This window comes from Exiguobacterium sp. s5, assembly GCF_018618075.1.
GTDB classification, from domain to species: domain Bacteria; phylum Bacillota; class Bacilli; order Exiguobacteriales; family Exiguobacteriaceae; genus Exiguobacterium; species Exiguobacterium mexicanum_A.
Genome location: NZ_JACSLK010000001.1, coordinates 1 through 55023, shown reverse-complemented (window position 1 = coordinate 55023; position 55023 = coordinate 1). Strand labels below are relative to the sequence as shown.

The window sequence follows — 55023 nt, the reverse complement described above, 5'->3', positions numbered from 1 at the left end:
GGTAAAACAGCAGCTGATACATGACGAGGGGGCGACCTCGTTCAATCGCCATCAAGGCGCTGACCGTGGCGAGTGTCCCGCCGGCACTGTCTCCGCCGACGGCGATGCGCTCGGCATCGATTTCAAGTTCCGAGGCGTGATCCGCAATCCAAACGAGCGCCTCATAGCTATCGTAGACGGCTGTCGGAAACTTATGCTCCGGAGCGAGTCGATAGCCGACCGAGATGACGGTGCAGTCGGCCTCGTTCGCGATCGTCCGACATATCGCGTCATGGGTGTCGAGACTGCCCGTGACATATCCGCCACCATGAAAATAGACGAGTGCTGGCGCGATCGTTCGACCCGACCGATAGACGCGGATTGGCAGTGAGCGATTCGGAAGCATAATCGAGCGATTCTCGACGTGATATACATGCTCTCTATGTTGAAACCGGGTCATCATTGCGTCTTCTTGTCGTCTTAATTCGAGCGGATCCAATTGGTCATATGTGGTCGAGATTTGATTTTGAAACTGGTTCAAATAAAATTGAATCGTCGGATTGACTGGCAACGGGAATCCCTTCTTTCTCTTTTAGGCGTACAGTTGCCTATTCCCAGCCGCGTTCGACCTTAAGCAGATTCACGTGCTTTTTCGAAAGCCCAACGGTTCACACATACTACAACGACCCCACTCGCGAACACGACGGTCCATATGTTCATGACGATGGATTGGCCGAACGGCTTGAAAAAGTAATCCCATTCCCCATCGATGTACCCGATCATGGTCATGGAAATCAAGTGCGAGATGATGAGCGCAAAAATGATCCAACGCAACCATCCACGCCGGCCAAATTGCCACACGCTCCACCACATCACAGCCGGAATCACGAGATAACCAAGCGCATTGCCCCCGCTGTCACGAAAAAACCCCACGGCAGACATAAAAGAGCGACGAAGATGATTCGTCCGAGCATCAGGTTTGCCCCCGTTGGTTCTTTTTCCACCACACGAACAAGAAAATCCCCATCCCGACGAACAAAATCAGCATCGAGTAAATCAATTGTTGTTCGAGCGGCAAGCTTGTTTGGGCGAACGCATATTGCGGTCCAAACAAGAGAATCGGTATGATCAGATTGATCCATGTTTTCGTCCAAACCGAGACGATGAGCAACGTGACGACGGCAAGGCCGAGTAACACGAGTTGACCGGTTGGGCCGAACACGATCGTTGGGGTCTCGACGAAGATGTCGAGCACCATCAGCCCGAGGAATAACGTCATCGGCATCGCGGCGAGCGCAATGTATATCATCCCGTTTTTGAATTTACTTTCTTTCGAGCGGACCGACATGTTGCGGAACGCTTGTGAAGCGGCGAGTAAGAACAGGACAGCGACGAGCGGGAATCCGATCAATTGAACTGTCGAGAACATCATCTCCCCTTGAATGAAATTAGCGATGATGATGTAGGCGAACACGTTCGGGATGATCATCGTAACAATTTTGACGAATCCCTTCACATCAAACGTCATCTCGCTTCCGAGGTGTTGCATGTAGTCTTTCGGGCTCTGGGCGACGACCTCGTCCACACCTTTTCCCGCTCGTTCCGCTTCCTCGAGATGGTCTTTTAACTCCTCGACAACTTCTTTCACTTCATCTTCCGACTTACCGCTCGACATGAGATAGACCGCCAAGTCATCCAAAAAATCACGACTCTTTTTTGAAAGTTCCATCTTCATTCTCCTCTCCGAGTACGCGGTCGACACCGCTTGACACTTCCGCCCAACGTTGTTTGAAGGCGAGCAACTCTTGGTGCCCCGCCTCCGTCAAAATGTAATATTTTCGTTTCGGTCCTCCTGATGGCAACGCCTTTTGGACCGTCTCGACCCACCCTTCTTTCTTCATCCGTAACAGGACCGGGTAAATACTGCCCTCGCTCACCATCGTGAAGCCGTACGTCTGCAACTTCTCCGACATCTCATAGCCGTACGTCTCTCCTTTATCGATGATGGCCAACAGGCAACCTTCGAGCAATCCTTTTAACATTTGACTCATCGCCATGGCGTGACCTCACTTTCGTTAAACTAACTTGTTATACACAATAGTAATGGAAGGCACTACCAATTGCAACTACTTTGTAAAACAAGTTAGTTGCGCATCGAGAGGTTTATTTTTTCAAATCAGGTGAATACTTCTTAAGGTGAAGCAAAAAGATAAAGGAGTGTTTGAATATGCATACCGATTTTACAAAGATGTACATTGATGGCCAATGGGTCGAAGGGTCAAGCGACAAATCGATCGATAACACCAACCCGTTCACGGACGAGACATTGTTCTCGATTCGTTCGGCCGACGAGTCCGATCTCGACAAGGCTTATGCCGTTGCGAAAGAAGCACAAACCGAATGGGCGACGATGCTGCCACAAAATCGACGGGCCTTGATTGAAAAGTTCGCCGAAGTGACGTTGCAGCATAAAGATGACATCATCGACTGGCTCGTCAAAGAGTCGGGCAGCACGCGCATCAAAGCAGAAGGCGAATTTTTAGCCTCGATGGCGATCATTAAGGAAGCAGCGACGTTCCCGTTCCGCATGGACGGGCTCATCAAGCCGTCAATCGTCCCGAATAAAGAGAACCGGGTCTATCGGAAACCGCTCGGCGTCATCGGCGTCATCAGCCCATGGAACTTCCCGTTCCACCTCGCGGTCCGCTCAATCGTCTCCGCCCTCGCGACGGGGAACACCGTCGTCGTCAAACCGGCTACGGCGACACCGGTCACAGGAGGTCTCCTCTTCGCCTCGCTTTTTGAAGAAGCGGGTCTTCCGAAAGGCGTCTTGAACATCGTCGTCGGTCGCGGTTCTGAGATTGGGGACGCCATCGTCGAGCACCCGGTGCCAAAACTCATCTCGTTCACCGGTTCGACCGAGGTCGGCAAAGGGATCGCCGAGAAGGCCGGACGCCTGTTGAAAAAGACAGCGCTCGAACTCGGTGGGAATAACGTCTTCGTCGTCTTAGACGACGCCGACATCGACCGTGCCGTGGAATCGGCCGTCTATTCGAAATTCTATCACCAAGGGCAAATCTGTATGTCGACGAACCGAATCCTCGTCGCCGAGTCGATTCACGATGAATTCCTCAAAAAATTCGTTGATCGGGTCCGTGCCTTGAAGTTCGGCAACCCGAACGAATCAGACACACAAGTCGGTCCACTCATCGACCACGACCAAGTCGACCGCATCCTTGATCAAATCAAGCAGACGGTCGACGCCGGTGCGACGCTCCAGGTCGGCGGCAACGCTGACGGGAACGTGCTCGAGCCGACTGTCGTGAGCGGTGTCACGAACGACATGCCGCTCGCGAAAAATGAGATTTTCGGACCGGTCGCCGTCATTCTGTCGTTCAAGGACGACGCCGAGGCGCTGAAACTCTCGAACGAGTTGCCATACGGACTGAGCGGTGCCGTCCACGGTTCGATTTACCGTGCGACCGAGTTCGCCCGCCAAGTCGAGACGGGGATGATTCACGTCAACGACCAATCGGTGAACGACGAGCCGCACTTGCCGTTCGGTGGGGAAAAAGATTCGGGTCTTGGTCGTTTCAACGGCGAGTGGGTGCTCGAGGAGTTCACGACGCTCCAGTGGGTATCCGTCATGCACGAACGCCGGGAATACAAACCATTTTTCTCTTAAACAGCAAAAAGCGTGTTGGTCCGCGAACGGATCAACACGCTTTTTTTAGACTTTCTTCACGAATTCTGATTTGAGCTTCATCGCGCCGAAGCCGTCAATCTTGCAGTCGATGTCATGGTCCCCGTCGACGAGACGGATCCCTTTCACTTTCGTGCCTTGTTTGACGACGAGCGACGTCCCTTTCACCTTCAAATCTTTGATGACCGTGACTGTGTCTCCGTCTTGGAGCACATTTCCGTTCGCATCTTTGATTTGCGCGTCTGCTTCCGCTTCGGCTACCTCGCTCGGCGACCACTCGTAGGCGCATTCCGGACAGACGAGCAAGCTCCCGTCCTCATACACATAAGTCGACTGACATTTTGGGCAATTCGGTAGTTCTGTCATACTGATTCCTCCATTCGATACACTGTTCCCAGTATACCGCAATTTTAGAAGTTCGACAGCTAGCGGTCAGCCTTCTTGCGGAGTCTCGGGGCCTTTCAAATCAAGCTGATAAAACGATAAGTCCAGCCATTTGCCAAACTTGTATCCGGCTTTTTTAATCGTGCCTGAATGGACGAACCCTAATTTTTCATGGGCTTTGACGCTCGCGATATTGGCGGCATCGATCCCACCAATCATCGTCTTCACTTCCCGTTCTTCACCGATGCGGATGATTTCACGGAGCAATTTATTCCCGATTCCTTTCCCCCGATAGCCGGGATGCACGTACACCGAGTGCTCGACCGTATACTGATAGGCCGGCCATGGACGGAACGGGCCGAACGTGGCAAATCCCATGACGACATCGCCTTCCTCCCATACGATGATCGGGAGCCCGGACGCTTTTTTGTCTTCGTACCAAGCGACACGATTTTGAAGCGTCACCGGCTCGTAATGGTAAACAGCTGTACTGTTGACGATTGCGTCATTGTAAATATGTAAAACGGCTTGAAGGTCGTCTCGACGGCAGTTGCGAATCATGAGGACACCATACTTTCTATAAGTTTTCTTTATTATACTTATCTCGATTTCAAAATACACGTAACGATTTGCTGCCACAAAAAAAAAGTCAGCCGTTTCGACTGACTTTTTTACCTTAGGCTGCCAAACGATCACACATCGATGCGCACTCGAAACAGACGCGCGCACATTCCTGACAATGTTCGTGCTTATGTTTCTCACACTCTTGGGCACACGCCTTACAGACGACCGCACAAGCCCGGGCCAGTTCCGGTACGAACGCCGAATCCCGTGTCATCGCCTCAGCGAGGAATGAACAGATTGCAGCGCACTCACGATCGAGTCGGATACAGTCGACCATCATCTTCACGTCATGTTCCTCGAGACAAGATTCAAGACAGTAATTGCACGTCTCCACGCAATCGTGCAACGTTTCCAGTTCGTTCGCATAAATTCGATGAGCCATGTATTCGTCCTCCTTTTGAATGACTACACAACGACAATACGTTACTGTTGTTCCCTAATCTTCAAAAGAAAAACGACCGTCGACTAACGTCTCGGGTCGTTCACGAATGTACGATATAGGTAGGCGACACCGTTCAACCAGCGCTCCGAATACCGCTTCGGCATGAAACGGAGGCGGTAGAGCCGATACATCCGCTTCAAATCTTCCCATTGGTGATCGACTTGTTGCCCTTGTCGGAATCGCGCCAAGTCAATCAAATAGAGTCGGCCGTCCGGCGTGAGGATGAGGTTGCGCAAATGGACATCGGACGGGGTCAACCCGAGTCGCCGGGCCGCTATGAGCGCCTCATCGACTTGCTTGATGTACGCGGGGTCGATCCAAATGCCTTCAATCAAACATTCAAACAGTGTCTTCCCTTCGATATAGTCGATGACGATATAGTTCGGACCCGCTTCGTACAGACCCGGGAATTGTGGCAATCCCTCGAGCTTCCGATAGATCACGGCTTCCTCGGCCGCGATGTGCGTATAGCCAGGGAAAAACACTTTAATGACGAGTCGTGTAGATTTTATGCGGAACACGGCAGCACTGCGCCCGATCCCGTGCAGTTCGAGGTCAGGATGATAGGCGGTCACACGCGTGTCTTGCCCGTGTCGCTCAAACGTGACGCCCGCATATTGTTCATAATGATTCATAGAGCACTCCTCTTTTTCGGTTCATCTCTTTCCTATCATAACTGAAATCACTTTCATTTGACTCGGTCCGCGTCCGTCCGATACGCCCAATAAGTGACCCATCCCCCGATTATCTCTATAATGAAAGCGACAGACAATGAGGAGGAATCAATCATGCAACGTATCGAACTGACAGAAGACTTATCATTCTCACGGATCATCCACGGCATGTGGCGTCTCGCTGAATGGGATATGAGCCCGCAGGAACGTCTCACGTTCATCGAGCAATGTATCGAACTCGGAATCACGACGTTCGACCACGCCGATATATACGGCGGCTATACATGTGAAGGACTATTCGGGGAAGCACTTCGCCTCAATCCTTCACTTCGCGATCAAATCGAGATCGTGACGAAGACTGGCATTAAACTGACAGGTTCCTTCAACCCAGGGCAAACAATCAACCATTATGATACGACGAAAGAGCATATCATCCGTCAAGCCGAGCGTTCACTCAAAGAGCTCGCCATCGACCAGATTGACACGCTGTTGATCCATCGTCCCGATCCGCTCATGGACCCGGACGAAGTCGCTGAGGCATTCATTACGTTACAACGAAGTGGAAAAGTCCGGACGTTCGGTGTCTCGAACCACGTACCGGCAACCCAACAGTTGCTCCAGTCACGCTTGCCGTTCCAACTCGTGACGAATCAGCTCGAACTTTCACCGATGCAACTGAAACACTTCGAAGATGGTTCTGTCGACCTATGCCACGAGAAACGGATGCCGCTCATGGCGTGGAGCCCGCTCGCCGGCGGTCAACTGTTCACCGAGTCACAGTATGCGCCGCTTCGCGAGAAACTCGAAGACATCAGTGACCGCCACGAAGCGAGCGGTATCGATGCAGTCGTTTACGCATGGCTTTTGAAACACCCTGCCAAGATCATGCCGATCGTCGGATCTGGGAAAATTGACCGAGTCAAGACCGCCGTCGGCGCGCTCGATATCGAGCTCACCCGTGAAGAATGGTTCGAAATTTTGAAGGCAGCCCGCGGCCGCGACGTCGATTGAAGGTAAAAATAAACAAATAAACCCTGATTGGTTCCATCCTTGATTTTTTAAATAGTTTCATCATTTTCAAGAACGTGGCCATTCAACGGTTCGTTCGTCAAAAATCGACATGTTCACAAGAGTGAAATTCCATTTCATATCCATAAGTGTAAAACAAGCCCGCTCAGTTCAAGTTGAGCGGGTTTTTTGATTTTTTTTAAAAAAAACACATTAATTTTCCTAAGACTAAAGTCACAAAAAAATGGTGCTAAAATGATGAAAGTTAATCATCAAAGGAGTGCACCCCCGTGAAAAAGTACTTGATTCTTTGTACGCTCGCCATGTTGTTCGTCCTTTTTGGATGTGAAGAAGAACATGCCTTTCGTTTACATACAGCTCCAGAGTACTATCAAGGTCGCGCTACCCTGCCATCAGGACAACAAATCGAGATGACCGAGTCCGATCGGACGAACGTCCTCGATGCTTGTTATCCAGAGGACGCGCTATCCCGTATTCCTGACGGAGAACGTCACTTGATCGGGACGGTCACATTGACCCAACCGCTGATCACGACATCCTCGACCGATGTCTTTCCGACCGCCACTTTTTTTGAAGTGGACAATCAAGCCTACGTCCAGTGCCAAGCCGAGACGATCACGTATATGAAACAAATCGACACGTTGCCGAACAGTCTCATTGCGTATCGTGACCACGCTGTCCCGTCTTCAGCAACGTCAAAACTACGAAACGCCCAACCGCACGAACGGATCCATTTCACAGAGGAAATGACTAAACCCGTCGGCAACGAGCCATATCCGAAACGGAGCGGGCTCGAGCAGACGCTCGTTCACGTGACGATGCCGTTCAATGGCTCTTTCGAATTCACGTTCGAATCCCCGGAAACATATGAGACGGTCACGTTGCCGATTAACGAAGCATCGCGCCAACCTTTCCTCTCCCTCGCCTTAGGTACCGAGGTGTCTCAAGATACAAAACAATACGGGCTTCATTTGTCATCTGATCAAACCTTGTATGGGGATGTGCTTCGACCGAAAGACGCGAGGTTCGACCGCATGCTTGGCGCTCGTCAAGCGAGCACGCTCCCGACGACACTCATCCCGAATGAGCGATATCCTTTGTTCAGCTTTTCATTCATCCGTGACGGGAAACCGCATAAACAAGTCGTCTCAATCACCTATCGAGAAGAAACGTTGCTTCGCGGCGATCGGTTGAAAACGAAGATGCGCCAACAATTTGCCCACCGCCGGCATGTCGTGACACATGACTTGGCGCTGCTCGGAACGGAATCCAAGGACGCATCGTTCTTGCATCACGCCAATGCCGAGGCCGTCCAATTCGTGTTCCAAGCGATCGATCGTTCGAAAGCTGTCGCCACGGCCGGGACCCCGGCCCCGACTCCCTATTTGACCGTTTTCGAGGGTATTTGTGCGCAGACGTTCGATGTCAGCTATAACGGAGACGATGTCTTTTTGACGAATACGTTGACAGGGTCACATTTCAAACTGCTCCGCGCCGATGCCGAACGTTGGCACGACTTATTCAATGAGCAACAGGGCTAACCCCTTTCCTAAAGACAGACCGGTATGAACCGGTCTGTCTTTGCACGTTTTCTAGGCAAAATCAGAAAGCATCCATCGGTCGCTATGCGACAATGACAGCAAACGATGTAAAGGAGAGAATTCGATGACGAAACGATTCGAGCGCGACGTCGCCACACATTGGCCCGTCGCTTATAAGCAACCTGGATATCCACACCTACAACAAGGTTGGGTCTTGCCCCCTGAGCGAAAAAACGAGTTCGACCCGTTCATCTTGATGGCCGAGGACTGGTTCAAACGCGGCACGTTCTCGGACCACCCGCATCGCGGTTTCCAAACGATCACCTACGTCATTGACGGACGACTCGAACATATCGACAACCATGGCGGCCATTCGATTTTAGATGCCGGTGACGTCCAGTACATGAATGCGGGCTGGGCGGCCCGACACGCCGAGGAGGCCGTTGCTGATGACTTGATTCATACGCTGCAACTATGGCTCAATTTACCGAAAGCGCTCAAAACGACTACGACGTCTTATCAAAACGTGTACGTCGAAGACGCCCCGGTCGTGCCAATCGACGGTGGACAAGTCCGTGTCTATTCGGGTGAGGTCGCCGGTGCGACAGGCCCGATGGACAGCCTTGTCCCGATCACAATGAGTGAAGTCAGCTTAAAGGAAGGTGAAGTCTATGAGCACGTCATCCCCGTGAATCATAACGCCTTCGTCTATATGCTCGCCGGTTCGGTCGAACTCGGGACGTCCGCGACACCGCTCGAGAAGACGCACGTAGCGACGCTCACGTTCGACGAGACGGCCGAGGGTGAGAGCGGACTCCGCATAAAAGCAACGTCACGCACGAAACTGCTTGTCTATTCAGGCAAACCGATTCGAGAAGACTATATCGCTCACGGCCCGTTCGTCATGAACACCGAGGATGAGATTCGCCAAGCGTTCCGCGACTATCACGCCGGTGTGTTCGGTCCCCCGGCCGTCAAATAAAATAAGCCGCGCCTGAGGCGCGGCTTATTGTTTGTCCGGCATGAGCACCGTCTGTTGTGTCGGAACCCGACCAATCGGGACGGTCCGCTCGACGAGGACGTAGCGTTTCCCGTCCACTTCAAACTTCCGGTCGCCGAGATAATGGGCCGACTTCCCGTCTTCATACAGTTTCGTCAGGATTGCCGGCACATACTCATTCAGATTCGTATAATGCTCGTCTAGCGTCATGACGATGTTGCCTTTGCCATAACCCAACCATTGGTTCGACATGAATAACATGAGCGAAATCGTCCCGATGACACCGATGACTAAAATGACTGTCTCCATCAAATCCTCCTCATTCCACTTTCAAAAATTGCGCATCATAGCGGCGCGCCAAGACGAGCACGAGACCGATCAAGAGTGCTGATGAGATGGCTGGCACAAAGTCCGGTACCGTATCTCCCGCGCTCAAGAAATCGAATGTCCCGTGGAACAGGATGACCGGTCTCTCCTTTCTACAGCTGCTTCACGACGACTTGACGTTTCGGTCGGAATCCGACCTGTTCATAAAAAGCCGCAGCCGCTTCGTTCACCGACCAATAATCCAATTCGATAGATGGGAACCCGTGCGTGATGGCAAAGCGTTCCACTTCATCCATGATCAAACGTCCATACCCTTTTCGCTTCGCTTCCGGGTTAATACTGATTTGATGCACGTACAGCGTGCGTACTGCTTGCCGAAATGCGTTCGCCTCACTCACCCGCTCTTGAAAACAGACGTATCCGATGACGTCAGCATCGACCTCTGCCGTGAAGAAATGATAATCGTCTCGCGCCATCATCTCCGAAAACGCCGCTTCCATCGCCGCGTGATCGTAAGATGCAAAGAAGGACGGCGCCAACTGAAGATGATGTTCATGGATGGGACGATTCAACGTCGCAATCAATGCCGCATCGCCGGTTCGTCTCAACTGCATCATAACGATCCCGATCCCTCGTTCCCATAGTCTCGTGTCTCAGTGACTCCGTGCGGTTTTTCATACCCGCGCAACGTGTGGTTCGAACTGACGGTCTCTCTTCCGCTCAAACGGCGCTGAATGGGACGGGCCAGCCAGTAACCTCCAAACAGAGAGGCCGGAAAGACGATAAAGGCGGTGCCGAGAAAGACATAGAAATAAGACTCCTCGGCTGTTAAGACGAAGTGACTGACTCCGTAACGCAGTCCGAAAAACAAACCCACGAACACGACGGCGACGAACGCGTACTCGATACACTTGCCAAGAAATTGTTTCATTCCGTTCCCCCCTTAAATAATTACCATTCTTTACGAGGGGAAATGGAAAAAGGTTTCAAATTTGTTTTCTGGATCCATACCATATTGTAGCCGCCCGCTCCGTCGCCGATACCCAATCTTGTTTCCCTTGGATGTAACTTTCGATATCGTCCGGATGTTGACTCGCCAACTGCTGCTTGAGCGCCGCGTACTCGTCCCGCACGTCCGGGAATGTGACCAAGTAGTCACGAAAGGCGAGATGCCGGATGACGCCGTCATCCCCGTCCTCGAACATGTGGACGTGGAAAGTCCGAACCTCCTCGCCTTTCGCAAAGAAACGGCGTCTCGGGATGCCGTGTTCGCCAAAACTCCGATAACCGAGCGCTTCCATATGACCGACCCAGTCGTCGATTCGCTCGATTTGCCGCACGACCGGCATGATGTCGATAATCGGCTTCGCGTCGAGCCCGGGGACCGACGTACTGCCAATGTGATGAATCGCGACGAGTTCGTCTTCGAACAATCGCTGGAGCTTGGCCGCCTCTTCTTCGAATTTCGTCGCCCATATCGGGTCATATGGGATGACTTCTACTTTTCTCATCGTCCTAATTCCTCCTTCGGCTAATTCGTTCCTTCTCTGTCATCATACCCGTTTTCCGAATCGTTTAGAAACGGACCCCGCCGACGGGAAGGTTTGTCACGACTCAAAATGGGAAATGCTAATACTAATGAAAACAGAACTGGAGAGTGAACCGTATGTTGACACAGAAGCAGATCGATACGTTCAAGGAGCGTCTATTAAAAGAAAAAGCGAAGACCGAAGGATATATGGAAAATCGGGAAGAGGTATACGACGAAGGGGAACTGTCGCACTATGATAATCACCCGGCCGATTCCGGGGAAGAGCTCTTTTTGCGTGAACGCGACCAAGCGCTCACGGAGCTCGATGAAGACTTTTTGAGTGATGTTGACAAGGCACTGCTCGCCATCGAGAAAGGCACGTATGGAAAGTGTGAGGTGTGCGGGGAAGACATCGAGTTGGACCGCCTAGAGGTGATCCCGGAAGCGACACTCTGCATCAAGCATGCGCGTGAACAAGAAGAAGACGAGCATCAGACCGACCGTGAACGCCCGGTCGAAGAAGACGTGCTCAACCCGTCCGAGACAGCCGCCCGCAAACAGCTCGATGGGACGGATGAGCCTGGCCAAAGCACCGACGCGTTCAGTCAAGTCGAGGATTTCGGGAGCTCGGATACGATTGCTGATAGCGAAGGCAATCACGACCCGACGCGAGAATAACGTAGGCCATTGCGTGAGCGGAAGGAGTCCATCTCCTTCCGCTTTTTCATGACCATAAACAGCTGTTTTCCCCATCCTATATCTTCCCTGTTTTCAAGCCACATGATACGATGTGTAAAAATACATCTTAGGAGAATTTATGCATACAAAAGAAACGTTTTCTGAGCTGATTTCCAGCAAACTCAAACTGATTCGGACGGAACAAGGATTATCCCAAGAAGAACTCTGTACGCTCGTCGGTATCTCAAAAAAGACATTGATTCAAATCGAGAAGCGACGCCTGAACGCGAACTGGACGACGACCGTCGCCATCTGCGCCTTGTTCAATCAAAGTCCCTATCTGCACTCATTGATTGGCGACCATCCGATCGAGTTCATCCGCCTCGTCGCGCATACCGATCCAACGTTGGCGACGAAGACGTTGGGCGGACACGTCTGGTGGACGACGATCGAGCATCAAGGGAAATATCGGATTCAACAGAATATGGTCAGTCAACATTACCGGATTCTCGACCACGACGACTTTCGCTGGTTCAGCACGTTCGACCGCGACGAGGCGTTCCAAAAGCTGTTCGAACTGCGAACGACACATGATGAGCAGGCTTGAAGAAATGACACAAAAAATGACGCAACGAATTTCGTTGCGTCAATAAGTGGCTTTAATGGGCGACGCGCCACCGAGTACTTCGGCGACCTCCATCGGGTTGACCGTGTTTCCGGCCGAACTGGATGAGTAGGCATATTCGCCTTTATGCACTTCGAAATGGAGGTGAGGACCTGACGAGTTACCGGTGTTGCCGATTTGGCCGATGCCTTCGCCTTGGAGCAACGCCTGTCCTTTTTTCACTTCGATTTTATGCATGTGCGCGTAGACCGTGGTCCATTTCTGACCATCGATTTCGTGCTCGATGAAGACGTGCTTGCCGTAAGGACCACCTGACTTGACGTCGGTGACCGTTCCGGCCGCGGCCGCGTAAATCGGTGTGCCGACGTTCGCGGCGATATCGAGTCCGTTATGGAACGTGTACCCGAACTGTCCGCTCGCAGCGCCATAGCCTTGTGACAGACGACCGGTCGCCGGCATCATGAACTTCTCAGGCGCTAACGCTGCCGCTTGTCGTTTCAAATCTTTCAACTCGGCGGCCCGATGTTTCAATTGCTTGTAGGCGGCTGAATGGGTCGAGCGGGCCTTCTTGTGCTCTGCGTCCACTTTGGCCTGTTCGTTCTCTAATTTTTCTAACGACCGAGTCGTCGCCGCTTGTTTCTCTTTCAAGTCAGCCTCGGTCTTTTCAGATGCCGCCGCTTCCGCTTTCGCGCTCGGAAGCACAGTCGATAGCACTTGTTTGAACAGGGATGGATCATCCGTCTCGGGATTCAGCGCCGTCTCGTATGACGCGAGTTGCGCGTTGGCACGATCAATCTTCTTTTGTATCGCGTTCTTTTTTGCTTCCACCGCTTCAGCGCGGCGTTTGGCTTTCGCGACCGATTGTTTTGAGGTATGAAGCCGCTGTTCGGTCTGTTCGAGCGATTTCGTCGCCTTGACGAGGTCTTGCGGGGTAAGTTGATCCGCCGATACGGCTGAAGTCCCTGAAAAAATCAGGACGCCTGTACCGACGGTTACGAGTAGTTGTTTCCACATATATTGATAAAAACCTCCAAATAGGATGATTCGCTAGCTATATAAAAAGCTACAAGTGCGAATATAGCATCCATGTTTGAAAAGTTCAATATATGAAGCATTTCATTTGTATGTCGAACATGTCAAAACGGTGAGTCGACCCTCCACAAACTTCACTCAAACTTCATACGTCCTATCGCGGTCACCGTTTTCGTTTCAATACGATTATGACAATACTGAGGGCGGCGCAGACGGTCAAGGCCGGGCCACCGATTAAAAAGAACCGGGTGCTGGCTGATGACAAGTTCGTCGTCAGTCCGAGGATTGTGAACAAATTCCCGACAATCAGCAGCACCATCAGGACGGGCAAGAAACGATGCATCACACGATACCTCCCGGTTTGACCATCTCGAATTGAGCGATGGCGTCCTGCACGAATCCGAGTCGGCGGGCTGCCTCGATCAAGGCCGGACGATCCGAAGTGAGCGTCAGTTTAATCGGACCGGCCGCTGCTGCCGCTCGCAACAACCATTCCGCATCTTCATCCCGACCAAACACATCAAGGAGCAAATCGCCTCGGAAAAGGAGGGATCCTGTCGTCTCGCCCTCACGGACTCGCACAAGCTCAGCCTGTTGTTGGGTCGTACGAACGTCGACTTGCCAAATCGGTCGGTGGGTCGCAGACGGATAATACGTCTCGAATAGCTCGGTGATCGGTTCCGGTTCGAGCGACGCCTCCGTCTCGGTCGGTACAGATTGGAAGTACATAATTTCTCGAACTGTTTCATAGCCGAGCCGTTCATAAAGCGTGAGTGCTGGTTCGTTCCCTTGGATGACTTCAAGCAGGCGTGTGCCCATCGCTTGTTCATCGAAGCGGCGCATCAACTCGTTCGCGATGCCGAGGTGTCGATAGCCAGGGGCGACCGCCAAGCCACCGCAACGAGTGACCCACCCCGAATCCAGGTGCGCCACGCCGCTCAACATGACGGCAACAGGACGATCGTCCGCATAGGCGACGACGGAACGGGATGGCTGGTTTTGATCGCGGACGAGAAACACCGCCTCAAATCGAGCCTCATCCATGTCAAAATGAATCATATAATCGGAAAAACCATCCATGAAAGCACGGTAAAGATCTGCGAGCGGTGGATTTTGGACATAAGAAATGATTGGTCTCGCCATCGTGCTCAGTTCCTTTCGAGTTAGAGTTCAGTATACTAGAAGAGTCAACTTACACCGAGGAGGAATCCGGATGTCAATCAAACTCGAACCACTCCGTGACGCCCATTGGCCTGTCTTGGAGACATTTTCCCTACCGCTCGACCAAGAGAAATATACGACGCTCCCAACAGATCTCGATTCGCAGTTGCCAGACGGGGTGTACCCTGTCGTCATCACGACCGATGAGCCCGTTGGCTTCTTTCTGCTCCACGACACGGAACGGGTCGCCTCTTACACGGAGGCGCGAGATGCGTTATTGCTCTCGATGTTTTCCATCAATCATCCGGCTCAAGGAAACGGCCACGCCAAAGCGGCGCTCCGTCTCTTGCCGAGTTATGTCCGGGAGCACTTCACCGATAAACACGAGGTCGTCCTGTCAGTCAATCTCAAAAATGAGCCGGCCTTCTCGCTCTATCAAACTGTCGGCTTCGTCGACACCGGCCGCTTGATCGACGGACCGGTCGGACCCCAACGCATCATGTCGCTGCAGGTATAAGTTCGCCGGGTAAGATGCTGTAGACGGCTGTGTCCGTCAAGCGTTTTCCGTCAGCGGACAAGTCCTCGTTTCGGAGCGTGCCTTCCAACTGAAAGCCGAGCCGTTCCGGAATCATTCGACTTCCTTCATTGGTCGACTCGCATTGGATTTCAATCCGCTGGAAGCTGAAGTGGGCGAATCCGAAACGGACGATCGCCTCGACCGCCTCGCTCATATAACCGTGGCCGGTGTGTTCCGTGTGAAGCCAATAGCCGACTGCAGCCTTCCGTACGTCCCAGTCAATCTCAAACAGGCTGACCGTCCCGACGAATGTCCCCGTCTCCCGTAAAAAGATGAGATACCGAAAACTCTCGCCTGTTACATAGAGTTCCTGTGCCCGCTTCAAGTTTTCTTCCGTCTCGGATAACGTCGGCACTTCTTGCGCGAACGGAAGCCAGCGCTTCAGTTCATCATGCGACTCCCGAATCGCCTCGTTGACGATACGGGCATCTTCTCCGGCGCGAGGTGCCCGCAAGTATAACCGTCCGGTCTCAATCTGGAGCGGTGTATCTGTACGTTCAACGTTCATCTCGTCATTCCCCCCTCTTCACTTGCGAAAACACCAAACCAAAAGACTACCTAAACCGAGCACGAGCAATACGTTCAGCAGTTGCCAAATAAAATCAATCATGAGACCCGCCTCGGTCGCTCGAAGAGTTCACCCCAAGGCCCGTCAAGACTTGCTCCCAATAACTTGTCGGATGGGGCACGAGATCTTGCTTCGTCACGGTCCGTGTCTCCCCTGAGATTGCCGAGATCGACTCAACCTCCGCATGCTTGCCGGCCAAGAGCGACCGGAACGCCGCAAAATCGACCGTGACGACATCGGCCACTTCCGTTTCATCTAATGTAAACGGTTCTCCCGCGTACGCGTAGACATATGTATGGGCGAACTCTCGATCCAAAAATGTCCCTGTCTCGATCACGTCTTCGAAGACGCCGAGCGGAGTCAGTTGATCGAACGTCAGGTCGAGCCCGAGCTCTTCATGAATCTCCCGCACCCCGTCCCGAACGGTCTCTCCGGCCGCCAAATGCCCGGCTGCCGTGATATCGAACAATCCGGGAAAATCTGCCTTCCGTTCGCTTCGAAGTTGCAGGAAGAGACGGTCGTGGGCCGTCATCCAACAATGGAACGTTTCATGCCAGTCCCCGTCCCGGTGTACATCGGCGCGTGACTTCAACCCAACTTTCTTCCGCCGGTGGTCTACGACCGTGATGAATTCCATTATCGCGTCACTCCATCCTCTAAAAAAGTGATTGTCCCTGACGTCGCATCGAGTTCGACATCGATGCCGATGGGGAACACGTGTGACGGAAACGTATGCCCGATATCAACGTTCGTCAAAATCGGGAAGTCGACGTCTCCGAGCACTTCGAGCAACAGCTCCTCAAACGTGAACGGTGCGCCGGCCGCATCGAAATGTTCATGTTTCCCGATGACGAGTCCATTGATTTGATTGAACACTCCGGCCAGTTTGAGCATACTGAGGGAACGTTCCTCGTCTGCCATCGTCTTGAACGAGTCTTCTAAAAACAGGATGACCCCGTCCATGTCTGGAAAATAGTCCGACTTCAAGAAGCCGGTCATCGTGTTCATGTTCCCACCAATCAACTTGCCACGAGCCTGACCTTCTCGGAGAGTGAGCCAGCCATCATTCGGGCGGAAATTTTTCTCCCGGTCCTGCGTCGACCAATCGATCATCTGCTCGGTCCACTCTCGGGGAACGTCGAGTGTGTAAGGCGCCGTCCGCTCCAAACAGAGTACCTCTCGCACGTAGCGCTCCCCGTCCGCAAACATCGTCTCGTATTCCCCGAACGACGGGACGATGGCTGGACCGTAGAACGTCGTCACGCCCGTCTCCGTATAGCAGGCGAGGAGGAGTGCTGTGACATCGCTATACCCCATGATAATTTTCGGATGTTGTCGCAACGCCTCGTAATCGATATACGGTAAGAGTGAGTTCGAGTTCGTTCCCCCAATCGTGCTGATGATCGCTTTCACGTCATCATCACGCAGCAGTTCATTGAACTCCTCGGCCCGTTCTCGGATCGAGGCCGAGCGGTATCCTTCTGAACGGTGCGTGCACCGTCCTTCTCGAACGAGAAATCCCATCCGCTTTAGCTGTTCAATTCCTCGCGTATACCGTTCCGGAAAACGGACCGGTGCCGGAAACGAGGGCGTGATGATTCCAATCGTGTCCCCTGCCCGTAACGCCAGCGGTTGTTTACTTGTCCCCAACATCATCGCTCCCTCACGTTCGTTTCATTCACTGTACGGGTTCCAAGAGTCGGCTGACAACCTATCCTAAAACAAATCAGGGTCTTCCGAGAGTGTCCGTACCTTTCGAATTTTCTGCGGGCGACCAATCCAACCGAGCAAAAGAAAGAAGAATCCGCCCGCCACGATACAAAATAATCCGACCAATCCCGCGATGATGCCATTGAATCCAAACCGTTCTCCGCTCAAGACAAGCAAGAATGGCGAGCAGATGAATGCGACACCTAACATCATCAGTCCGCCCCATATGCGTCGCCGCGGAAAACCGATTGTCCACCATCCGAACGCCACCAATCCTGAAATGATCAAACTAACCAGCCCGACTAGAATCATCGTCAGCGCCTCCACTCATCAAATTGTCTTGTTTTATTCCGCATCACCGATTCAAATTCCTGTCAAAAGAACCCTATAGGATTCCTGTAATCCGGGTAAATAACTAATGGAAACCATCGTACCGGAATGACACAGAGGAGGAACACCATGAGAACCCGACTCATCTTTGCTCTGGCATTTATCGGTCTTTGTTTAGTGGCAGTGTATTGGATTAGTACATGGGACGACCATCAAATCGAGGGACGGATTGAGCAAATCGATATCCCGCAATTGATGATTGGTCCGAGTGACGTCTCAGGCAGTGAGGTGAAGTTGCAGACGATTTTAATCAATGATCAGACCGAAGTAACCGGGAGTGCGGACGACGTGCAAGAACTCCGAGTTGGTCAAGTCGTCACGGTGGAGCTCGACCGGGACGCAAAACTCAAGATTGCCGTGTCAATCCATGTAACACCGGATTAAGCGACACGGCTTTTTTTCAGAAAACGAGCATAGTTTTCATAGAACGGTGGAATATGAGAACAGGAAGCTGAAAGGAGCGAATTGAATGATTTCAAATACATTGTTATCGGGGAAAGTCGCGTTCATCACAGGCGCGGCATCCGGAATCGGACGCGCCGCCGTCATCCGGTTCGTCCAGGCGGGGGCGAAAGTCGCCATCATCGACTTAAAATTGGAAGATGCCCAGCAACTCGCGAGTCTGATTGGAGAAGAACGGGCCATCGGCATCAGTGCCGACGTCGGGAACGAAAACGAGATGAAACGGGCGTACGAACAAACAGTCGAACGTTTCGGCCGTGTCGACATTGTCTTCGCGAACGCGGGTCGTAATGGGACGATCACGCCGATCGAGCATTTGGCGCTCGAGGATTGGAACGGTGTCGTCGAGACGAACTTGACGGGCACGTTCTTGACGGTGAAACATGCCATCCCTTACTTAAAGGAACGAGGCGGCAGCATCATCATCACATCATCCATCAACGGAAACCGTTATTTCAAAAACTTCGGTTTCAGCGGCTATGCGACGACAAAAGCCGGACAGACCGGATTCGCCAAAATGGCTGCAGCCGAGCTCGCCCAGTTCGGCATTCGCGTCAACTCGATTTGTCCCGGGGCCATCGATACGAACATCGATGACTCGACGAACCGAGACGACGCCTTGCTCGAGGAAGTCGTCATCCCGATTGAATACCCGGAAGGGAATCAGCCGCTCGCCGGCAAGTCAGGCACGGCCAAACAAGTCGCGGACGTCGTGTTGTTCTTCGCGAGCAACATGTCGAGCCACGTCACCGGTTCCGAGGTGTACGTCGACGGCGCCGAATCTTTGCTTTAACGACAACAGGTCGCCCCGCGGGGCGACCTGTTTATTTGAGGATCGGGCTTTTCATGACCGCTTTCTGATAGAACGGGATAAAACCTAAACGCTCCATATTGCGGCCCGAGGCCGTATCGACTTTCGTTGTGACGGTCACATACTGACAACCCGCTGCTTTCGCGGCGGCGATCCGCTCCAAGATGAGCTGTGTCTGGTAACCTTTGTTTCGGTAAGCTGGGATTGTGCTCGTCAAAAACAATTCCCCCATCCCGTCCTGGATAGCAAGAATACCGCCGGCGACAGCCGTCTCGCCTTCGCGGACGAGAAACGCCTGGTTTTCCGGTAACGCGTAGAAGCCTTTCGCGGTATCGATCGTCTCTTGCATGACCGTCCCAGTCTCGGCAAAGCCAGCCGCGATGGCCCGGGCCCATTCGTTTACGTTATCGGCGTTCACCCGTTCGACCGCGTCCGGTTCATCTGATGGGAACACGAACGCATTCACGTCGAGCAACCAGACGTCGAGGAAGTGGTCGAGCGTATAGTTTCGTTCTTGCAGCAACCGAAGGAGCGACATGTCCGCGAGTGGACAGACCTCGATATGTAGGCGGGACACGTTCTTCCCGCGCACCCACTTCTCCATCTGGTGCAAATCGTAAAAACTGGTCGGTCGATTCAACCCGAAGCCGACCGCGAAACTCGTATTGCCCATCCGGAAGACGTGGCCCTTGTTTTCAACAATCAATTCCGAACCTTCATAGGGAGGGGTCTGTTTACGATGCCGAATATAGGCAGACGTCCCTTCCGCTTTGATGCGTTCGATTCGCCTGGCTAGCTCTAAGCGTCTCATCTCATTCCCTCCCTACTAATCTCCCCTGAGTTTACCACACTTCGATTGCGAACAGATTGTGATTCCGTTACAGCCGGACCTCATCGACGACAAATGACGACGATCCTTCGATTTCTTCGATGAAGTGCGATCCGAACAGCATCGCCGGTGTGAAGCTACCAGGGATGACGCGGCCCGATCCGACAAGACGCTTCACGACCTCAAGTGCGCCGTACACGGTGAAGGCATACGTGCTCGCCGTCTTGATACGGACGATCACTTTACGTCCTGAGGCGTCCGTCGCCTCGCCCCAGACATACGTCGAGGAGCGTTCCCGTTCTGACTCGTCCGGTCCGCTCACGTGCTCATCGACATAACGGAGCAGTTTCCCTTGCACCGCGTCGCTGCCGAGAATCGGACCGAACCAAGATAAGAGACGCGCCCCGTAAGCGTAAGCCGTCGGGACCGGGACCCACGTCGTGATGTTCGGGATGCCCGTCGTATAATAGGCGGTCGAGACATCCCCCCATGGAATCGCAAGTGCCGTTTTCTTGCCGCGTCCGAAATCGATGTGACGGCGTTTCGCCCCGAGCGGGAATGGTGTCAATTCGCCATCTTTTCGTTCGGCACTGCTCGACCCTAGCCCACGGATCGCTGTTTTCAGCGTCCCGCGTGAGATACCGGCGGCCGCCGAGAAGCCAAGGGCTAGATTCGTCGCGTCCGGCATCAGCTCTTTCAACTTGCGGGCCACACAGTCGGTCGGGATGACGTCGAAGCCGACACCCGAACAAAGCAACACGCCGGCTTCTTGCGCGAGCTTAGCCCGTTTCTTCGAGTGGATGTATTCGAACACTTCGATTTCCCCGGTAATATCCAAGTAATGCGTCTTCGTGGCGAGGCAGGCCTCGACCATCGGCCGACTCGTATCGGCGAACGGTCCGGCACAGTGTAACACGAGGTCGATGTCTTCCAATTGGCGTGTCGCCTTATCGAACGACAAGTTAAAGACGCGCGTCTCACACGCGAGCTCTTCCCCGAGCTTGGCGATCGCGTCCGCACGCCGACCCGCGAGCACCGGTGTCATCCCTTCTTTTACTGCTTGCCGGGCAATCAACTCACCAGTATATCCGTTCGCCCCATAAATCATCCATTTCATCACGATTCCTCCTTCAACTCTACAAACATGTCTTTTCTTTGTTCCCTATCCTGCCAACTTTCACCCGTATAAACGATGCATCACGTCTTGCAACACACCGACCAAATAGACGACGCCAACAGCCATCACTATGACACCGACGGGGATGACGAGACTCGACCACACCTGCCTTGTCCCGAACCGACAGCCCTTATATGTCAAGTAGCGATCAATCGCCCAATATAATAGCGCCGCCCCTAAACTGAGCCAGAGCAAGACGAGCCCGAACCCGATATGTAACCCAAACGAGACGAGCGGCCCGAACCGCTTCGACATCCGGCGTGTCACCCAATCGCTGAACACCGACATCAACACGCCGTACGTGACGATGACCGGAAAACTGACTGCTAAATAAGTTGCCGTCAGCACCAGAAGCCCGTTCACCGTATCGCTCACCCTACCGCTGTCCGGATGTTGCAGGATGACGACCCAACACGCCAACAAGAGTGCATAAATCGGAGCCGTGAGCGACGCCGCGACAATTTTCCGAGCCCACATGCACGTTCCCCCCTTCTTCCACTCCAACTTTACACGACCCATAAAAAAAGCGCACAAAAAAACCAGCCTGTTTAAAGGCTGGCCAAATACTTAGTTGTTCGCAGCTTCTGCCGCTTTCGTGCGGACCGTCTGCATCGCTTCTGTCCATGGGACGAGCTGGTCGAGCATGTCGTTGACCGATTGGACTTGTACGTCTTTCGGTGCGAAATGTGTGCCGTTCTCGAAATCTGTGAAGAGCGAGAGCGCTGGATGGACACGGACGTGGGCGATCAAGAGCTCGCTCAACACGCCGCGTAAGTGTTCCGTCGCACGCGCACCGCCGACCGAACCGTATGAGACGATGCCGGCTGCTTTGTTATGCCATTCGTTGCGTAAGTAGTCGAGGGCGTTTTTGAGCGCACCTGTGATCGAGTGGTTGTATTCTTGGACGATGAAGACGAAGCCGTCCATCTCCGCGATTTTCTCAGACCATGCTGCGGCACCTGTTGCGTCGCCGCCTGGCTCGCCGAGAAGCGGGAGGCTATAGTCTGCGATATCGATGATTTCATAGTTGGCGTCACCGCGTTTGTCCGCGAGTTCTTTCACCCATTCTCCGACTTGCGGGCTGACGCGTCCTTCACGAGTCGATCCGAGTACGATTCCAATTTTCAACATGTTAGTTCCTCCTTGTGAGTTGGTTGGTTCCTCTTGTTTACCGAACAAACGATTTAAAAAGCTCATTTCATGCCCTCATATTCTTTCTCAAACGTTTTTGTGCTTCTGACCGTATCAATCGGTCGAACCATCGCTTCAATCTGTTCCCGCTTCGGTTCTAAGAACGGCGGGAGTGACAATTTTTCACCGACCGTCTCATACGGTTCATCGCCCATGAATCCTGGTCCGTCCGTTGCCCATTCGAACAGGATTTGCGGCGCGACTCGTGCATAAGACGATTCGAAGAAGAAGCGGTCGACATAGCCTGACGTCGGTAACCCGAACTGTTGCAAGCGTGCCGTCCATTCATCGAGGACACTGCGGTCATCGACACGGAAAGCGACGTGATGCACGGTTCCGAACCCTTGGCGCGCGACTGGTGACGTCTCGTCATGAATGACGACGACTTGCGCTCCGTTTCCACCCCCACCTCCTTCAAAGAGATGCGCGTCGCCTTCTTGTCCGATCTCTTCGAACAACATGACTTGCTCCATCACTTGTTTGAAATACGTAAAGTCCGCGATGCGGATGAAGATTGGACCGAGACCCGTGATGGCGTAATCGAGCGGGACCGGGCCGTTTTGCCACGGTTCGCCTGACGCGACGCCGACGTTGAACTCATCTGAGATGAGCTGGTACGCCTGTTCGTCGAAATCGACGAACGAAAGCGTCTTCTTGCCGAACTGCTCGGCGATGCCTTCATGCTTCACGCCGAGGCGGTCGAATCGACGTTCCCAATACGTGAGCGCCTCGTCGGTCGGGACGCGGAACGACGTCTTGGCGATCTCGTTCGTCCCGTGCACGCCTTTCGGGATGCCCGGGAAATCAAAGAACGTCATATCCGTTCCAGCGCTGCCTTTGTCATCGGCGAAAAATAAGTGGTACGTCTGAATATCGTCTTGGTTGACCGTCTTTTTGACGAGACGCATCCCAAGGACGTTCGTGAAGAAGTCATAGTTCTTCTCGGCGCTGCTCGTAATCGCCGTCACGTGGTGAATCCCTTTTACATGGTTCATTAAAATCGCTCCTTCAAAATCTTGATTTCGAGATAATTAATTAAAATTTTTTTGCCGCTTCGGCACGTTTGCCGACCGTCTTCAATTGAGTAATCGTGTCTGCTAAATCGAGTCCGTCGAACAGCTCGTCCATTCGTTTTTCATGGGCTGGGAAGATGCATGACATGAGGCCATGCCCTTCTTCAGTCAGCGCCGCATATGTGACACGCCGATCGCTCGGACAGGCTTTGCGTATCAAGTAGCCTTTCGCTTCGAGTCGGTCGACGATGTACGTCATGCTCCCGCTCGTCAATAATACCTTTTTGCCGATCGTTTGAATCGGTTGGTCGCCTTTATGGTACAGCAATTCCAGGACCGAGAACTCGGTCGGATTCAGCCCGTACTCGGCGACTTCATGCTTGACCACGTCTTGAATCGATTGCGAGGCTCGAAGCAACACCGTGATCGCTTTCAACGTTTGTCGTTCTTCCATGTGTTCCCCTCCTCTGCCGAGAGAAAACTATACTTTAAATTTCATTATCTTTAATTCGAGATAAATATAACACGCTAAATTTGATGGGTCAATCAATTCGTCTCAAAAAAAAGACGAGTTGCCTCGTCTTGTCGTTTCAGTCATACGTCTCGTCCAAGTTACGCGCATAAAACGCGATGGCGCGACGATACCGTTTGATGCTGTCATCCGGCTCCGGGCTTGCGAGCAGTTCGAGCAACGTACCGGTCGCTTCAGTGTGGCGCCCGAGATTATAATGGGTCATCGCTTGAAATACTTTGAGCGCCCCGATGTCTGGGAACTGTTCGATCGCCTTGGCGAACAACGCCTCAGCGTCCTCGTAGCGGCCGAGCGCCCGATACGTGCTGCCGAGTCCGATATACGTCTCCCGGAGCTCTTCGCCGGCGAGGCCGAGCCGGATTGCCCGTTCATAATGCGGGACGGCTTGCCGCTCTTCGCCGAGCGAGTCATAACACCAGGCGCAATGGGCATGGAGGCGTGGGTTCTTCTCGTCTTGTCGGAGCAACATGAGCAACAGCTGCTTTGCCCGTTCGAGCTCTCCGTTCTCGCGGAGACGAATCGCTTCGTCGAGCCCCTTCTCCTCTGGGGTTTGAACTTCCAAGTCACTCAAGTCGTCAAGCCACGCTTGCAACAACTCGTAATAGCGACCGACATGGACGCCATCGACGAGGGCATGGTGGGCTTGGACCGAGAGCGGCATCGTCATCCGGCCACCCGTCTCCGTGAATTTGCCCCAGGCGATGCGCGGCACCGTATCGTGTTGCTGATCGTGTGTCGGGTGGCTGATGCTCGTGAACGTGACCCAAGGCACGCTCGTGATGTAAAGCAGACTGTCCGGCTCGTCGCCGACGACGACTTCCCGTTTCGCCCCGCTCATCCGGGCCGTCACTTCTTCCATGAAGTCCGGGAACGTGTCTTTATAGGTCGCCGTGCAAAAGTTGAAGACGTCATCGTCCATCATGACAGTAAAGGACGGATGCACGACGTCGTGCTCGATGACCTCGTCGCCGCGAATCCGGTAGCGAAGCTCCGGGATGGCGTTCGCCGTCTTGACGGCACCGTACAAGAACAGTTTAAAGAACGACTGTCCGGTCCGTTTGGCATGCGTATGTAACTTCGTCACATCAACGCTCGCCGTCACGTTGAAATGCGGAGCGTCAAACGCCTTGAAGAATTCGTAGTGCTTCTTGCGCGACCACGTCTCGGTATTGATGATTTTCATGATTCGTCCCCCTGTTTTTTCTTTCACTGTACCAAAGGGAACAGGCCGTTCAAAGTTTTTGCTTCAACTCGGTGTAATGCTCGTTCGCCAAGTCGAAATAGACGAAGTCCCGACGTTCAATCCGATCGAGCGTCGCATGGAAGTCACGCCAGCCCTGCTCGACGAGCTCCGGCGTCAGTTCTCCGGCCTCCGTCGCTTCCTCGAACTCGTCCTCGTCTTTGCGGACAACGTCCCCGTTCGGGAAGATGAGGATGTCGAGCAACAAGTCGTCCATATACGGGATTCCGTCCTCGTATCCGATCGCTTCGACGATATCGATGTACCATTGAACGATGTGCCCTTCATCATTAAACATGACGGTCACACCGAACGGCTCGTCGTCCGGGAAATATTGAAGCCAGCTGTAACCGGCATCGGCGACGATGAACTCTTCTCCCTTGTGCATCTTATGTTGAGGTGCGCGGACCGCATCGATTTGAAACAAGGCGACGGTCCCGGAGAAACGGTCATCATGTACCTCCATTTGCGCGTAGCGATGTTGCAAAATCCGTTCCCAGTCTCGACGATTGGCAAATTTCCGTTTTGGCATATGTCTCTCTCCTTTTGACCCAATTCATACGTAAAGAGTTCGCCAAAATCCGACATTTCCCTGTTCAATCGTACAGATTGTGTTGATTGAACGAGACGAGGTGGCTTTGCTTCAATCGTTTTCGCTCGACCATCCGGGTGAACGCATCGGTCGAGATAAACCGGTTGCCCGGATGAATCGTCGCTAACTGCAGCAAGATGAAGCGAATGCCGCGCTCGCCTTCCTGAAGCGGGACATGGAGCATCGTCCCATCCTCATTGAATCGATTCAAGAACAATTCGACTTTGCAGTCCTCTTTTAACAGACGCGATGTGACGAAGGCGGTTTGGCTGATGAGCGATTCGAAGTCGTGATGGAGCGTATAACCGGACGGACCCGTCAAATCCAAGGCGAACGTGAACGTATCGAGCGTCGTCTGTTGAAATACTTTTGACTGCAGTCGTCCGAGTTTGGCGGTCGCATACCAATCAATCTCCTTCACCGGTTCCCCTTCATACGGTTTCGACCCGATTAGTTGCAACGGATTTCGAAGCGGTGACGCCAAGAGCGGCCGGTCCCCAAGCGCTAGCCGCTTCGTCCCGACCGGTGGATGCAACAGGAGCGATGGAAGGACGGTCCACTCTATATCGACCGGTCGTTCATACAAATATGTCCCGAGACGGAACGGAAGCGTGACGGCGATGACGCATTCCTCGAACGTGGCTGGACCTCGATACTCGGCGCGCACGACCAATTCGTGGCGGGCGCGACCGACATCGACCTCATAGTCGAGCACGTTCGGAAGGCGCTCATGCGCCGGAAAGCTTATTCCTGAGCTCGCCTTCAAACGAATGCGAAGCGGTAGTCCGAGCCGGTCCAACTCGCCCACCCCATCGACAACCAATACGAGCCGACTCTCGTCCCCGACAAACAGCAATTCTTCGTATTGCGTGAACTGGAGATCGATGTGCCGCTCGAGTTGTTGCCGCGTCCGCTCCAGCATCCAAATCGCACTCGCTACAATGAAGCATATGTAACCCAATCCGTATACGTACGGGAAGAACACGAGCATGGCTCCGCTCACAAGATATATAGGTAGGAGCCGTCGCTGCAACCAAACGTGCGTGGACAGGATCATCCGTCAGCCCTCGACCGGCACGGGCACGGTGTCTAAAATGTGTGCGATGACGTTCGCTTTTGTCGACTTGATGCCGCCTTCAAGCGTCAAGCTGATCCGATGGGCGAGGACGTACGGCGCCACGGCTTTGACGTCTTCCGGGATGACGTACAGTCGGCCGGCCAAATAGGCATAGCTTTGACAAGCGCGGAGCAGCGCGATCGCGCCACGTGGGCTGACTCCGACCTCGACGGACGCGTGCGCCCGAGTCGCATGGACGAGACCGAGCATATAGTCGAGGACATCGTCTTGGATCGCGACTTGTCTCGTCTCGGCCTGCGCTTCTTGCAGCGAGGCGAGTGACGTCACGGCCTCGATTTGTTTGCGGGTCTCGGTCAACACTTGCAACAACAGTTCTCGCTCTTCGGCGGCTTCCGGATAGCCGACCGGAATCGAGATGAGGAACCGGTCGAGTTGCGCGTCTGGGAGCGGGAACGTCCCAGCCGATTCAATCGGGTTTTGCGTCGCGATGACGAAAAACGGCTTCGGCATCGGATACGTCTTCCCGCCGATTGACACTTGTCGTTCCTCCATCGCTTCTAACAGCGCCGACTGGGTGCGCGGGACGGCCCGGTTGATTTCATCAATCAAGACGATGTTCGCAAAAATCGGACCTTGCCGATGGTCAAATCCTTGCGTCTGCATATTGAAGTAGTCGGTCCCGATGACGTCGGACGGGAGCAAATCGGCCGTAAATTGGATGCGCGAGAATGACCCGTCCAAACTGCCGGCGATCGTTTTGGCGAGCAACGTCTTCCCCGTGCCCGGAACGTCCTCAAGCAAGATATGTCCTTCGGCGAGAAGTGCCGTGCAGCAGAGACGAACGACTTCTTCTTTCCCTAAATACACTTCATTCAACTGTTTGATGACCGCTTCGATTCCCATTTCGTTCCCCTCCGTTGGTAGATGTCTTATTCGAAGTTTACCTGTTTATGGTAATATAGACAATAAATAGTCTGAACATTCCGATAAGGAGGGAAAAGATGAAGTGGTCCTCTCGATTTATAGGGTTCCTTGTTGTGACAGCTTGTCTCGTTGTGACGTTCGTCTTTGTCAGTAAGGAGACGTTCAGTTGGTTTCAAACGCTCGAGCATCCAGTTGACGATCCTCTAATAGAAGAGCGTGAGCAAGAAGAAGAGGAACCGGACGAGGATGGAATCGATTTAACGACAGTTGGTGAAAACGAAAAAGGTGGATCCTTACGTGAAAAGAAAAAAATGTTTGAGTTTCCATTCGGTTTGGGTGGAGGCGATGCACCCGGAGGACTCGGAACACTGTTCGCCATCCTCGCTGCTGCCGGATTGATTGTTTACAGTGTCCGGAAATGGTTGCGTCGTCGACGGCTGAAAGGACTCACGTTCCTTTTTACGGATGACACTTCTACTCAATCATCACACGAAGCGGACGCAACGATCGCTGCACAGACGTTCCCGATACTCACGAACATCGAACTGAGGGATTGGCTCATCACGTTCAACGCGTCGCTCGCCCCTGAGTTAAAACTTCGGACGAATGAGACGGTCGTCGACTGGTTCGAACGCATCGAGCTGACAGATATCGACGCCTCGCTCTATCATCTGATTCGCTATGGTCCCGCATCCGATCATGACATCCCGTTCGAGCAGCAACAACGATTTCACGAGGCACTCGACCGTTACTTGAAGCGGCAACCCTGAGCGAGAAAGTACCCGGGTTCTCAATGACTGGCAAACATGCTACGATCATTGATAATAGGAAAAAAATGTAACTTTCTTAGGAGGTTTGATTGATGAAACGCCTAGGCCTACTCGGATTCAGTGTGTTTTTGCTGACCGGGTGCACCGATTCCGTTGAGCAACCCATCGTCCCGGCCGATACAAATGAACCGTCGTCCGAAGACATCACCGCTTGGACGCGAGAAGATTTTAAAGACGTCTTCGACCAATATGAAAAAGTCCCGCCGCTCTTGAAGGCACTCGAGAACGATGGACTCACCCCGTTCCGCGAGACGTTCGAGCACGTCGTCATCGCCGGCGACGGCATCCAGCATACATACGCCGATATTCATCCGTTCAAACTCGATGACGGCACGTACGCCACCGTCTATGAGAGCGAGAACGGGGACATCGCTAACGGTCCCGAGTCGGTCGCGCCGCTGTTTTGGCAAGAAGCATCGTTCCTTCAATTCGTCGAAGAAATCGAGAAACGAAAATATGGGACGAGTGCCCCACCGACGGACGTCGTTTTGACCGAAGACGAGTTTCAGGCGCTCTATAATCGCCACGCCTACACGTCCGCGCTCATCGTCGAGCTCGACGAATGGGGCGTACAACTGGCGCGCGATCCGCTCGAGAACGTGATCATCGCGGGAAACGGGGTCAAGGAAGTGAAGGCCGACTTGATCGTCTTTGAAGTCGAAGGCGGCTACGCCATCGTCTACGACCGAGACGGTGAGATCTTCAAAGGGCCGGAGTCGATTGCCCCACTGTTTTGGAGCGAGACGGATTATGAAAACCTACTCGAGAAGTATGAATGACTTATCGGACACGTCGTTTCAAGTCCCGGTACTCGAGTAGCAAGTTGAGCCATTGCGCCGGCTTATCGCTCGACTCAGCTACGTCGTACCGGTATCTCGTCACGTACACATGCCACGACAAGGCCCGATAGACGCAACCGAGCTCTTCAGCGATCAACAAGTGACGCCAAAGCACGTCCTTGGATGCGACGCCGCTCCACGCTTCCAAATAAACCGTACGCATCGTTTGAATCTGTTCATACCAGGCGACCTCGGCTTCTTCCGGCAATAAGTCGTACAGCGCGTTCCAAAACACGCGCACGCTGAAAAACGGATGCGTGACGGTCGCGTCGCCCCAGTCGAGGATACACAAATCATTCGTCCGTTCCCGCCAGAAGATGTTGCCGCCGTGCAAATCACCGTGCTCGAGACTCATCGGCATCCCGGTCGCCAGCTCATCGCACATGGCGATCAATTCATCTTGAAGCGCGAGCATGGCCTCGGCTTTGTATCGCTCGAGCCCGGCGCAGAGCTCAGGTAAATACGTGCGGATTTCGTCCTTCAACTTGGCCGGTCGGCGGTCCGGGATGCCGTAAGACAAGTAGGTCTCGATCTGGTCGATCTCCTGTCGCTGCAGCTGTGCGTATTGACGCAACGCCGCTTCGTATCGACTCACGTCCGGCCGTTCACGTAGCGCCTCTCCGCCGATGCCTCGCATGAGCAACCAGTTCCGGGCTGAATCGATGGCGATGACGTCAGGCACGAAATCAGGATGCCGCTCGGCCAGAAACGCCGACAATCCGGCCTCGCCGCGGCTGATATCGGTCACCGCTTTGGCGTAGTAACGTTCCTCATCGAGCGCGCCAACAAGCAAGTACGTCAAATCGGTATCTTTGATCACGTGCCACCTCGCATTCGGCACGTTTGCCTCAATCCATCGTTCGAACCGTTCACGAAACGATCGGTCACGCCATGGGATTGCCTGTCTCATCCTGTTCACCCTTTCTTTCATCATCTCCTAGGAGGAAACGATATGGACGTTGTATATTACTCATACCCGGTCGATGCCATCTTGTATATGTACTTAGGGGCGACGGCCATCGTCAGTCTCATCATCGGGCTGCTCGTTTGGCGTCTGTTCAAGCGCCGAGATGTCGGCTTTTGGACAACGCTCGTTCTCAGCTTTGTCGGGCTGTCGCTCTCGCTCGTCTGGTTTCAAAACGCGTCCGTCGCCGTGTTCATGGGGACACTCCCGTGGCTGATCAATCTCGTCTTCTCCCTTTTGTTGTACGGTCTGTTCGTCGGCATCATCTATGTCACGTTCCGACCACGAAAGCTCGACCGCGTCAAATGACGGTATGCTATACTCATGTTAATAAACGACCACTAGGGGAGCCTTCGGGCTGAGACGGCATGCGCCGGACCCTTCGAACCTGATCTGGCTCATACCAGCGTAGGGAAGTGGTGTGGGATTCGTCTGTCTTTCCACGCCACTTTTCCACTTGGAGAAGTGGCGTTTTCATTTTGAAAGGAGACTATCTATGCGTATTCAACAACTCACTTGGATGGCGATGCTCATCGCCATCGCCGTCATCGGTTCCCTGTTCATCTCGATTCCGACCGGTGTCGCCCGTGCCTATCCGATTCAACATATGGTGAACGTCATCGCCGCCGTCACCGTCGGGCCGATCGGGGCCGTTCTCGTTGCGTTCGTGACCGGAATCGTCCGTGTCATGACCGGTACCGGGTCGCTCTTGGCCTTTCCCGGAGGTATGATTGGGGCGCTTTTGGCCGGGGTCTTCTATATGAAGACGAACCGCGTCGCCTTCGCCGCTTTCGGCGAAGTCCTCGGGACCGGAATCATCGCCTCGCTCATCGCCGTCCCGTATGCCAAAATCTTGATGGGAACGGAGTTCGGGGCACTGTTCTTCTTCCCGGCCTTCCTCGCCTCGAGTGTAACCGGTGCTCTTCTCGGCTGGATCGTCTTGGCGCGGGTCAAGCAATTGCGACCGCTCACGGTGAATCGATAAGTCCTTCCTCCGACTGATAGTAAATGGTAAAATCAGGATATACCAATTAGGGAGGTCCTTTCTTGAATCGATTGACGCTAATACTGGCGGCCACCGCCTGCCTGTTCATGTCCGGTCTGTTGTACACGCTCGAACGGATTGCCACGTTCACTCGCTGGAATGCCCAGATTGCGACGGGTACGTTCTCGAGCGAGCCGATGTTCGTCGATGTGCTGCTCCAAAATGTGTTCATCTCGATTTTCGGGGTGGCCGCCATCGTCCTCTTTTTTATGGCGGGCAACGCTGTCCAACCCACAACGACCACAAAAGCAGGGACGGCCGATTTATGACGGCTGTCCCTGTTTGACGTGATGTGATGGTTTTATAACTCTAGTGAAGAAGGAGTGTTTAGTTATGGACATTAATCGCAATCCTTATTTTTACTCATTGTTAGTCGGGACTTTAATTTTTCTATTCATCTTCATCTCTGAATTCTTTTTCAATTTTGGAATCATATCGAATCACTCGATTACATTGCTCTTTCTTTCTTTGACCACTCTGTTGGCGGTACTGCTTATTTTTTCCGTGCTGTATGTCAAAAAATTTAAAGACGAAAAAGGGAACATATTATTAGGCGTATTAATCTTTTCAGGCGCTGGTTTCCTTCTTTTCTTACTACTCAATACGTTAGTGATGTTGTAAGTTGAACCGGGTCTAGTCTTCTTCCTTCGATTTTTAGTGAATTTGCATTATCATTATCTCCTTACCTTGTTCATAAAAATCACAGCTCAAAAAGTTTCTTCCCACCTATATTTTCAGTGAGCCGTTCGCTAAACTGAAAGAAAATAAGGGGGGCAAAGCGATGTTTCGTATCGGCAGTATCTTTATTCCTGTAACAAATTTAATCCGATCATTGGAATGGTATCAAACCCACTTTCACATATCTGAAATCGGACGTTGGGAAGGTGGCATCGGCGTCCATTTCCCAGACGGGGCGACCCAACTCGGATTGATTGAAACGAAAAACGTTGCTTCGACGACGTTCAGCGACCGAAACGGTGACGAACACGTCAGCTTCAACATCGTCTGCGACGACATTCAATCCATCCATGACACATTTGAACGCGCCGGCTTGAAACCTGGCCGACTTCAAGATTTTGGCGGGATGAGTTGTTTTGATGTATTGGACCCGGATGGCAACGTCATCAGTCTGACGTCAGAATCAGCCGATTCGCCCTTCCATCGAGACCAGATTAGACAAGCACAATTGAAAGGACAGACCCAATGAAACAAATCCACCATCTCTGCATCCAGACGCCCGACTATGAGGCGTCCAAACGATTTTATGAGGCGCTCGGCTTCGAGCTCGTTCAAGAGTCGCCCGACTTTCATACGCGCGCGTACAACAGCTGGCTCAAACTTGGCGACTTTTATATCGAGCTCCAAACGGCGAAAGTCGATGAGACGTTGTCACCGTATTCGAAGCATGCGGCCGGTCCGGTCCACTTCGCTTTGTACGTCGATGATCTCGAAACCGAAGTGCGGCGCCTTGAGGACCTTGGCGTGACGTTCTTACCGAAACACGGCGGGAACATCTACTTCGTCGTCGACGGTCATTTGAGTAAACTGAAAGCCCCGGAAGGCACGATTATCGAGCTCCGGGACACGTTTGTCATCAAGTGAGGCCACGAGCCTCACTTTTTTTATTGGATTCGCACACCCTCATGTTTTTCGCCGTCGTCGAACAGGTACATGACAGAGAACACACTTTGTCCGTACCATTTGGAGGCCTCTCATGAAATATCTCGATTATTGGAGTTACTTATCGCTCTCCCTCGCCAAGCTGTTCCTATTCAGTCTGTTGACGGCGAGCGCGTTCGACCTACCTTTTCTATTCATCAACCTCGCGACCATCTTGATGATGACGAGTTGGGCGCTACTCGTAAAACCGCAGACACGTCGCTGGATTTTGTTCGCGTCGCTGTTTCTGCACAGCACGCTACTCATCTCGGACGTCTGGTACTACCGCTATTTCGGCAACTTGCTGTCGGTCGCCCTACTGTCTGATATCGGCCAGATGGGAGACGTCGGGGGCGGATTTTTGACATTGATTCAAGCACCCGACTTCATCTTGTTCACAGATTTGCTCGTCTACGCGGCCATCCTCGTCTATATGAAACGACAGCCGGTCTTGGAATCGAAATCTCTCGGTCGCCGTTTGGCGGTCGCCGGTTTTCTTGTCGGCTTCATCGTCTTTACCGTCCCGACCGTTGTTCATTACGCCGAAACAGATCACCGGAAAAGCCCGATTTCAAATATGCGCGAGTATTATCAGCTCGGCTTTTGGGGCTATCACGGCCTCGATGCATTCCGCGGCATTCAGGACGCCCTTCATCTCGGTGGCGACCTGACAGAACGGGAGCGCAACCAAATCGAAGCGTTAGCGACCGAACCAGTTGACACCACAGCGGATACGAACGTCATCGTCGTCCAACTCGAGTCGTTCCAAGCGTCCGTGATCGGCCAGACGGTCAACGGGCAAGAACTGACGCCGAATCTGAATGCGCTCCGTGATGAGATGCTGTATTTCCCGAATTTTTATCATCAGACGCACGAGGGCCGGACGTCTGATGCGGAATTCACCGTCAACGCCTCGCTCTATCCCGTCAAATCAGGTTCGGTGTATACGCAGTATGCGACGAACACGTTTGACGCCTTGCCTGAGCAGTTACGACGAGCCGGCTATGATACGGCCGCGATGCATGCGTTCGACAAGGAGTTTTGGAATCGTGCCAACTTCTATGAGCAGATTGGCTACAACCACTTCTTCCACCAAGACGATTATCCGGCCGATCCGGTCATCGGTATGGCCGTCGGCGACAAGGAGTTCCTGACGACATCGGTCGACCACTTGGACACGTTGGACGAGCCGTTCTATTCCTTCATGGTCGCGTTGACGAGCCATACGCCGTATGAGATTCCGGACGAGGAGAAACGGTTGGATCTATCGGAATACGAGGACCCGCTCCTCCAAGACTATTATCACACCGTCCACTACAGCGATGCCGCCGTCGGTCTCATGGTCGAACGACTGAAGGCGGACGAAAAGTGGGACGACGCCTTGGTCGTCTTTTATGGCGACCACGACAGCGGATTGACCGCTGCCGGTGACGAGATGGCCGTAAATGCAGATGCCGACTCCACGGTCGATTTGTTCCAGCTCGATCGCTCCGTCCCGTTATTCATCAAACCGGCAGGACTCGAACGAGGTCAGACGGTGCAGGCGAGCGGCGGTCAAGTCGATTTGGCCCCGACCATCCTCGATTTGCTCGGGATGACACCGACGTACATGCTTGGAAGTTCGCTTCTCGACGATGAGCCCAATTTGACCGTGTTCCGGAACGGCTCGTTCCGCTACGACGACCTTTATTTCGTCCCGGATTTGACAGAGCCGGTCGGCAGCGGCATGTGTTATTCGGTCGAGACCGGCGATGACTTGCCGCTTCAAACATGCGAACCATATATTGATCAAGCCGTCGAACAACTCCGTTTATCCGATACGATCGTCGTGAAAGACGCACTGTCCGACTTTCAACAAAACGACGCACAAGCCGCCCCGAAATAATCGGGACGGCTTGTTTTTGTCAGTAGACGTTTCGTAACGCGGCGACATCGATTTTCTTCATCGGCAAGAACGCTTGCGTCACTCGCGCCAACTGCTCCTTTGTACCGGTCGTCAGCATCTCTTCCATCTCCCACGGCACGATTTGCCAGGAGACACCATACCGGTCTTGAAGCCAGCCGCACTGTTCCGCTTCCGGGACGGCCGACAGCTTGGCCCAGTACTCGTCAATCTCGGCTTGCGACTCACAAAATGCGATCAGCGACTGCATCTCGTTGAACGCAAATTGATGATTTTCCGCGCTGTCCATGGCGACGAACTCGCGTCCGGACAAGACGAAACGGGCATAATTGAGCTTTCCTTCTAACTCTAGGCCGTCTGCCGCTTCGTAACGGATCAGATGGTCTTCGAGCACGTACGAATCCGGGAAGATGGAAATCCAGTCGTTCATCGCCGCCTCGGCCCGACCGAACACGTCTCCGACGAACAAGAAGCACGGAGTCACCGTCTGGATGTCCATCCCGCCGCTATGCATGATTTGCCAGGAGACACCGTGCTTGTCTGTCAACCAGCCGTAGCGCTCGCTGAAATCATACGCGTCGAGCGGCATGAGCACCTCGGCCCCGTCCACAAGTTTACCCCACAACGTCTCGACTTCTTCTGCCGTCGGGAACGTGACCATGTACGAGATAGACGGGTTCCGCTCCTTCAACGGACCCGCCCCGAGCAGTTGAAAGAATTGTCCCGCCAGCGAGACGGTCACAACCGTCGTCTCACCCGAAGGCGTATCGCTCAGTTTCGTCGTATAGTCGACGAATGAATCAGGAAATCTCGACACGTACCACTCCGCAATCGCCTCGACGTCGCCTTCGAACCAAATACACGGGATAATCGGTTGAGTAATCATAATCCTTTCTCCTTTCAGACTTCACGCAGACGATACACGTCACGGACGGCGAGTAGCGTCTCAGCTGTCTTTCGGTATGCTTGGTAATGCGGTGAGTTGATGTGATGGTCAAGCGCCGTCTCGTCTTCGTACTTTTCATAGAACACGAACGTGCCCGGGGCATCGATTGACTCATGGAGCACATACGTCAGGCACCCCTCCTCTTGTCGCGACGGAGGAATGACCTCATCGAGCGCTTGCCGTAACTCGTCTTCTTTCCCAGGATGTGCCTTCAAGATAGCGGTGATTGTAATTGCCATATGCGATTCCTCCTTCTAAAAGTCTATTCGTTCACCTGTTCCCTAAACGCATCCGATCTATCCCAAAAAGCGGGCGTCTCATGAGGAGACACCCGCTTGTGCTTACTTCTTCTGTTTCGGTTTGAACGGCCACCATACTCCGTCCCCGAACGATACCGTGATCGCAGGGATGAGCAGCGGCAACACAATCAATCCGTATAACAACAGTCCGGTGATAACGATCGTCGCAATCTGGACGAGACTGAGCACGCCAGACGGGATCATCGCCCCGAACGTTCCGGCGAGGATGACGGCCGCGGTCATGATGACCGTCCCCATCTTCGTCATCGAATGGACGAGCGCATCGCGAACCGTCATCCCGTTGATCGACTCTTCGCGGAACCGATCGAGCAGGAAAATCGAATAGTCGATGCCGAGGGCGATCAACATGACGAACCCGAAGAACGGAACGGCCCAACTGATGCCGTCATAACCGAGTCCTTCGACGAAGATGAGCTCCGTGATGGCCGCCGACGTGTAATACGTCAGTAAGAGCGAGCCGATCATATAGAGCGGCATGACCATCGAACGGAACAACATCGTCAAGACGATGAACAGCGTCACGAGCATGATGGCGACCGTCCGATTGAAGTCGTTCGTCGACGTCTCATTCAAGTCGCTGTTAATACTCGAGATACCGGCATATCCGATTGTCGCATCCGCGAACGGCGTATCGGTGACGATCCGGTCCATCGTCGCTTTCACGGTCTCGACCGTGTCAATCGCTTCCGGCGAATATGGGTCCATCTCGAGGATGACCTCGAGCTGTGTCGCCGTCCCGTCGTCAAATACGTAGCGTTCGACAGCTGGAGCGAACTCCTCTGACGTGAGCGTCCCTTCCGGTAGATAGACGCCCGTATCGCGCAGGCTGTCCGAGCTACTCAGGTCTGATAGGAATGCCGCCGCTTCATTGATACCGGTCTCGATTTGAGCGAGCCCTGCGTTCGCTTCACCGACACCCGCGGCGAGTTGTCCGAGACCCGTTCCGAGTTCTCCGGCTTGGGCGCCTTGTGTCGTCAACGTAGATGCTGCCTCGTTAATGCCTGCCTCGATTTGACCGAGACCGGCCGACACTTGCCCGAGCTGCGTTACGGTCGCAGGAATATTTTGCGTCGCCGTGAGTCCTTGGCCAATCAGACCGAGCTGAGCGTTCAATTGACCAAGTCCCGCTGCCGCTTCCGCGAGCGGGGCGCCGGCGTTCGTTGAACCGGCCGGTAATTGGCCAACGACGGCGTTAAGCCCAGATTCGACTTGCGCGAGTCCGTCCTGGACGTCACCGAGACCAGTCTCGGCTTCCGTCAGTCCTGCGCTCACTTGTTCGAGCTGGGTGTCGACGTAAAAGTCATCGATGACGTCACCGGTCGGACGCGTCACCGAACGGACGCCGCTCACCCCATCGATGTTTTCCAGTTCACTCGAGAATTTCTCGATGTACGGGATATCCGTTTCGGACAACGCTCCAGCTTGTTTCAAAATGACTTGGACCGGGAGCGACTCCCCTTGTCCGAATCCTTCTGAAATCAAGTTGAGACCGCGCACGGAATCATAATCGTCACCGATCTCATCGACCGTATTGAACGACCGGGCATCGTCGTACGTGAACAACACCGGTACGGTGATCAACGCGACGACGAGAATCGAAACGAACGGTCGATTGACCGACAGACGGCTGAATCCGGCCCAGAGACGGCTGTCGTGATGTTCGCCCGCCTTCTTCGATGGCCAGAACAAACGATGCTTGAGCGTCGCCATAAAGAACGGCACGACCGTGAAGAGAATGAGCAAGAGCACGGCAATCCCGACCGCGACGGCGACGGCTGATTTGAAGATTGGGAAATCGGCGAAACCGATAGCCGCAAAGCCGACGAACACGGCGAGACCGCTGATGAGGACTGTCCGCCCTGCCGTTTTGTACGTGTTGACGATGGCATCTTCAATCGCGTGGCCCGCGCCGAGCTCTTCTTTATACCGGCTGAGCAGCAAAATACAATAGTCAGTTCCAATCCCGAACAAGATGGCCACGAGGAAAATCTGCGTGTAGTTCGAGACCGGGAAGCCAAACCAATCGACGAAAAATGCGACGAACGATTGGCTCAATAAATACGTGAATCCGACCGCGATGAGCGGGATGAATGGCGTCACGATTGAGCGGAACACGAGCAGGAGCAGTCCAAAAATGAGCACGACCGTGATGATTTCCGTCTTCTTCAAGCCTTCCTGCGCACTCAAGTTCACATCGTTGTTGATGATTTCTTCACCTGTGATGTAGACGGTCTCGTCTTCCGGGAGGATGTTCGCCCGCACGTCGTCCGCAAAGGCGTTGATGTCTTCCATCGACCCTTCGACCGTGATTGGGACGAGCACGATGCCGCCGTCCTCCGAGACGAGCTGTGCTTCCGTCTCTTCACTTTCAAACGGGTCGAGTACGTTTTTGACGACCGTGTCGTTTTGTTTCATCTCGTCGATGACCCGGGAAATATCGGCCCGTTCGGCGTCACCGAGCGTTTCGAACTCATAGACGAGCGAGATCGTCTTATCGCTCTTCCCGGCGGCGTTCAAGATGTCCTGCGCCCGCTGCGAATCCATGTCCTCGGATAATTGGAAGCTGCCGGCTTGTTCGGCCTGCTTCGTCAAGTTCGGGGCCGCCACAAACAAGGCAGCCGTCAAGACGATGAGACCGATTAAGATGCCCCAGCGCCATTGGATGATTTTATGCACGTGTTATTCCTCCCCAATTCGAAGCAGCTGTTTAATTTTCCGGAACGTCCGGACGAACTGTTCGATTTCTGTCTCTTCGATGTTTCCGTCGAGCAACGATTCGACGTAACGGTAGACGGCCGCATCCGCTTCTTCGACGATGCGATGTCCGGCTTCCGTCAACTCAATCAACCGCTCGCGCTGGTCATGCCCGCGTCGACTGACGACGAGCTCTTTGTCGACGAGCTTTTTTAACCGGTTGGAGACGGCGCTCTTATGAACTCCTTGTTTTTGGGCCAACTGGCCGGCTTGAATCGGACCGAACTGTTCGAGCAGCTTGAGCAGCTGCAGTTGTTCCCGCGAATAGTCATGCCAGACGTCCCCGTCCATCGCCTCGATGACATGCTCCGCACCTTGGAACATGACCTCTTCGAACAACTGGACAGCCTCCCGCATCAATTCTTTCATTTTGGTTTACCCCCTAAACTAGATAAAGATAGTTTATGCCCTAAACTAAGAGCGGTCAACTAAAATGACCGATGAAGTCGCTCCTTCATCGGTCGAGTGGATATACATACGTATAAAACGTCAGCGTTCGTCCTTCCCATTCTATCTGTCGTACCTCGCCGTCACGGATAAAACCGGCACCCCTTAATACGTGTTGGGACGCCACATTGTCGCTTGTCGTCTCGGCTCTCAATCGATTGAATCCAGGCAACTTGAACGTCAACAATTGTCGCAGGGCCGCCGTGGCATACCCGCGTCCCCCATGCCCCGCTCCGACCCGGTAACCGACCTCGCCAGTGTCGGCATCGGTATGATGAACGTTCAGACGCCCGACGATTGTGTCGTCGCGCCAAATCAAGTAATAGTACCCGTCCCTGTTCGTCTGCTCGCTCAATAGTTGCTGCAACGCCTGATGGAATGATTCCGGCTCATAGTAGGTGTCGCCTCGGCTCGGAACCGAACGCTCGAAATACGTGCGATTCTCGCACTCGAACTCATACAGCAACGCCTCATCTTGAAGACGTAACGCCTTTACGCTTACCCGATCCATGTGACGAGCGCCTCCCGCCGTCTCGACGCCTGGGCGAAGACACGTTTCAACTCATCGAACTGGTCCAATAAGTACTGTTTTTCCTCGAGTCCCCACTCCCGTTCAAATGGGTACAGTTCCTGCTCGTTCATCGTCGCGACGTCGTAGCGCGCTTCTAGCGCCTCCAGCTCGATGTATTGAAGTCGGGGCGACAAGTCCTCCACTTCTCCCGGCATCAAATAGGCGATGCCCGTCTCTTCGTCGATGACATCCCCTCCGAAGACTGCCTTCCCGAGCGAATGACGGTCGATCTCGTTCAAATCGGTCGCCCCGGTCAATAAAAAGTAAAGACCGTGCCACGCCTTATCGATATCGGTCTGTCGTTCCTCATCTTCTAACAGTTGCTCGAAACGCTTCGGCTCTTGAAGCAGTGCTGTCAACTCTTCGACCGATACCCGCATGTATGCGCCAACCATCCCCATGTCTGATTCCCCTCTCCAATTCATATGTCTGACTATTCGGCACGGTCATGAAAAAAACCTTCCGAAGAAGGTTTAGCGCATCGCTTCCGCGACACGGAGTCCTGAGACGTACGCGCTCTCGAACCGAGTCCGGCCTGAAGCGTCATCCGGCTCGAGGAAGACGTCACCGGCCAAGAAAATCGGCTCGTCCCGCAATCGATGGTAAGGCTCGTTCCAGACGTCGGTCGCCTGCGCATAGCGCCACCGTTTCAACTGCCTCGATTGAATCACCGCCGACCCTGTCACCGTTTGCAACAGGCGCTCAATTTCACGAAGCGTGTCTTCGTCCGCTCGTGCATACCACTCCTCGCTCCACGACTCGTCCATATAGACGCTGACGAGTTCGGTCGCCGAGATGCCTTTTTGGCGGTTGTTGATGACTTTCAAGATACCCGGCGCCAAGTCTGTATCGAGAATCCCGTCCGGACCGATGGGAGTATCGCTTGCCAATTCGAACAAACCGACAAACGTCGGGGCGTACGTCAATTCACGTAACGCCGCATCGACCGGAAAATCTGCGAGCAAGTCGAGCGTCTGCGGGAGCGGCGACGTGATGAGGAGACGGTCATACTGTCGCGTCGTCACATCCGTCTGGACGCTGACCTGACCATCTCGTGTCGTGACCGTCTCGACCCGCTCGTTCAAATGGACGGGCAACCCGTCGGCCAACCGTTTGGCCAAGGCGTTCATCCCGTCGACGGCGACGTAGCGCGGATACGGGTCAGCGTACCACACGTTGACCCACCCTCTCGTCTGCCAGTCGGCGACATCTTGTTTGAGTTCTTCCCCTCGTACGGTGAAATAGACCGCCCCGTGATCGGCTTTGCCGTCTCCGATCCGCCTCGTCGCCAAGCGTCCCCCGACGCTCCGACTCTTCTCAATCAATTCAACTGTATGGCCGTGACGCACAAGATCGCGTGCTGCGACAATCCCGCTCAGTCCGGCACCAATAATACCGATGTTCATGTCCATTCCCCCTTCTGTCAGGAAGATTGTATCATGCCCGAGGACTCATACGCCGGAACCGATGCGCTTCACGCCGAGCGATTCCACTGCTCGTCATACTCGATACGCGCGTCTTCATACATGACGGCGAAACGGCTGACGATGAACGGGCGGATGAGTGCTAGTGCGACAAGGAAAATCCATGACCCGAGGACGACTAAATCAAGTTGCATATAAAAAATCAAACCGACTAGATACATCGGAACGAATGGCATAATGAGTTTGAACGCATCCCACTTTCGTCCGCGCATCATCGTTCTCGATTTTGTGATTGCCTCTGTAGCAGACAGTTCTGGGTCGTCGCGTAAGATGAAGTACGTGAACGCATACGAGAAATACTTTATGATTCCTGGTACGACTAGCAACAATGTCCATAGTACTTGGAACAATATGACGAGAATTGTTGCGAGCAAATGTTTTCCATAACGGTGACGAAACGGGTCGAACACATCACTCCAGCGAATCGGCTGATCTCGTACCGTCTTTAAGATGAGCCAGCTGTATCCGACGTTAACCGGATAAAGGGCGATATAAACTAAGATGCCACCTAAACTGAGCACGGTCAGCGGCAGTGACTCCACCGTCAAACCGTAATAAGTCGGGTCTGCCATCAACCCCAATTCTAACATCACAGAGCAGGCGAACGACCAGATGAGTAATAGCCCTGCCTTTCCTTTTAACGCTTTGTGCGCCCGTTCATTCCATGTCTGAATCATCTCGTTTCCCCTTTTCGTTCGTCTTTCCTGTCTTATACGCAACGTGATGGAAAATGTTTCAAACTCCACAAAAAAACAGGGCGCTCGCCCTGTCCATCACTCTTCCCGATATTCTAAAATGTCGCCCGGCTGACAGTCGAGCGCCTGACAGATTGCTTCGAGCGTCGAGAAACGAATCGCTTTCGCTTTGCCCGTCTTTAAAATCGACAAGTTTGCCATTGTGATGCCCACTTTTTCAGACAGCTCGGTCACACTCATCTTTCGTTTCGCCAACATTACGTCAAGATTTACGATAATCGCCATCTATCTCACCTCAGACCGTCAAATCATTTTCTTGCTTCATGTCGATGGCACGCTTCAATAGTTTCTGTAACAGTTCCGCGAATACGGCGACGACGAACGCGGCAAACACAAAGACAAGCCCGATGAGAAGGAATCCAGGCGCATCATCTCGCTCGGCGAACCAGTAGAAGAACGGGAGCGTCCCGATATAAACGGCCGTGATCGCCAACGCACAATACTTGATCATGCGGAGTGATTGGACAGCCCGATACGAGAACCCTTCATCGCGGTCAATCAACCGTAGCAACATGAACGCTTGGAACAGCGCAAGGAAGAACGGGATGGCCGATACGTACATGCCAATCACAATCGGGCGAATCGAGTCCTCAATCCAACTCCCGCTCTCGACCGCCTCGCGCCAAATGTACGGAAGCAAAAACAAGCAGGCCGCCACAATCGGGACAGCCAGAACGAATACGGCCAGCCGTAAAAAAACCGTCTCTCGTTTCATGATGAAGCCACCTCACTTCGTTTGATAGCTTCATCATAACCTCACTTTTATCGTTTATCAATAAATAATCATCGTAAATAAATAAAAACCTCAGATTTCTCTGAGGTTCATCCTTAGTTCATGGCTTCGAGTTCATCCTCTGTGACCCATTTATGGTTCGTGACGTCTTCCCCGTCGTTTGTGGTGAAGTCGACCATATACACCGTCGTCTGTTCGGCCGAATCAATCGTCGCCTCGGCGCCGTCCATCCCGTCCATGTGGTCCGTGGCCAGAGTGGCTTCGGTCCCTTCTTCTAACGGTGCCTCACCTGGATTGTCGAGTTCTTCATGGATGACCCACTTGTGATCTTCGACCGGGTCACCTCCATCCGTCGGGGTATAAGAAACCGAATAGACGGTCGTGTCATATGCACCGACGATTGTCGCTTCGGTGCCATCCATGCCCGGCATGTGGTCGGCCGTCATCATCGCGGTCGACCCGACCGGGAACGTCGGATCTGTCGCTTCACTTAACCCGCTCGGCACCTCTCCTGATCCCGAATGGTCCATCATCGAATGGTCCGAATGTTCTTCTGTCGAATCGCTCGTCTGCTCCTCCTCGGCATCCCCACAAGCTGCCAAAGTCGTCGCGAGCAACATCGCGCTCAAACCCGTCATCCATTTTTTCTGTCTCATCGAATCTCTCCCTTACGTCTTTATGTGTATACGTTACCCTGCTACTAAGGTGATGAGACGTTTTTGAGACCGATACGATGATTTGTTATCGCTTTGACACATTAAAAGACCGCCTCGCGGCGATCTTTTAATTAATGCGCATGCTTCACATCCTCGAATAGTCCGAGCGCGAAACCGGCCACCGCTCCGATTGTCGTCACGATGAGCACGTAATTCAAATCGACCCCTTGCCAAAATTGGCCTTGCATCACGTTCGTGACTTCAATCAAAACGGTCAACACGAGTGCCGTGACGAAGCTGGCCAATAGGAAGAAGCCGAGTGCCTTCTTCCCGTACACGATGACACCGAGCATCGTACCGAAGGCCGTCGTCACCATAATCAAGAATGCCGTGTTTCCGTACGTGTCACCGAGTGATGGGAAGATGGCCGTGAACGTTTCGCCGACCGCAAACCCGAGCAAGATGGCGGCGACCATGCCAATCGTGCTCAATCCGACATTTCGAATCAAGTGTTCACGGTGACCGAGCAATAAGAACAACAGGACGCTGCCGACGACACCGGTGAGGAACGTGACGAGCACACCGGTTTCAATAAAGAGACTGAAGAGGAAACTGCTGAGCAGGAACGACCCTAAACCGATCAACAACCCGATTGCCCAATGCGTCCGGTGACCTCCATGAACAATATTCATGATGTTCATCCCCTTTATATGCTCTACTATCCTATTGACCACTTTTCTAATAATCAAACGAGTTCTATCATTTAATATGGCGCTTGACTGTAGAATTCCTCACATCGTCACAAAAAGACCGTCCCCGAACGAATCACGGGACGGTCTTTGCCTCAATGGTGCTTGATTTTTCTCAAGAAAACCAACATCGGGAGGAGCAAGAGCGCCGCTGCCCCGAGCCCTCCTTGAATCGACGTGTACAGGGCGAGCAGTCCAATCAACGGTCCCCCGGCGACTTGACCGAACGCGTCGACCTGACCGAACATCGACAAAATCGTCGCCCGGCCTTTCGACGGGAGCCGCTCGTTCGTCATGACGCTCATAAGCGGGTAGTGCACGTTGCGCAGTGCCGCAATCGTCCAATACAGCAACACGGCCACCCAAAACTGTCCGACCAAAGCGAAAGCAAGCATCGCAACGATGAGCAACACGTTGAACCAAAACAAGGTCGTCGCATAGCGTCCTTTGACGTATAGCTCGACACCTTTCAACACCAACATGTTGAGTAGAAACGCGACGGCATAGAACAAGCCGAACCAATACACGGCCGTCTGTTCCGACAACTGGAACGTCTCAATCAAATGCGCGCCCCATAACCGGTCGAATCCTTCACTAGCGAGACCCCAGACGAGCGTGATGGCAGCCAAGCCGACGAGAATCGAATTGCCACGGATATGGGTGTATCCGTCCCGAACCGTCCGTTTTGCTTGCACGAGGTTCGACGTATCGGCCCGCGTGATCGGTTCGAACCGCGTCTCTGGCAAGACGCGCCATGCGATGATCGCGAGCATGACCAACATCCCACCGGCGAGCACGATTGTCGTTTGGACGGACGTGACTTCGGCGAGGAGCACGGCAAGCCCAATTCCGACGAAGCGGCCGAGCGAACTATATTGAGCGCCTCGCAAAAACACTTGTTCTAACCCGTCATTCCCCATCTCATCGGCAATCCATGCCTGTTCGGCCCCGCTGATGAACGTCCAGCCGATACCCCATAGCGCTGACGCGACCGCGATGGCCCAAAATTCAGGGATGCCCCCTTCTAGCAAATGGGCCAATCCAATCAAACCGATGCCGATGACCATTGACCGCTTCCGCCCATATAAATCGGCGACGAGACCGGTGGGCAGCTCGAATAGTAAAATTGATACTTCTAAAATCGTTCCGATCAAGACGAGTTGTAACGCATTCAACTCGGCGGTCGTCACATAATAGATGGCGTTCAACGTGAACACCATCTGTATGATGAGCGAGCGCGAACTCGTGACCGCATAGTAAAGCTGTTGAATCTTCAATTGTATGGTTCCTCCGATAGTTTGTTCCAATACAGTGAATCATCGGAGGAGGTGGCCAACTTATGAACGCACGTCCTCCGGCAGGATGAATGTGTTAACTAGTTGGATTCGCATGGCGTTCTCTCCTTAGTCGTTATACCTTCAGTATACAAGCCGGTTCGCATGACGTAAATCACAACAAAAAAAGCCAAGATCCCGAAAGATCTTGGCCTACCGTTTATTCGACTGTGACTGATTTCGCCAAGTTACGTGGCTTGTCGACATCGCAATCACGCGCAAGAGCCGCGTAATACGAGATGAGTTGAAGCGGTAATACCGTCACGAGCGGCGTGAGCAGTGGCTCGACACGCGGCAAGACGAATGAATCACTCTCGTGTTCCATGCCTTCCATCGAGATCGTGCAAGCAACGGCGCCACGGGCGACAACTTCCTTGATGTTTCCACGGATGTTGAGGTGCGTGTTCGGTTGCGAGACGAGCGTGATGACCGGTGTGCCGTCTTCAATCAAGGCGATCGGTCCGTGCTTGAGCTCACCACCTGGGTAGCCTTCCGCTTGGATATACGAGATCTCTTTGAGCTTGAGGGCTCCTTCGAGACCGACGTATGAGTCCATGCCGCGACCGAGGAAGAACGCGTTGCGTGACTCTTTCAAGAACTTGTCTGCCAATTGCTCAAAGATTTCTTTTTGAGCCATGACCGAGTCCATGATCGTCGCGACACGCGCGAGCTCTGTCATGAGGTCAAACGGAAGCTTTTTGCCGTTCGCACGAGCGATGTCGTAGGCGAGGATGGCGAGCACGGCGATTTGGGCCGTGTATGCTTTCGTCGATGCGACCGCGATCTCCGGACCGGCGTGGAGGAGCATCGTTTCGTTCGCTTCACGTGAGAGCGTCGAACCGGCAACGTTCGTGAGTGTGAGCGCCTTGTAACCGCGCTTCTTCACTTCGACGAGGACGGCCCGGCTGTCCGCTGTCTCACCTGATTGTGAGATGAAGAGGAACAACGGCTTCTCCGTGAGGAGCGGCATGTTGTAACCGAATTCTGAAGCGACGTGCACTTCTGTCGGCACACCTGCGACGCGCTCGATCAATTGCTTGCCGACGAGACCAGCGTGGTAGCTCGTACCACAGGCGACGATATAGATGCGGTCCGCTTCCGAGACGAGCGAGCGCACGCCTTCCATGAGCTCGATGTCACCGTTCTCGTTCTGGTAGTGCTGGATGATGTTGCGGATGACGGCCGGTTGCTCGTCCATCTCCTTCAACATGTAGTGCGCGTACGTGCCCTTCTCGATGTCTGACGCATCGATCTCGGCCGTATACGGGGCACGTTCGAGGACGTCGCCGTCGAGTGTCTTGATCGTCGCCGATTCGCGCGTCAAGATGACGATCTCGCCGTCGTGGAGCTCGAGGTACTGGTCCGTCACTTGGAGCATCGCCATCGCGTCAGACGCCACGACGTTGAACGTGCCGTCGCCGAGTCCGACGAGGAGTGGTGACTTGTTCTTGCCGATATAGAGGCGTTCTTTGTCCTCCGAGTCGATCATCGCGATCGCATAAGAGCCGTGGAGCTCAGACAACGTCTTGCGGAACGCTGCCTCGACGTCATTTAGCACGACGAAGTTCTTCTCCATCAACTGGACGATGACTTCCGTGTCCGTCTCCGAGAGGAACGGCACGTCAAGTGTCGCCTTGATCTGTTCGTCGTTCTCGATGACACCGTTGTGGACGAGCGTGAAGCGGCCCGTCGTGCTCTGGTGCGGGTGGGCGTTCGGCACGCTCGGCACCCCGTGTGTTGCCCATCGTGTGTGGCCGATTCCAATCGTGCCATCTACTTCTGCTGGGACGACTTCGCGTAGCGCAGCAATCCGGCCGACTTCTTTATGCACGTTCACGTTATCATGCATCAAAGCAAGACCTGCCGAGTCGTAACCGCGGTACTCGAGTTTTTCAAGACCTTTGAGAAGGATTTCCTTCGCTCCGGTATTCCCAATCATTCCTACAATTCCACACATACAAAAATCTCCTCTATATTCGATTTCTCGAAAAAGGAAACGGGCTTTTTCTAAGAGCTGTCAACGCGCTCCCCTTTGGCCGTCCGGTCGCCCGGGCGTTTTGAGGGTTTGCTTGTAGTCGTGACAGGCGACTAGGAGGCATCCGCCGAAAACTCGATAACCTCCAACCTCGTCAACTCCGAAGAGTTCTGGCGCTTGTTTCGTACTGGGTGTCCTTCCGTTTCTAAGGTCACGCTCTTAATAGTACAAATCACACCTCCATTCGTCAAGAAAATCACATAATTTCACAGTGACAAAACGGAAACAAAAAGGGAACCCGAGGACGGATTCCCTTGTTTTATTCCCTATTTCGACAGAATTATCCTTCTAAGCCGTAATCTTCGCGGACAACTTGTGCGATTCGTTCGACATAACGGTCACATTCTTCCGAAGTTGGTGCTTCCGCCATGACGCGTACGAGCGGCTCCGTACCAGAGGCGCGGACGAGGATACGGCCGTTGCCGTTCATTTCTGCTTCCGCTTCTTGAATCGTCGCGAGCACACGGTCGCCGTTCATCGCTTCATTCTTATCCGTGACACGGATGTTGACGAGTTTTTGTGGATAGACCGGCATCTCAGCCGCGAGTTCTGACAGCTTGCGGCCTGTCGTCTTCACGATTTGGGCGAGTTGAACGCCAGAGAGCATACCGTCTCCTGTCGTCGAGTGGTCGAGAAAGATGAGGTGACCCGACTGCTCGCCACCGAGTGTGTAGTTGTGTTTTTTCATCTCTTCGACGACGTAACGGTCACCGACTGCCGTCTGAAGCGCCGTCATACCAGCATCTTCAACAGCTTTATGGAATCCGAGGTTACTCATGACCGTCGCAACGATCGTGTTGTCTTTGAGACGACCTTTCTCGCTCAAGTACTTCCCGCAAATGTACATGATTTTATCGCCGTCGACGATATCGCCGTTCTCATCAATCGCAATCAAGCGGTCGCCATCGCCATCAAAAGCGAGACCCATGTCCGCTCCTTTATCACGAACGAATTGCGCCAAGTGCTCTGGGTGAGTCGAACCGACACCTTCGTTAATGTTCAAGCCGTTCGGCGAGTTCCCGATCGTCGAGACGTTCGCTTCGAGGTCAGCAAATAAACGGGCTGCCAATCCGCTCGTCGCACCATGGGCGCAGTCGAGGGCGATATGGAGACCGTCGAAATCTTCGTCGACCGTCTGTTTCAACATTTGAAGGTACTTCTGTGCACCTTCATAGTAATCCGAGACAAAGCCGAGGTCTTTCCCGACCGGGCGTGGCAACGTGTCTTCCGCCGCATCCAAAATTGCTTCGATTTCCGCTTCTGTCGCGTCATCGAGTTTAAAGCCGTCGCTACCAAAGAACTTGATGCCGTTATCCGCGACTGGGTTGTGCGACGCCGAGATCATGACACCGGCTGTTGCATCAAGCGATTTCGTCAAATAAGCGACACCTGGCGTCGAGATGACGCCGAGACGCATCACTTCGGCTCCGATTGATAGGAGACCCGCGATGAGTGCACCTTCAAGCATGTGGCCTGAAATGCGTGTGTCACGGCCAATCAAAACTTTCGGCTGTTCGCCGGCTGGCAGGTGTTTCGATAACACGTAGCCGCCCGCACGACCTAAACGATATGCTAATTCTGCTGTCAATTCTGAGTTCGCGACACCGCGGACTCCATCAGTTCCAAAATATTTACCCATGAATTCAATTCCTCACTTTTGTATGATTGAACGCCTCATTGAATCGAGGACGTTTCGGTTTGTTCATCGACACTCGTCAACTCAATGTCGATCGTTTTCGGTGAGACGACGGTCACACCTTTTGGTACTTCATAATCGACGTCGACCCCATGCAGTCCGCTCGGGAGACCTGTCAAATCCAAGGTCACACTCACGCTGTTCGACGTGATGTTTTCCAACAGGGATCGCTTCCCGGACAACGTCACTCCAATCACTTCAGGAGCTTGGAGCGTAAAGTTGGTCCGGTCATACCCCCGCACGGTCACAGGGACCGTCAAGCGAACCCGTTCCGTCAATTCGCCTGTGTCGTCTCGTGTCTCATCTGCAGCCCGGACGAGCAATTGGACTTCCACTTGCTTTGTCGCAAGCGATGAAGCGCCTTCTGGCAAAGCGAGATTGGCGGTCACTTTCCCGGTCTTGTCGATGCCGTCTAAATCAATCGGCTCTGTCTCCACGGTGTCGATCGCATCGAGCACGTCTTGTGGCGCAAAGACACGGACTTCCGTCTCTTCAAGCAACGTATCGACAAGTCTGTAATCGTCGGCCACTTCACCAGTCGTGACTGCTTCGATCGGGAAGACGGCACTTTGTTCGTAGACCGGGACCGACACACTGATGATGTTCGGTTCAACAGTCACGTTGAGCGGATTGCCGTTCGCATCTAAAATCGTCGGCGTCAATTCTCGCGTGAACGTTTGACTTTGGTTGGCGACATCGACGTTCAACGTGATCTCTTTGACGTTTTGAATCCGACTGGCACCGCCCGAGACTTTCACCGTTGCCGGTTCAATATCGGCGTCACCGACCACTTTCCCTTCTGGCAACTGCTCTTTGTTCAAAAGGTTGACCGATACGGGAACTTCAATTGTCTGTTTACGGTCGATGTAGATTTCTACTGTATCCCGTTCGAGCTTGACGTTGACGTCTCCGCCAAAGCCGCGTGCCTCAACCGGAACACGGTGGAAACCGGTCCCGAGATTCGTTAAATCGACGAAGACTTGATAATCTTTCACCAATTTCGTCATCGTTAAACTGCTAGATGGTCCTTGAAGTTCAACGTTCATTTCTTCTGGAACGTTATATGCCACGTACTGCACCTCATCGAAGAACACTTCGACGGGAACGTCGAGCGTCATCGAACTTTGTCCGACGATCGGGAGGGCATTCGTGGAGTTGGTCGACGAACTCGTTTCGGCGACCATGAAATAAAGCAGGATGGCTAAAGCAAGTGCGATGATGCGGAGAAACCATTTATGTTGTAACCACTGATCAATCACTTACTTGTCCCCCCCTTTTTTATTAAAGAACGAGAGCGTCGTCTCTTTTTCTTCAATAACGAGTTCTTGGATCAACTTACTGCGAAGTGCCTCCTCATCCAACTCTCGATACAGACGACCGGCAATCGCGAGTGACACGGCGCCTGTTTCTTCAGAGACGGTGAGGGTCACGCTATCAGTCACTTCACTGACCCCGATGGCGGCCCGGTGTCGTGTCCCTAACGCTTTATCGATGTGCGGGCTCTCGGACAACGGCAAATAACAAGCCGCGGCCGCAATTTTCCCGTCCTGGATAATCATCGCCCCGTCATGCAGCGGGGTGTTCGGAATGAACAGGTTGATAATCAGTTGTGATGTGATGTGCGAATCCATGCGAATCCCGGTCTCGACGTACTCATTCAAGCCCGTATCGCGTTCAATCGCAATCAATGCGCCGATGCGACGTTTTGACATGTATTGCGCCGAACTGACGATCGCTTCGATCATTTGACGTTGCTTATCCTCATCGCTCGTGCTCGTTCGGCCGAACAAATTACTTGTTCGTCCTAAATGCTCGAGTCCTCTTCGGAGTTCTGGTTGGAAGATGATAATGATCCCAAGTAGTCCATATGTGATGATTTGATTCAATAAGAACTGTAACGTCTTCAACCCAAAGAACCCACTGAGGAACCAGCTGACAAGGATGATGGAAATCCCTTTAATCAATTGGACCGCTTTTGTCCCACGTACAATCATCATCAATTTATAGATGACATACGTGACGACGACAATATCTAAAACGTCATTCAAATAATCGTACCAATGTACGTTCTCTGAAAGACTAAAAAATGATAAGAATGATACCTGTTCAAGTAGCGGCAAATGCTCCCCTCCTCAACTACCTAGCCAATTCGTGCAAATTACATTATATCACATTTCCGAAACCGCGCATCGCTAGACAATAAAACGAAACCAGATTGAAACGAACACAAAAAGACGCCGTCTCCGGCGTCTCCGTTAGAAGATTTGTTTGAACGAATACCACATCCACTCAAACATCCGATCGATCTGCTCAAGTTCTCCCGTGACTTCTCCAGCGCTAGCCAGATAAGCCCGACCATTTACAGCCGTCGCGTTCCCATTGACGGTCCCTTCAATTCGAAGGTCCCCGCCTTGGACCGTGATATCCCGCTCGACGGTAACGCCTTCCGGGATAACGACCTCGTTTGACGTGACAACGATGCCCGGCACTTTCGTGTACGTCATCGTCTCTGTCGATTCGTTCCATAGGCCGAGCGTCGCGCTCGACATCAAACTGAAGAATAAGGCGGCTGCCATCAGTCCTGGATGCTTACGGAACCACGTCATCCATTTGGATGGTGGTTTGCGTTTCGTCTGGACTTTTTCTTCAAATCGAGTCACCGGTGTGACCTCGACCCGTGCTTTCGCGTCCGGTAGAGATGCCATCACACGGGCTGTAAAATCATCGGATAGTTTCGGCCGTGGTAAGGCCTTCAGTTCGGCATCTATTCGTTCGTATTGAAGGTACGCTTCATATAAGTCGTCGTCCTCCAACAAGTGACGTAGTTCGTCAGATTCTTCGGGCAGGATGCCATCTTCCAAATATTGTTGTACTTTTTCTTCAGGAGTCAATTGAACCCCTCCCTGTTTTGAAAGATTGTCTTTAACATTTCTCTTCCCCGGAAGATCCTTGTTTTAACCGTAGCGACCGGCATATCGATCATGACGCTGATCTCTTTGAGCGATAAATCATCCACGTACTTCAGCAGGAGCGGGATCCGATACTTATCGGGCAACTGCTTGATCGCTTCATGCATCTCGCCTCGAATTTCGCGATGAACGACTTGGGCATCGGGTTGGGGTGCTTCATCAGCCAAATGGTCCTGATAGGTCAAGCCGTCGGTGCCCGCAATCTCGGCATCCATCGAATACTCCGGCTTTCGTTTTCTGAGACGATCGATTGCGACATTCGTCGCAATGCGATAGAGCCACGTCTTGAACTTGTACTGAGGATCGTACGTATCAATCCGGGTATACGCCCGAATGAACGTCTCCTGGGCTGCGTCTTCCGCTTCGCCACGATCATATAATATCTTATAAGCGACAGCAAAGACACCATCCTTGTACAGTTCTACCAGCTCAGCAAACGAATCATGATTCCCCGACCTCAATTCGTCTACTAAACGGGTGGTCAGCCGTTCCATCAATCCACTTCCCCTCTCCGCAACCTATGCGGTCATCTTTCTATACGAATCGTTTTCTATGTAGGTTTCAAAAAAATCGTAACAACAAAAAAAGTTTCCAAGTCCATTGTAGCAAAGGGACTTGGAAACTGTAAGGTCATCAGACAGTTTCACCTTCCAATAACAGGTTTTCTTTGGATTTCAAAATCGTCTCGCACAACTCAAACGCCAACTGGGCCGTCGTATCCTCATGGTCAAGCGCCGGATTCAATTCAACCAACTCAATCGCAATCAGATCGTCTGCCTTCATCGCTTCGGCCAAGATCGCTTTTCCTTCCGCGGCCGTCAGACCTTGATCGACCGGCGTCCCGGTACCTGGCACAAGTTTCGCGTCCAAGCTGTCCATGTCGAAACTGAGATAGAAGCGATCGACACGTGCGCGCAAATAAGCGAGTGCTTCTTCCATCATGACGTCGACGCCCCGCGTCCGAATTTCTTCGACCGTGATGACTTTAATGCCAAGACGATTGATTTCTCGAATCTCACCTTCATCGATGTCTCGAAGCGCCATATAGACCAAGTGCTCAGGCGCGAGTTTGGGTTCACGTCCGCCGACTTCAGTCAAGCGAATATCTCCCATTCCCATCGCCGCAGCAAGCGGCATGCCATGAATATTGCCCGATGGAGACGTTTCTCCCGTATTCAAATCAGCATGTGCGTCGACCCAGATGACGCCGTACGGTCCTGTTTTGGCAAGACCCGCCAGCGTCCCGATTGCCATGCTGTGATCGCCCCCAACGATCAATGGGAATCGTTTCGCCTGTATCTCGATATCGACGACTTCTGCCAGTTCTTGGACCGTGTATAACACCCCGTCTACGCGTTTCAAATGCTCTTCACTGTTGATCATTTCAGATTCAGGTAACACTCGAATCGTCTGTTGCTTCGTTGAGGCCGGTAATAATGTCTCCAATCCAAGTGTGCGTAACTTTGATGGACCTTGCTCTACGCCATGTTTCCCCTGTCCATAGCGAAGCGGTACTTCAATATATGACCAATTCATCCCCATTTCCCCCTTGAACGTTTAATACCTTCATTGTAAACGCTACCAAAGTCGTGGTTCAACTTCACAACATGATGAATAAACATACAAAAAGGCAGCCTGAATGGTGGCAGGCTGCCTTTCTCTGTACTCTCAAGTGAATGGTTCATGGATTTAGGCAAAAAAAAACTTAAGTCATAAGTAACTTAAGAAAAAAACAAATGGTGGAGCCTAGCGGGATCGAACCGCTGACCTCCTGCGTGCAAGGCAGGCGCTCTCCCAGCTGAGCTAAGGCCCCTTAAAGGGAATAATATGGAGCGGAAGACGGGATTCGAACCCGCGACCCCGACCTTGGCAAGGTCGTATTCTACCACTGAACTACTTCCGCATAAAAAATGAGCCATGCAGGGCTCGAACCTGCGACCCTCTGATTAAAAGTCAGATGCTCTACCAACTGAGCTAATGGCTCAAACCTGGTGGGGGGGGGCGGATTCGAACCGCCGAACCCGAGGGAGCGGATTTACAGTCCGCCGCGTTTAGCCACTTCGCTACCCCCCCAAGGAGTGCCGGCGAAAGGATTCGAACCCTCGACCCTCTGATTACAAGTCAGATGCTCTACCAACTGAGCTACACCGGCATATATGGTTTGATTGGTTAAAATTAAATGGTGGAGGATGACGGGATCGAACCGCCGACCCCCTGCTTGTAAGGCAGGTGCTCTCCCAGCTGAGCTAATCCTCCAAATGGTGACCCGTACGGGATTCGAACCCGTGTTACCGCCGTGAAAGGGCGGTGTCTTAACCGCTTGACCAACGGGCCTTAATATGGCTCCGCAAGTAGGATTTGAACCTACGACCTACCGGTTAACAGCCGGTTGCTCTACCACTGAGCTATTGCGGAACGATTTTGCCTGGCAGCGTCCTATCCTCACAGGGGGAGACCCCCAACTACTTTCGGCGCTGAAGCGCTTAACTTCCGTGTTCGGCATGGGAACG

At 53.0% G+C, this 55023-nt stretch carries 67 protein-coding genes, 8 tRNA genes, 1 rRNA gene and 1 riboswitch (1 of these 77 only partly in view); of the genes, 17 read left to right on the top strand and 59 right to left on the bottom strand.

Annotated features, from left to right (window positions below):
- From KNP60_RS00380 to KNP60_RS00365, 4 genes are all read right to left on the bottom strand, one after another.
- On the bottom strand, positions 1 to 550 hold the 5' portion of the coding sequence (locus KNP60_RS00380) for an alpha/beta hydrolase (RefSeq protein WP_034779639.1). The gene continues 395 nt to the left of window position 1, outside the view; only the first 550 of its 945 coding nucleotides appear in the window; it begins with the start codon at positions 548 to 550; its stop codon lies beyond the left edge, outside the window.
- A gap of 59 nt (positions 551 to 609) precedes the next feature.
- Positions 610 to 840 carry a hypothetical protein gene (locus tag KNP60_RS00375; protein ID WP_034779641.1) on the bottom strand — a complete coding sequence of 77 codons (231 nt, stop codon included), beginning with the start codon at positions 838 to 840 and terminating at the stop codon, positions 610 to 612.
- 112 nt (positions 841 to 952) lie between these two features.
- Positions 953 to 1708, bottom strand: a complete 756-nt coding sequence (locus KNP60_RS00370; RefSeq protein ID WP_214796489.1) for an HAAS domain-containing protein — start codon at positions 1706 to 1708, stop codon at positions 953 to 955.
- Entirely contained in the window at positions 1683 to 2036 is a 354-nt protein-coding gene (locus tag KNP60_RS00365) for a PadR family transcriptional regulator (RefSeq protein WP_034779645.1), read from the bottom strand. The genes KNP60_RS00370 and KNP60_RS00365 overlap by 26 nt, the downstream gene beginning before the upstream one ends.
- 170 nt (positions 2037 to 2206) lie before the next feature.
- Here KNP60_RS00365 and KNP60_RS00360 point away from each other — a divergent pair, with 170 nt between their 5' ends.
- Complete coding sequence (locus tag KNP60_RS00360; RefSeq protein WP_034779648.1) at positions 2207 to 3664, top strand: aldehyde dehydrogenase family protein; 1458 nt, start codon at positions 2207 to 2209, stop codon at positions 3662 to 3664.
- Positions 3665 to 3709: 45 nt separating this feature from the next.
- Here the strand turns inward: KNP60_RS00360 and KNP60_RS00355 are convergent, their stop codons facing one another.
- The 4 genes from KNP60_RS00355 to KNP60_RS00340 all read right to left on the bottom strand — a co-directional run bounded on the left by KNP60_RS00355 (position 3710) and on the right by KNP60_RS00340 (position 5767).
- The gene (locus tag KNP60_RS00355; RefSeq protein ID WP_034779649.1) at positions 3710 to 4048 is read right to left on the bottom strand and encodes a zinc ribbon domain-containing protein YjdM; all 339 of its coding nucleotides are present in this window, start codon (positions 4046 to 4048) and stop codon (positions 3710 to 3712) included.
- A 66-nt stretch (positions 4049 to 4114) separates the two neighbouring features.
- Entirely contained in the window at positions 4115 to 4627 is a 513-nt protein-coding gene (locus tag KNP60_RS00350) for a GNAT family N-acetyltransferase (RefSeq protein WP_034779652.1), read from the bottom strand.
- A gap of 115 nt (positions 4628 to 4742) precedes the next feature.
- Entirely contained in the window at positions 4743 to 5072 is a 330-nt protein-coding gene (locus KNP60_RS00345) for a four-helix bundle copper-binding protein (protein ID WP_034779654.1), read from the bottom strand.
- Between the two features lie 83 nt (positions 5073 to 5155).
- Positions 5156 to 5767, bottom strand: a complete 612-nt coding sequence (locus tag KNP60_RS00340; protein ID WP_034779656.1) for a serine/threonine protein kinase — start codon at positions 5765 to 5767, stop codon at positions 5156 to 5158.
- Positions 5768 to 5920: 153 nt separating this feature from the next.
- Between KNP60_RS00340 and KNP60_RS00335 the strand changes: the two genes are divergently transcribed.
- The 3 genes from KNP60_RS00335 to KNP60_RS00325 all read left to right on the top strand — a co-directional run bounded on the left by KNP60_RS00335 (position 5921) and on the right by KNP60_RS00325 (position 9358).
- Positions 5921 to 6817: an aldo/keto reductase gene (locus KNP60_RS00335; RefSeq protein WP_034779659.1), complete on the top strand. Its 897-nt coding sequence runs from the start codon at positions 5921 to 5923 to the stop codon at positions 6815 to 6817.
- A 287-nt stretch (positions 6818 to 7104) separates the two neighbouring features.
- Positions 7105 to 8376: a hypothetical protein gene (locus KNP60_RS00330; RefSeq protein WP_233004880.1), complete on the top strand. Its 1272-nt coding sequence runs from the start codon at positions 7105 to 7107 to the stop codon at positions 8374 to 8376.
- A 124-nt stretch (positions 8377 to 8500) separates the two neighbouring features.
- Positions 8501 to 9358, top strand: a complete 858-nt coding sequence (locus tag KNP60_RS00325; protein ID WP_034779660.1) for a pirin family protein — start codon at positions 8501 to 8503, stop codon at positions 9356 to 9358.
- A gap of 24 nt (positions 9359 to 9382) precedes the next feature.
- On the opposite strand, the gene KNP60_RS00320 is transcribed toward KNP60_RS00325, so the two are convergent.
- The 4 genes from KNP60_RS00320 to KNP60_RS00305 form a co-directional block, all read right to left on the bottom strand.
- Positions 9383 to 9685 carry a hypothetical protein gene (locus KNP60_RS00320; RefSeq protein ID WP_034779662.1) on the bottom strand — a complete coding sequence of 101 codons (303 nt, stop codon included), beginning with the start codon at positions 9683 to 9685 and terminating at the stop codon, positions 9383 to 9385.
- A gap of 170 nt (positions 9686 to 9855) precedes the next feature.
- Positions 9856 to 10320, bottom strand: coding sequence for a GNAT family N-acetyltransferase (locus KNP60_RS00315; protein ID WP_034779664.1), 465 nt, complete (start codon positions 10318 to 10320; stop codon positions 9856 to 9858).
- On the bottom strand, positions 10317 to 10634 hold the full coding sequence (locus KNP60_RS00310; protein WP_034779666.1) for a hypothetical protein: 318 nt from the start codon (positions 10632 to 10634) through the stop codon (positions 10317 to 10319). The genes KNP60_RS00315 and KNP60_RS00310 overlap by 4 nt, the downstream gene beginning before the upstream one ends.
- 55 nt (positions 10635 to 10689) lie before the next feature.
- Complete coding sequence (locus KNP60_RS00305) at positions 10690 to 11214, bottom strand: GrpB family protein (protein WP_034779668.1); 525 nt, start codon at positions 11212 to 11214, stop codon at positions 10690 to 10692.
- 155 nt (positions 11215 to 11369) lie between these two features.
- Between KNP60_RS00305 and KNP60_RS00300 the strand changes: the two genes are divergently transcribed.
- Together KNP60_RS00300 and KNP60_RS00295 are read left to right on the top strand one after the other, a co-directional pair.
- Positions 11370 to 11912: a TraR/DksA C4-type zinc finger protein gene (locus KNP60_RS00300; protein WP_034779670.1), complete on the top strand. Its 543-nt coding sequence runs from the start codon at positions 11370 to 11372 to the stop codon at positions 11910 to 11912.
- Positions 11913 to 12051: 139 nt separating this feature from the next.
- On the top strand, positions 12052 to 12519 hold the full coding sequence (locus KNP60_RS00295; protein WP_034779672.1) for a helix-turn-helix transcriptional regulator: 468 nt from the start codon (positions 12052 to 12054) through the stop codon (positions 12517 to 12519).
- A 39-nt stretch (positions 12520 to 12558) separates the two neighbouring features.
- Here the strand turns inward: KNP60_RS00295 and KNP60_RS00290 are convergent, their stop codons facing one another.
- The 3 genes from KNP60_RS00290 to KNP60_RS00280 form a co-directional block, all read right to left on the bottom strand.
- Positions 12559 to 13551 carry a M23 family metallopeptidase gene (locus tag KNP60_RS00290; protein ID WP_034779674.1) on the bottom strand — a complete coding sequence of 331 codons (993 nt, stop codon included), beginning with the start codon at positions 13549 to 13551 and terminating at the stop codon, positions 12559 to 12561.
- Between the two features lie 181 nt (positions 13552 to 13732).
- Entirely contained in the window at positions 13733 to 13915 is a 183-nt protein-coding gene (locus KNP60_RS00285) for a hypothetical protein (protein ID WP_152567766.1), read from the bottom strand.
- Positions 13912 to 14712, bottom strand: coding sequence for a GNAT family N-acetyltransferase (locus tag KNP60_RS00280; RefSeq protein ID WP_214796487.1), 801 nt, complete (start codon positions 14710 to 14712; stop codon positions 13912 to 13914). The genes KNP60_RS00285 and KNP60_RS00280 overlap by 4 nt, the downstream gene beginning before the upstream one ends.
- A 70-nt stretch (positions 14713 to 14782) precedes the next feature.
- On the opposite strand from KNP60_RS00280, the gene KNP60_RS00275 reads away from it, so the two are divergent.
- Complete coding sequence (locus KNP60_RS00275) at positions 14783 to 15247, top strand: GNAT family N-acetyltransferase (protein ID WP_034779680.1); 465 nt, start codon at positions 14783 to 14785, stop codon at positions 15245 to 15247.
- On the opposite strand, the gene KNP60_RS00270 is transcribed toward KNP60_RS00275, so the two are convergent.
- The 4 genes from KNP60_RS00270 to KNP60_RS00255 form a co-directional block, all read right to left on the bottom strand.
- Entirely contained in the window at positions 15228 to 15815 is a 588-nt protein-coding gene (locus KNP60_RS00270; RefSeq protein ID WP_034779682.1) for a GNAT family N-acetyltransferase, read from the bottom strand. The genes KNP60_RS00275 and KNP60_RS00270 overlap by 20 nt on opposite strands.
- A gap of 94 nt (positions 15816 to 15909) precedes the next feature.
- The gene (locus KNP60_RS00265) at positions 15910 to 16512 is read right to left on the bottom strand and encodes an NUDIX hydrolase (protein ID WP_152567767.1); all 603 of its coding nucleotides are present in this window, start codon (positions 16510 to 16512) and stop codon (positions 15910 to 15912) included.
- Positions 16512 to 17525, bottom strand: coding sequence for a S66 family peptidase (locus tag KNP60_RS00260; protein ID WP_235420227.1), 1014 nt, complete (start codon positions 17523 to 17525; stop codon positions 16512 to 16514). The genes KNP60_RS00265 and KNP60_RS00260 overlap by 1 nt, the downstream gene beginning before the upstream one ends.
- Before the next feature lie 66 nt (positions 17526 to 17591).
- The gene (locus KNP60_RS00255; protein WP_034779689.1) at positions 17592 to 17897 is read right to left on the bottom strand and encodes a hypothetical protein; all 306 of its coding nucleotides are present in this window, start codon (positions 17895 to 17897) and stop codon (positions 17592 to 17594) included.
- A gap of 147 nt (positions 17898 to 18044) precedes the next feature.
- On the opposite strand from KNP60_RS00255, the gene KNP60_RS00250 reads away from it, so the two are divergent.
- Positions 18045 to 18359 carry a hypothetical protein gene (locus KNP60_RS00250; RefSeq protein WP_034779691.1) on the top strand — a complete coding sequence of 105 codons (315 nt, stop codon included), beginning with the start codon at positions 18045 to 18047 and terminating at the stop codon, positions 18357 to 18359.
- Between the two features lie 85 nt (positions 18360 to 18444).
- Entirely contained in the window at positions 18445 to 19230 is a 786-nt protein-coding gene (locus KNP60_RS00245; RefSeq protein ID WP_214796485.1) for an SDR family oxidoreductase, read from the top strand.
- A gap of 31 nt (positions 19231 to 19261) precedes the next feature.
- On the opposite strand, the gene KNP60_RS00240 is transcribed toward KNP60_RS00245, so the two are convergent.
- The 10 genes from KNP60_RS00240 to KNP60_RS00195 form a co-directional block, all read right to left on the bottom strand.
- Positions 19262 to 20059 carry a GNAT family N-acetyltransferase gene (locus KNP60_RS00240; RefSeq protein WP_034779697.1) on the bottom strand — a complete coding sequence of 266 codons (798 nt, stop codon included), beginning with the start codon at positions 20057 to 20059 and terminating at the stop codon, positions 19262 to 19264.
- 67 nt (positions 20060 to 20126) lie between these two features.
- Positions 20127 to 21194, bottom strand: a complete 1068-nt coding sequence (locus tag KNP60_RS00235; RefSeq protein ID WP_214796483.1) for a saccharopine dehydrogenase family protein — start codon at positions 21192 to 21194, stop codon at positions 20127 to 20129.
- A 60-nt stretch (positions 21195 to 21254) separates the two neighbouring features.
- Positions 21255 to 21731: a hypothetical protein gene (locus KNP60_RS00230; RefSeq protein ID WP_214796481.1), complete on the bottom strand. Its 477-nt coding sequence runs from the start codon at positions 21729 to 21731 to the stop codon at positions 21255 to 21257.
- A 90-nt stretch (positions 21732 to 21821) separates the two neighbouring features.
- Entirely contained in the window at positions 21822 to 22451 is a 630-nt protein-coding gene (locus KNP60_RS00225) for an NADPH-dependent FMN reductase (RefSeq protein ID WP_214796479.1), read from the bottom strand.
- Complete coding sequence (locus KNP60_RS00220) at positions 22448 to 23440, bottom strand: ring-cleaving dioxygenase (protein ID WP_214796477.1); 993 nt, start codon at positions 23438 to 23440, stop codon at positions 22448 to 22450. Before KNP60_RS00220 ends, KNP60_RS00225 begins: the two co-directional genes overlap by 4 nt.
- Before the next feature lie 40 nt (positions 23441 to 23480).
- On the bottom strand, positions 23481 to 23912 hold the full coding sequence (locus KNP60_RS00215) for a MarR family winged helix-turn-helix transcriptional regulator (protein ID WP_214796475.1): 432 nt from the start codon (positions 23910 to 23912) through the stop codon (positions 23481 to 23483).
- Between the two features lie 136 nt (positions 23913 to 24048).
- Complete coding sequence (locus KNP60_RS00210; protein WP_214796473.1) at positions 24049 to 25173, bottom strand: tetratricopeptide repeat protein; 1125 nt, start codon at positions 25171 to 25173, stop codon at positions 24049 to 24051.
- Positions 25174 to 25222: 49 nt separating this feature from the next.
- On the bottom strand, positions 25223 to 25762 hold the full coding sequence (locus tag KNP60_RS00205; RefSeq protein ID WP_214796472.1) for a ribonuclease FAU-1 family protein: 540 nt from the start codon (positions 25760 to 25762) through the stop codon (positions 25223 to 25225).
- A gap of 64 nt (positions 25763 to 25826) precedes the next feature.
- Positions 25827 to 26813: a DUF58 domain-containing protein gene (locus KNP60_RS00200; protein WP_214796471.1), complete on the bottom strand. Its 987-nt coding sequence runs from the start codon at positions 26811 to 26813 to the stop codon at positions 25827 to 25829.
- Positions 26814 to 26882: 69 nt separating this feature from the next.
- A complete protein-coding gene (locus tag KNP60_RS00195; RefSeq protein ID WP_214796469.1) occupies positions 26883 to 27803 on the bottom strand; it encodes an AAA family ATPase in 921 nt (306 codons plus the stop codon).
- A gap of 98 nt (positions 27804 to 27901) precedes the next feature.
- On the opposite strand from KNP60_RS00195, the gene KNP60_RS00190 reads away from it, so the two are divergent.
- Positions 27902 to 28594, top strand: a complete 693-nt coding sequence (locus KNP60_RS00190) for a hypothetical protein (protein WP_214796467.1) — start codon at positions 27902 to 27904, stop codon at positions 28592 to 28594.
- Between the two features lie 92 nt (positions 28595 to 28686).
- A complete protein-coding gene (locus KNP60_RS00185; RefSeq protein ID WP_214796465.1) occupies positions 28687 to 29433 on the top strand; it encodes a hypothetical protein in 747 nt (248 codons plus the stop codon).
- 1 nt (position 29434) lies between these two features.
- On the opposite strand, the gene KNP60_RS00180 is transcribed toward KNP60_RS00185, so the two are convergent.
- On the bottom strand, positions 29435 to 30403 hold the full coding sequence (locus KNP60_RS00180) for an aminoglycoside phosphotransferase family protein (protein WP_214796463.1): 969 nt from the start codon (positions 30401 to 30403) through the stop codon (positions 29435 to 29437).
- Positions 30404 to 30445: 42 nt separating this feature from the next.
- Here KNP60_RS00180 and KNP60_RS00175 point away from each other — a divergent pair, with 42 nt between their 5' ends.
- The 6 genes from KNP60_RS00175 to KNP60_RS00150 all read left to right on the top strand — a co-directional run bounded on the left by KNP60_RS00175 (position 30446) and on the right by KNP60_RS00150 (position 35046).
- Complete coding sequence (locus tag KNP60_RS00175; RefSeq protein ID WP_214796461.1) at positions 30446 to 30766, top strand: hypothetical protein; 321 nt, start codon at positions 30446 to 30448, stop codon at positions 30764 to 30766.
- 24 nt (positions 30767 to 30790) lie between these two features.
- Positions 30791 to 30889, top strand: a riboswitch (TPP riboswitch).
- Positions 30890 to 30953: 64 nt separating this feature from the next.
- Entirely contained in the window at positions 30954 to 31442 is a 489-nt protein-coding gene (thiW, locus tag KNP60_RS00170; RefSeq protein WP_214796459.1) for an energy coupling factor transporter S component ThiW, read from the top strand.
- A 62-nt stretch (positions 31443 to 31504) separates the two neighbouring features.
- Positions 31505 to 31771 carry a hypothetical protein gene (locus tag KNP60_RS00165; protein WP_214796457.1) on the top strand — a complete coding sequence of 89 codons (267 nt, stop codon included), beginning with the start codon at positions 31505 to 31507 and terminating at the stop codon, positions 31769 to 31771.
- Positions 31772 to 32283: 512 nt separating this feature from the next.
- Positions 32284 to 32709, top strand: a complete 426-nt coding sequence (locus KNP60_RS00160) for a VOC family protein (protein ID WP_214796455.1) — start codon at positions 32284 to 32286, stop codon at positions 32707 to 32709.
- A complete protein-coding gene (locus KNP60_RS00155; protein WP_214796453.1) occupies positions 32706 to 33104 on the top strand; it encodes a VOC family protein in 399 nt (132 codons plus the stop codon). Before KNP60_RS00160 ends, KNP60_RS00155 begins: the two co-directional genes overlap by 4 nt.
- A 112-nt stretch (positions 33105 to 33216) precedes the next feature.
- Positions 33217 to 35046 carry an LTA synthase family protein gene (locus KNP60_RS00150; RefSeq protein WP_214796451.1) on the top strand — a complete coding sequence of 610 codons (1830 nt, stop codon included), beginning with the start codon at positions 33217 to 33219 and terminating at the stop codon, positions 35044 to 35046.
- 19 nt (positions 35047 to 35065) lie between these two features.
- Here the strand turns inward: KNP60_RS00150 and KNP60_RS00145 are convergent, their stop codons facing one another.
- From KNP60_RS00145 to rrf, 29 genes are all read right to left on the bottom strand, one after another.
- Entirely contained in the window at positions 35066 to 35950 is an 885-nt protein-coding gene (locus KNP60_RS00145; protein ID WP_214796448.1) for a VOC family protein, read from the bottom strand.
- Between the two features lie 14 nt (positions 35951 to 35964).
- On the bottom strand, positions 35965 to 36249 hold the full coding sequence (locus KNP60_RS00140; RefSeq protein WP_214796447.1) for a putative quinol monooxygenase: 285 nt from the start codon (positions 36247 to 36249) through the stop codon (positions 35965 to 35967).
- Positions 36250 to 36351: 102 nt separating this feature from the next.
- Positions 36352 to 39006 (bottom strand): MMPL family transporter, encoded by a 2655-nt coding sequence (locus tag KNP60_RS00135; RefSeq protein WP_214796445.1) that lies wholly within the window; start codon positions 39004 to 39006, stop codon positions 36352 to 36354.
- Positions 39007 to 39009: 3 nt separating this feature from the next.
- Positions 39010 to 39453, bottom strand: coding sequence for a MarR family winged helix-turn-helix transcriptional regulator (locus KNP60_RS00130; protein ID WP_021065862.1), 444 nt, complete (start codon positions 39451 to 39453; stop codon positions 39010 to 39012).
- A gap of 85 nt (positions 39454 to 39538) precedes the next feature.
- Positions 39539 to 40042 (bottom strand): GNAT family N-acetyltransferase, encoded by a 504-nt coding sequence (locus tag KNP60_RS00125; RefSeq protein ID WP_214796443.1) that lies wholly within the window; start codon positions 40040 to 40042, stop codon positions 39539 to 39541.
- Positions 40030 to 40503, bottom strand: coding sequence for a YfbM family protein (locus tag KNP60_RS00120; RefSeq protein WP_214796441.1), 474 nt, complete (start codon positions 40501 to 40503; stop codon positions 40030 to 40032). The genes KNP60_RS00125 and KNP60_RS00120 overlap by 13 nt, the downstream gene beginning before the upstream one ends.
- Before the next feature lie 72 nt (positions 40504 to 40575).
- Positions 40576 to 41508, bottom strand: a complete 933-nt coding sequence (locus KNP60_RS00115) for an NAD(P)/FAD-dependent oxidoreductase (protein WP_251131284.1) — start codon at positions 41506 to 41508, stop codon at positions 40576 to 40578.
- A gap of 68 nt (positions 41509 to 41576) precedes the next feature.
- A complete protein-coding gene (locus KNP60_RS00110; protein ID WP_214796437.1) occupies positions 41577 to 42263 on the bottom strand; it encodes a DUF975 family protein in 687 nt (228 codons plus the stop codon).
- A 96-nt stretch (positions 42264 to 42359) separates the two neighbouring features.
- Complete coding sequence (locus KNP60_RS00105) at positions 42360 to 42566, bottom strand: helix-turn-helix domain-containing protein (RefSeq protein ID WP_021065857.1); 207 nt, start codon at positions 42564 to 42566, stop codon at positions 42360 to 42362.
- 10 nt (positions 42567 to 42576) lie between these two features.
- Positions 42577 to 43056, bottom strand: coding sequence for a DUF2975 domain-containing protein (locus KNP60_RS00100; RefSeq protein ID WP_034779747.1), 480 nt, complete (start codon positions 43054 to 43056; stop codon positions 42577 to 42579).
- A gap of 113 nt (positions 43057 to 43169) precedes the next feature.
- The gene (locus KNP60_RS00095) at positions 43170 to 43730 is read right to left on the bottom strand and encodes a YdhK family protein (RefSeq protein WP_034779749.1); all 561 of its coding nucleotides are present in this window, start codon (positions 43728 to 43730) and stop codon (positions 43170 to 43172) included.
- Between the two features lie 131 nt (positions 43731 to 43861).
- Positions 43862 to 44422 carry a hypothetical protein gene (locus tag KNP60_RS00090; RefSeq protein ID WP_214796435.1) on the bottom strand — a complete coding sequence of 187 codons (561 nt, stop codon included), beginning with the start codon at positions 44420 to 44422 and terminating at the stop codon, positions 43862 to 43864.
- Between the two features lie 152 nt (positions 44423 to 44574).
- The gene (locus KNP60_RS00085) at positions 44575 to 45756 is read right to left on the bottom strand and encodes an MFS transporter (RefSeq protein ID WP_214796433.1); all 1182 of its coding nucleotides are present in this window, start codon (positions 45754 to 45756) and stop codon (positions 44575 to 44577) included.
- Positions 45757 to 45973: 217 nt separating this feature from the next.
- On the bottom strand, positions 45974 to 47770 hold the full coding sequence (gene glmS, locus KNP60_RS00080; protein ID WP_214796430.1) for a glutamine--fructose-6-phosphate transaminase (isomerizing): 1797 nt from the start codon (positions 47768 to 47770) through the stop codon (positions 45974 to 45976).
- Positions 47771 to 48128: 358 nt separating this feature from the next.
- On the bottom strand, positions 48129 to 49487 hold the full coding sequence (gene glmM, locus KNP60_RS00075) for a phosphoglucosamine mutase (RefSeq protein WP_034779759.1): 1359 nt from the start codon (positions 49485 to 49487) through the stop codon (positions 48129 to 48131).
- A gap of 35 nt (positions 49488 to 49522) precedes the next feature.
- Positions 49523 to 50803, bottom strand: a complete 1281-nt coding sequence (locus KNP60_RS00070) for a CdaR family protein (RefSeq protein WP_138858571.1) — start codon at positions 50801 to 50803, stop codon at positions 49523 to 49525.
- Positions 50804 to 51664, bottom strand: coding sequence for a diadenylate cyclase CdaA (gene cdaA / locus KNP60_RS00065; RefSeq protein WP_034779763.1), 861 nt, complete (start codon positions 51662 to 51664; stop codon positions 50804 to 50806).
- A 135-nt stretch (positions 51665 to 51799) separates the two neighbouring features.
- The gene (locus KNP60_RS00060; RefSeq protein WP_034779766.1) at positions 51800 to 52435 is read right to left on the bottom strand and encodes a bactofilin family protein; all 636 of its coding nucleotides are present in this window, start codon (positions 52433 to 52435) and stop codon (positions 51800 to 51802) included.
- Complete coding sequence (gene sigW, locus KNP60_RS00055) at positions 52432 to 53007, bottom strand: RNA polymerase sigma factor SigW (RefSeq protein ID WP_034779769.1); 576 nt, start codon at positions 53005 to 53007, stop codon at positions 52432 to 52434. Before sigW ends, KNP60_RS00060 begins: the two co-directional genes overlap by 4 nt.
- A gap of 139 nt (positions 53008 to 53146) precedes the next feature.
- The gene (gene rocF / locus KNP60_RS00050) at positions 53147 to 54049 is read right to left on the bottom strand and encodes an arginase (protein ID WP_052090198.1); all 903 of its coding nucleotides are present in this window, start codon (positions 54047 to 54049) and stop codon (positions 53147 to 53149) included.
- Positions 54050 to 54250: 201 nt separating this feature from the next.
- Positions 54251 to 54326: transfer RNA gene (locus tag KNP60_RS00045), tRNA-Ala, on the bottom strand.
- 15 nt (positions 54327 to 54341) lie between these two features.
- Positions 54342 to 54416, bottom strand: a tRNA-Gly gene (locus KNP60_RS00040).
- Between the two features lie 8 nt (positions 54417 to 54424).
- Positions 54425 to 54497: transfer RNA gene (locus KNP60_RS00035), tRNA-Lys, on the bottom strand.
- Between the two features lie 5 nt (positions 54498 to 54502).
- Positions 54503 to 54586: transfer RNA gene (locus KNP60_RS00030), tRNA-Tyr, on the bottom strand.
- A 6-nt stretch (positions 54587 to 54592) separates the two neighbouring features.
- Positions 54593 to 54665, bottom strand: a tRNA-Thr gene (locus tag KNP60_RS00025).
- Positions 54666 to 54693: 28 nt separating this feature from the next.
- Positions 54694 to 54769 (bottom strand) — tRNA-Val (locus KNP60_RS00020).
- A 3-nt stretch (positions 54770 to 54772) separates the two neighbouring features.
- Positions 54773 to 54847 (bottom strand) — tRNA-Glu (locus tag KNP60_RS00015).
- A gap of 6 nt (positions 54848 to 54853) precedes the next feature.
- Positions 54854 to 54928, bottom strand: a tRNA-Asn gene (locus KNP60_RS00010).
- A gap of 8 nt (positions 54929 to 54936) precedes the next feature.
- A 5S ribosomal RNA gene (gene rrf, locus KNP60_RS00005) occupies positions 54937 to 55023 on the bottom strand; the annotation flags it as partial.

Coding starts and splice junctions, on each gene's coding strand:
- KNP60_RS00200 (WP_214796471.1), bottom strand. CDS start 26,813: ATGCTCGTGTTCTTCCCGTACGTATACGGATTGGGTTACATATGCTTC.
- KNP60_RS00345 (WP_034779654.1), bottom strand. CDS start 5,072: ATGGCTCATCGAATTTATGCGAACGAACTGGAAACGTTGCACGATTGC.
- KNP60_RS00290 (WP_034779674.1), bottom strand. CDS start 13,551: ATGTGGAAACAACTACTCGTAACCGTCGGTACAGGCGTCCTGATTTTT.
- KNP60_RS00275 (WP_034779680.1), top strand. CDS start 14,783: ATGTCAATCAAACTCGAACCACTCCGTGACGCCCATTGGCCTGTCTTG.
- KNP60_RS00230 (WP_214796481.1), bottom strand. CDS start 21,731: ATGTGGGCTCGGAAAATTGTCGCGGCGTCGCTCACGGCTCCGATTTAT.
- KNP60_RS00300 (WP_034779670.1), top strand. CDS start 11,370: ATGTTGACACAGAAGCAGATCGATACGTTCAAGGAGCGTCTATTAAAA.
- KNP60_RS00220 (WP_214796477.1), bottom strand. CDS start 23,440: ATGAACCATGTAAAAGGGATTCACCACGTGACGGCGATTACGAGCAGC.
- KNP60_RS00125 (WP_214796443.1), bottom strand. CDS start 40,042: ATGGATCGGGTAAGCGTAAAGGCGTTACGTCTTCAAGATGAGGCGTTG.
- KNP60_RS00235 (WP_214796483.1), bottom strand. CDS start 21,194: ATGAAATGGATGATTTATGGGGCGAACGGATATACTGGTGAGTTGATT.
- KNP60_RS00210 (WP_214796473.1), bottom strand. CDS start 25,173: ATGAAAATCATCAATACCGAGACGTGGTCGCGCAAGAAGCACTACGAA.
- KNP60_RS00270 (WP_034779682.1), bottom strand. CDS start 15,815: ATGAACGTTGAACGTACAGATACACCGCTCCAGATTGAGACCGGACGG.
- KNP60_RS00205 (WP_214796472.1), bottom strand. CDS start 25,762: ATGCCAAAACGGAAATTTGCCAATCGTCGAGACTGGGAACGGATTTTG.
- KNP60_RS00365 (WP_034779645.1), bottom strand. CDS start 2,036: ATGGCGATGAGTCAAATGTTAAAAGGATTGCTCGAAGGTTGCCTGTTG.
- KNP60_RS00320 (WP_034779662.1), bottom strand. CDS start 9,685: ATGGAGACAGTCATTTTAGTCATCGGTGTCATCGGGACGATTTCGCTC.
- KNP60_RS00155 (WP_214796453.1), top strand. CDS start 32,706: ATGAAACAAATCCACCATCTCTGCATCCAGACGCCCGACTATGAGGCG.
- sigW (WP_034779769.1), bottom strand. CDS start 53,007: ATGGAACGGCTGACCACCCGTTTAGTAGACGAATTGAGGTCGGGGAAT.
- KNP60_RS00100 (WP_034779747.1), bottom strand. CDS start 43,056: ATGAAACGAGAGACGGTTTTTTTACGGCTGGCCGTATTCGTTCTGGCT.
- KNP60_RS00145 (WP_214796448.1), bottom strand. CDS start 35,950: ATGATTACTCAACCGATTATCCCGTGTATTTGGTTCGAAGGCGACGTC.
- KNP60_RS00355 (WP_034779649.1), bottom strand. CDS start 4,048: ATGACAGAACTACCGAATTGCCCAAAATGTCAGTCGACTTATGTGTAT.
- KNP60_RS00315 (WP_034779664.1), bottom strand. CDS start 10,320: ATGATGCAGTTGAGACGAACCGGCGATGCGGCATTGATTGCGACGTTG.
- KNP60_RS00310 (WP_034779666.1), bottom strand. CDS start 10,634: ATGAAACAATTTCTTGGCAAGTGTATCGAGTACGCGTTCGTCGCCGTC.
- KNP60_RS00255 (WP_034779689.1), bottom strand. CDS start 17,897: ATGATTCTAGTCGGGCTGGTTAGTTTGATCATTTCAGGATTGGTGGCG.
- KNP60_RS00240 (WP_034779697.1), bottom strand. CDS start 20,059: ATGAGACGCTTAGAGCTAGCCAGGCGAATCGAACGCATCAAAGCGGAA.
- KNP60_RS00185 (WP_214796465.1), top strand. CDS start 28,687: ATGAAACGCCTAGGCCTACTCGGATTCAGTGTGTTTTTGCTGACCGGG.
- KNP60_RS00225 (WP_214796479.1), bottom strand. CDS start 22,451: ATGAGCTTTTTAAATCGTTTGTTCGGTAAACAAGAGGAACCAACCAAC.
- rocF (WP_052090198.1), bottom strand. CDS start 54,049: ATGAATTGGTCATATATTGAAGTACCGCTTCGCTATGGACAGGGGAAA.
- KNP60_RS00325 (WP_034779660.1), top strand. CDS start 8,501: ATGACGAAACGATTCGAGCGCGACGTCGCCACACATTGGCCCGTCGCT.
- KNP60_RS00360 (WP_034779648.1), top strand. CDS start 2,207: ATGCATACCGATTTTACAAAGATGTACATTGATGGCCAATGGGTCGAA.
- KNP60_RS00305 (WP_034779668.1), bottom strand. CDS start 11,214: ATGAGAAAAGTAGAAGTCATCCCATATGACCCGATATGGGCGACGAAA.
- KNP60_RS00195 (WP_214796469.1), bottom strand. CDS start 27,803: ATGGGAATCGAAGCGGTCATCAAACAGTTGAATGAAGTGTATTTAGGG.
- KNP60_RS00115 (WP_251131284.1), bottom strand. CDS start 41,508: ATGAACATCGGTATTATTGGTGCCGGACTGAGCGGGATTGTCGCAGCA.
- KNP60_RS00215 (WP_214796475.1), bottom strand. CDS start 23,912: ATGGAAGAACGACAAACGTTGAAAGCGATCACGGTGTTGCTTCGAGCC.
- KNP60_RS00295 (WP_034779672.1), top strand. CDS start 12,052: ATGCATACAAAAGAAACGTTTTCTGAGCTGATTTCCAGCAAACTCAAA.
- KNP60_RS00280 (WP_214796487.1), bottom strand. CDS start 14,712: ATGGCGAGACCAATCATTTCTTATGTCCAAAATCCACCGCTCGCAGAT.
- KNP60_RS00350 (WP_034779652.1), bottom strand. CDS start 4,627: ATGATTCGCAACTGCCGTCGAGACGACCTTCAAGCCGTTTTACATATT.
- KNP60_RS00335 (WP_034779659.1), top strand. CDS start 5,921: ATGCAACGTATCGAACTGACAGAAGACTTATCATTCTCACGGATCATC.
- glmM (WP_034779759.1), bottom strand. CDS start 49,487: ATGGGTAAATATTTTGGAACTGATGGAGTCCGCGGTGTCGCGAACTCA.
- KNP60_RS00160 (WP_214796455.1), top strand. CDS start 32,284: ATGTTTCGTATCGGCAGTATCTTTATTCCTGTAACAAATTTAATCCGA.
- thiW (WP_214796459.1), top strand. CDS start 30,954: ATGCGTATTCAACAACTCACTTGGATGGCGATGCTCATCGCCATCGCC.
- KNP60_RS00175 (WP_214796461.1), top strand. CDS start 30,446: ATGGACGTTGTATATTACTCATACCCGGTCGATGCCATCTTGTATATG.
- KNP60_RS00150 (WP_214796451.1), top strand. CDS start 33,217: ATGAAATATCTCGATTATTGGAGTTACTTATCGCTCTCCCTCGCCAAG.
- KNP60_RS00130 (WP_021065862.1), bottom strand. CDS start 39,453: ATGAAAGAATTGATGCGGGAGGCTGTCCAGTTGTTCGAAGAGGTCATG.
- KNP60_RS00120 (WP_214796441.1), bottom strand. CDS start 40,503: ATGGGGATGGTTGGCGCATACATGCGGGTATCGGTCGAAGAGTTGACA.
- KNP60_RS00250 (WP_034779691.1), top strand. CDS start 18,045: ATGAGAACCCGACTCATCTTTGCTCTGGCATTTATCGGTCTTTGTTTA.
- KNP60_RS00245 (WP_214796485.1), top strand. CDS start 18,445: ATGATTTCAAATACATTGTTATCGGGGAAAGTCGCGTTCATCACAGGC.
- KNP60_RS00105 (WP_021065857.1), bottom strand. CDS start 42,566: ATGGCGATTATCGTAAATCTTGACGTAATGTTGGCGAAACGAAAGATG.
- KNP60_RS00370 (WP_214796489.1), bottom strand. CDS start 1,708: ATGGAACTTTCAAAAAAGAGTCGTGATTTTTTGGATGACTTGGCGGTC.
- KNP60_RS00340 (WP_034779656.1), bottom strand. CDS start 5,767: ATGAATCATTATGAACAATATGCGGGCGTCACGTTTGAGCGACACGGG.
- KNP60_RS00265 (WP_152567767.1), bottom strand. CDS start 16,512: ATGGAATTCATCACGGTCGTAGACCACCGGCGGAAGAAAGTTGGGTTG.
- KNP60_RS00140 (WP_214796447.1), bottom strand. CDS start 36,249: ATGGCAATTACAATCACCGCTATCTTGAAGGCACATCCTGGGAAAGAA.
- KNP60_RS00110 (WP_214796437.1), bottom strand. CDS start 42,263: ATGATTCAGACATGGAATGAACGGGCGCACAAAGCGTTAAAAGGAAAG.
- KNP60_RS00190 (WP_214796467.1), top strand. CDS start 27,902: ATGAAGTGGTCCTCTCGATTTATAGGGTTCCTTGTTGTGACAGCTTGT.
- KNP60_RS00090 (WP_214796435.1), bottom strand. CDS start 44,422: ATGAATATTGTTCATGGAGGTCACCGGACGCATTGGGCAATCGGGTTG.
- KNP60_RS00095 (WP_034779749.1), bottom strand. CDS start 43,730: ATGAGACAGAAAAAATGGATGACGGGTTTGAGCGCGATGTTGCTCGCG.
- glmS (WP_214796430.1), bottom strand. CDS start 47,770: ATGTGTGGAATTGTAGGAATGATTGGGAATACCGGAGCGAAGGAAATC.
- KNP60_RS00180 (WP_214796463.1), bottom strand. CDS start 30,403: ATGAGACAGGCAATCCCATGGCGTGACCGATCGTTTCGTGAACGGTTC.